This is a genomic window from Dyella kyungheensis (genome assembly GCF_016905005.1).
Classification (GTDB): domain Bacteria; phylum Pseudomonadota; class Gammaproteobacteria; order Xanthomonadales; family Rhodanobacteraceae; genus Dyella; species Dyella kyungheensis.
The window spans coordinates 343,046-400,716 of sequence record NZ_JADIKC010000007.1 but is presented as its reverse complement, the minus strand read 5'-3'; the positions used below and the strand labels follow the sequence as shown (position 1 = coordinate 400,716).

At 65.3% G+C, this 57,671-nt stretch carries 49 protein-coding genes, 1 other RNA gene and 1 pseudogene (2 of these 51 running past the window's edge); 36 read left to right on the top strand and 15 right to left on the bottom strand.

Annotated elements, in window-relative coordinates; translation table 11 throughout:
• The 3 genes from ISP20_RS16390 to ISP20_RS16380 all read right to left on the bottom strand — a co-directional run.
• A protein-coding gene (locus tag ISP20_RS16390; protein ID WP_204637179.1) for an alpha/beta hydrolase crosses the window boundary here: on the bottom strand, positions 1-623 show its 5' end (the start). Its footprint begins 835 nt before the window's first position; only the first 623 of its 1,458 coding nucleotides appear in the window; its start codon is at positions 621-623; the stop codon falls past the left edge of the window.
• Positions 624-721: 98 nt separating this feature from the next.
• Entirely contained in the window at positions 722-1,078 is a 357-nt protein-coding gene (locus tag ISP20_RS16385; RefSeq protein WP_204637178.1) for a YraN family protein, read from the bottom strand.
• Entirely contained in the window at positions 1,078-2,928 is a 1,851-nt protein-coding gene (locus ISP20_RS16380; RefSeq protein ID WP_204637177.1) for a penicillin-binding protein activator, read from the bottom strand. Before ISP20_RS16380 ends, ISP20_RS16385 begins: the two co-directional genes overlap by 1 nt.
• A 93-nt stretch (positions 2,929-3,021) precedes the next feature.
• Here ISP20_RS16380 and rsmI point away from each other — a divergent pair, with 93 nt between their 5' ends.
• From rsmI to lpxC, 17 genes are all read left to right on the top strand, one after another.
• Positions 3,022-3,849, top strand: a complete 828-nt coding sequence (gene rsmI, locus ISP20_RS16375; RefSeq protein WP_204637176.1) for a 16S rRNA (cytidine(1402)-2'-O)-methyltransferase — start codon at positions 3,022-3,024, stop codon at positions 3,847-3,849.
• A 135-nt stretch (positions 3,850-3,984) separates the two neighbouring features.
• Positions 3,985-4,351: RNase P RNA component class A (gene rnpB, locus ISP20_RS16370), an RNA gene on the top strand.
• A 313-nt stretch (positions 4,352-4,664) separates the two neighbouring features.
• On the top strand, positions 4,665-5,111 hold the full coding sequence (gene mraZ / locus ISP20_RS16365; RefSeq protein ID WP_204637175.1) for a division/cell wall cluster transcriptional repressor MraZ: 447 nt from the start codon (positions 4,665-4,667) through the stop codon (positions 5,109-5,111).
• A gap of 56 nt (positions 5,112-5,167) precedes the next feature.
• Entirely contained in the window at positions 5,168-6,091 is a 924-nt protein-coding gene (gene rsmH / locus ISP20_RS16360) for a 16S rRNA (cytosine(1402)-N(4))-methyltransferase RsmH (protein WP_204637174.1), read from the top strand.
• A complete protein-coding gene (gene ftsL / locus ISP20_RS16355) occupies positions 6,088-6,360 on the top strand; it encodes a cell division protein FtsL (protein ID WP_204637173.1) in 273 nt (90 codons plus the stop codon). The genes rsmH and ftsL overlap by 4 nt, the downstream gene beginning before the upstream one ends.
• Positions 6,357-8,168 (top strand): peptidoglycan D,D-transpeptidase FtsI family protein, encoded by a 1,812-nt coding sequence (locus ISP20_RS16350; RefSeq protein ID WP_204637172.1) that lies wholly within the window; start codon positions 6,357-6,359, stop codon positions 8,166-8,168. The genes ftsL and ISP20_RS16350 overlap by 4 nt, the downstream gene beginning before the upstream one ends.
• Positions 8,165-9,637 (top strand): UDP-N-acetylmuramoyl-L-alanyl-D-glutamate--2,6-diaminopimelate ligase, encoded by a 1,473-nt coding sequence (locus tag ISP20_RS16345; RefSeq protein WP_204637171.1) that lies wholly within the window; start codon positions 8,165-8,167, stop codon positions 9,635-9,637. The genes ISP20_RS16350 and ISP20_RS16345 overlap by 4 nt, the downstream gene beginning before the upstream one ends.
• Entirely contained in the window at positions 9,634-11,004 is a 1,371-nt protein-coding gene (locus tag ISP20_RS16340; protein ID WP_204637170.1) for a UDP-N-acetylmuramoyl-tripeptide--D-alanyl-D-alanine ligase, read from the top strand. Before ISP20_RS16345 ends, ISP20_RS16340 begins: the two co-directional genes overlap by 4 nt.
• Positions 10,994-12,094 carry a phospho-N-acetylmuramoyl-pentapeptide-transferase gene (gene mraY / locus ISP20_RS16335; protein ID WP_204637169.1) on the top strand — a complete coding sequence of 367 codons (1,101 nt, stop codon included), beginning with the start codon at positions 10,994-10,996 and terminating at the stop codon, positions 12,092-12,094. Before ISP20_RS16340 ends, mraY begins: the two co-directional genes overlap by 11 nt.
• A 1-nt stretch (position 12,095) precedes the next feature.
• A complete protein-coding gene (gene ftsW / locus ISP20_RS16330) occupies positions 12,096-13,331 on the top strand; it encodes a putative lipid II flippase FtsW (protein ID WP_204637168.1) in 1,236 nt (411 codons plus the stop codon).
• Entirely contained in the window at positions 13,328-14,401 is a 1,074-nt protein-coding gene (murG, locus tag ISP20_RS16325; protein ID WP_204637167.1) for an undecaprenyldiphospho-muramoylpentapeptide beta-N-acetylglucosaminyltransferase, read from the top strand. The genes ftsW and murG overlap by 4 nt, the downstream gene beginning before the upstream one ends.
• Positions 14,398-15,837: a UDP-N-acetylmuramate--L-alanine ligase gene (gene murC / locus ISP20_RS16320; RefSeq protein WP_204637166.1), complete on the top strand. Its 1,440-nt coding sequence runs from the start codon at positions 14,398-14,400 to the stop codon at positions 15,835-15,837. Before murG ends, murC begins: the two co-directional genes overlap by 4 nt.
• The gene (locus ISP20_RS16315) at positions 15,834-16,769 is read left to right on the top strand and encodes a D-alanine--D-alanine ligase (RefSeq protein WP_204637165.1); all 936 of its coding nucleotides are present in this window, start codon (positions 15,834-15,836) and stop codon (positions 16,767-16,769) included. The genes murC and ISP20_RS16315 overlap by 4 nt, the downstream gene beginning before the upstream one ends.
• Complete coding sequence (locus tag ISP20_RS16310; RefSeq protein ID WP_204637164.1) at positions 16,766-17,503, top strand: cell division protein FtsQ/DivIB; 738 nt, start codon at positions 16,766-16,768, stop codon at positions 17,501-17,503. The genes ISP20_RS16315 and ISP20_RS16310 overlap by 4 nt, the downstream gene beginning before the upstream one ends.
• Complete coding sequence (ftsA, locus tag ISP20_RS16305; protein ID WP_204637163.1) at positions 17,500-18,732, top strand: cell division protein FtsA; 1,233 nt, start codon at positions 17,500-17,502, stop codon at positions 18,730-18,732. The genes ISP20_RS16310 and ftsA overlap by 4 nt, the downstream gene beginning before the upstream one ends.
• A 117-nt stretch (positions 18,733-18,849) precedes the next feature.
• Positions 18,850-20,034 (top strand): cell division protein FtsZ, encoded by a 1,185-nt coding sequence (ftsZ, locus tag ISP20_RS16300; protein ID WP_204637162.1) that lies wholly within the window; start codon positions 18,850-18,852, stop codon positions 20,032-20,034.
• A gap of 463 nt (positions 20,035-20,497) precedes the next feature.
• The gene (gene lpxC, locus ISP20_RS16295; RefSeq protein ID WP_204637161.1) at positions 20,498-21,412 is read left to right on the top strand and encodes a UDP-3-O-acyl-N-acetylglucosamine deacetylase; all 915 of its coding nucleotides are present in this window, start codon (positions 20,498-20,500) and stop codon (positions 21,410-21,412) included.
• 247 nt (positions 21,413-21,659) lie between these two features.
• On the opposite strand, the gene ISP20_RS16290 is transcribed toward lpxC, so the two are convergent.
• Positions 21,660-22,124: a DciA family protein gene (locus ISP20_RS16290; protein ID WP_204637160.1), complete on the bottom strand. Its 465-nt coding sequence runs from the start codon at positions 22,122-22,124 to the stop codon at positions 21,660-21,662.
• Positions 22,125-22,153: 29 nt separating this feature from the next.
• Here ISP20_RS16290 and ISP20_RS16285 point away from each other — a divergent pair, with 29 nt between their 5' ends.
• Both ISP20_RS16285 and secA read left to right on the top strand, forming a co-directional pair.
• The gene (locus ISP20_RS16285) at positions 22,154-23,083 is read left to right on the top strand and encodes a M23 family metallopeptidase (RefSeq protein WP_204637159.1); all 930 of its coding nucleotides are present in this window, start codon (positions 22,154-22,156) and stop codon (positions 23,081-23,083) included.
• Positions 23,084-23,319: 236 nt separating this feature from the next.
• A complete protein-coding gene (secA, locus tag ISP20_RS16280; RefSeq protein ID WP_204637158.1) occupies positions 23,320-26,052 on the top strand; it encodes a preprotein translocase subunit SecA in 2,733 nt (910 codons plus the stop codon).
• Positions 26,053-26,189: 137 nt separating this feature from the next.
• Here secA and ISP20_RS16275 read toward each other — a convergent pair whose 3' ends face one another.
• From ISP20_RS16275 to ISP20_RS16235, 9 genes are all read right to left on the bottom strand, one after another.
• The gene (locus tag ISP20_RS16275; protein ID WP_204637157.1) at positions 26,190-27,038 is read right to left on the bottom strand and encodes a symmetrical bis(5'-nucleosyl)-tetraphosphatase; all 849 of its coding nucleotides are present in this window, start codon (positions 27,036-27,038) and stop codon (positions 26,190-26,192) included.
• A complete protein-coding gene (gene apaG, locus ISP20_RS16270; RefSeq protein WP_204637156.1) occupies positions 27,038-27,421 on the bottom strand; it encodes a Co2+/Mg2+ efflux protein ApaG in 384 nt (127 codons plus the stop codon). The genes ISP20_RS16275 and apaG overlap by 1 nt, the downstream gene beginning before the upstream one ends.
• 87 nt (positions 27,422-27,508) lie before the next feature.
• On the bottom strand, positions 27,509-28,294 hold the full coding sequence (gene rsmA, locus ISP20_RS16265; RefSeq protein ID WP_204637155.1) for a 16S rRNA (adenine(1518)-N(6)/adenine(1519)-N(6))-dimethyltransferase RsmA: 786 nt from the start codon (positions 28,292-28,294) through the stop codon (positions 27,509-27,511).
• Positions 28,291-29,298: a 4-hydroxythreonine-4-phosphate dehydrogenase PdxA gene (gene pdxA / locus ISP20_RS16260; RefSeq protein WP_204637154.1), complete on the bottom strand. Its 1,008-nt coding sequence runs from the start codon at positions 29,296-29,298 to the stop codon at positions 28,291-28,293. The genes rsmA and pdxA overlap by 4 nt, the downstream gene beginning before the upstream one ends.
• A gap of 7 nt (positions 29,299-29,305) precedes the next feature.
• Complete coding sequence (locus ISP20_RS16255; protein WP_204637153.1) at positions 29,306-30,658, bottom strand: peptidylprolyl isomerase; 1,353 nt, start codon at positions 30,656-30,658, stop codon at positions 29,306-29,308.
• 38 nt (positions 30,659-30,696) lie between these two features.
• Positions 30,697-33,177 (bottom strand): LPS assembly protein LptD, encoded by a 2,481-nt coding sequence (locus ISP20_RS16250; protein ID WP_204637152.1) that lies wholly within the window; start codon positions 33,175-33,177, stop codon positions 30,697-30,699.
• Between the two features lie 130 nt (positions 33,178-33,307).
• Positions 33,308-34,231 (bottom strand): histone deacetylase family protein, encoded by a 924-nt coding sequence (locus ISP20_RS16245; protein WP_204637151.1) that lies wholly within the window; start codon positions 34,229-34,231, stop codon positions 33,308-33,310.
• A 6-nt stretch (positions 34,232-34,237) separates the two neighbouring features.
• The gene (locus ISP20_RS16240) at positions 34,238-34,804 is read right to left on the bottom strand and encodes a cob(I)yrinic acid a,c-diamide adenosyltransferase (RefSeq protein ID WP_204637150.1); all 567 of its coding nucleotides are present in this window, start codon (positions 34,802-34,804) and stop codon (positions 34,238-34,240) included.
• An 18-nt stretch (positions 34,805-34,822) separates the two neighbouring features.
• Entirely contained in the window at positions 34,823-35,428 is a 606-nt protein-coding gene (locus tag ISP20_RS16235; protein ID WP_204637149.1) for a hypothetical protein, read from the bottom strand.
• Positions 35,429-35,525: 97 nt separating this feature from the next.
• Between ISP20_RS16235 and ubiH the strand changes: the two genes are divergently transcribed.
• From ubiH to ISP20_RS16220, 3 genes are read left to right on the top strand one after another with little or no spacing between them, the layout of a single operon-like run.
• Positions 35,526-36,755 carry a 2-octaprenyl-6-methoxyphenyl hydroxylase gene (gene ubiH / locus ISP20_RS16230; protein ID WP_204637148.1) on the top strand — a complete coding sequence of 410 codons (1,230 nt, stop codon included), beginning with the start codon at positions 35,526-35,528 and terminating at the stop codon, positions 36,753-36,755.
• On the top strand, positions 36,752-37,975 hold the full coding sequence (locus ISP20_RS16225; protein WP_204637147.1) for a UbiH/UbiF/VisC/COQ6 family ubiquinone biosynthesis hydroxylase: 1,224 nt from the start codon (positions 36,752-36,754) through the stop codon (positions 37,973-37,975). Before ubiH ends, ISP20_RS16225 begins: the two co-directional genes overlap by 4 nt.
• 49 nt (positions 37,976-38,024) lie before the next feature.
• On the top strand, positions 38,025-38,813 hold the full coding sequence (locus tag ISP20_RS16220; protein ID WP_204637146.1) for a dienelactone hydrolase family protein: 789 nt from the start codon (positions 38,025-38,027) through the stop codon (positions 38,811-38,813).
• Between the two features lie 96 nt (positions 38,814-38,909).
• Here the strand turns inward: ISP20_RS16220 and ISP20_RS16215 are convergent, their stop codons facing one another.
• Positions 38,910-39,911: a polyprenyl synthetase family protein gene (locus ISP20_RS16215; RefSeq protein ID WP_204637145.1), complete on the bottom strand. Its 1,002-nt coding sequence runs from the start codon at positions 39,909-39,911 to the stop codon at positions 38,910-38,912.
• Positions 39,912-40,048: 137 nt separating this feature from the next.
• On the opposite strand from ISP20_RS16215, the gene ISP20_RS16210 reads away from it, so the two are divergent.
• The 12 genes from ISP20_RS16210 to ssb all read left to right on the top strand — a co-directional run bounded on the left by ISP20_RS16210 (position 40,049) and on the right by ssb (position 55,544).
• The gene (locus tag ISP20_RS16210) at positions 40,049-41,266 is read left to right on the top strand and encodes an MFS transporter (RefSeq protein ID WP_204637144.1); all 1,218 of its coding nucleotides are present in this window, start codon (positions 40,049-40,051) and stop codon (positions 41,264-41,266) included.
• Positions 41,267-41,401: 135 nt separating this feature from the next.
• Positions 41,402-43,198, top strand: coding sequence for a gamma-glutamyltransferase family protein (locus tag ISP20_RS16205; RefSeq protein WP_204637143.1), 1,797 nt, complete (start codon positions 41,402-41,404; stop codon positions 43,196-43,198).
• A 276-nt stretch (positions 43,199-43,474) separates the two neighbouring features.
• On the top strand, positions 43,475-44,449 hold the full coding sequence (locus tag ISP20_RS16200; protein ID WP_204637142.1) for a DedA family protein/thiosulfate sulfurtransferase GlpE: 975 nt from the start codon (positions 43,475-43,477) through the stop codon (positions 44,447-44,449).
• A 382-nt stretch (positions 44,450-44,831) separates the two neighbouring features.
• Positions 44,832-44,924: a K(+)-transporting ATPase subunit F gene (gene kdpF / locus ISP20_RS16195; protein WP_204637141.1), complete on the top strand. Its 93-nt coding sequence runs from the start codon at positions 44,832-44,834 to the stop codon at positions 44,922-44,924.
• A complete protein-coding gene (gene kdpA, locus ISP20_RS16190) occupies positions 44,921-46,723 on the top strand; it encodes a potassium-transporting ATPase subunit KdpA (protein ID WP_204637140.1) in 1,803 nt (600 codons plus the stop codon). The genes kdpF and kdpA overlap by 4 nt, the downstream gene beginning before the upstream one ends.
• A 24-nt stretch (positions 46,724-46,747) precedes the next feature.
• Positions 46,748-48,829, top strand: coding sequence for a potassium-transporting ATPase subunit KdpB (gene kdpB / locus ISP20_RS16185; RefSeq protein WP_204637139.1), 2,082 nt, complete (start codon positions 46,748-46,750; stop codon positions 48,827-48,829).
• Positions 48,830-48,875: 46 nt separating this feature from the next.
• Positions 48,876-49,076: a hypothetical protein gene (locus ISP20_RS16180; RefSeq protein WP_204637138.1), complete on the top strand. Its 201-nt coding sequence runs from the start codon at positions 48,876-48,878 to the stop codon at positions 49,074-49,076.
• 80 nt (positions 49,077-49,156) lie between these two features.
• Positions 49,157-50,650, top strand: coding sequence for an outer membrane beta-barrel protein (locus ISP20_RS16175; protein WP_204637137.1), 1,494 nt, complete (start codon positions 49,157-49,159; stop codon positions 50,648-50,650).
• Between the two features lie 10 nt (positions 50,651-50,660).
• Entirely contained in the window at positions 50,661-51,230 is a 570-nt protein-coding gene (gene kdpC / locus ISP20_RS16170; protein ID WP_204637136.1) for a potassium-transporting ATPase subunit KdpC, read from the top strand.
• Positions 51,231-51,405: 175 nt separating this feature from the next.
• Positions 51,406-54,072 carry a sensor histidine kinase gene (locus ISP20_RS16165; protein ID WP_204637135.1) on the top strand — a complete coding sequence of 889 codons (2,667 nt, stop codon included), beginning with the start codon at positions 51,406-51,408 and terminating at the stop codon, positions 54,070-54,072.
• Positions 54,069-54,761, top strand: a complete 693-nt coding sequence (locus tag ISP20_RS16160; RefSeq protein WP_204637134.1) for a response regulator — start codon at positions 54,069-54,071, stop codon at positions 54,759-54,761. The genes ISP20_RS16165 and ISP20_RS16160 overlap by 4 nt, the downstream gene beginning before the upstream one ends.
• Before the next feature lie 234 nt (positions 54,762-54,995).
• Complete coding sequence (ssb, locus tag ISP20_RS16155) at positions 54,996-55,544, top strand: single-stranded DNA-binding protein (RefSeq protein WP_204637133.1); 549 nt, start codon at positions 54,996-54,998, stop codon at positions 55,542-55,544.
• A gap of 374 nt (positions 55,545-55,918) precedes the next feature.
• Here the strand turns inward: ssb and ISP20_RS16150 are convergent, their stop codons facing one another.
• On the bottom strand, positions 55,919-56,263 hold the full coding sequence (locus ISP20_RS16150; RefSeq protein WP_204637132.1) for a hypothetical protein: 345 nt from the start codon (positions 56,261-56,263) through the stop codon (positions 55,919-55,921).
• Between the two features lie 341 nt (positions 56,264-56,604).
• Here ISP20_RS16150 and ISP20_RS16145 point away from each other — a divergent pair.
• Both ISP20_RS16145 and ISP20_RS16140 read left to right on the top strand, forming a co-directional pair.
• Positions 56,605-56,934, top strand: a pseudogene (locus ISP20_RS16145) (IS30 family transposase); the annotation flags it as partial.
• 602 nt (positions 56,935-57,536) lie between these two features.
• A protein-coding gene (locus ISP20_RS16140; RefSeq protein ID WP_204637131.1) for a hypothetical protein crosses the window boundary here: on the top strand, positions 57,537-57,671 show its start. The gene runs 1,641 nt beyond the window's last position; the window shows 135 of its 1,776 coding nt (coding positions 1-135); it begins with the start codon at positions 57,537-57,539; its stop codon lies beyond the right edge, outside the window.

Sequence of the window (57,671 nt, the reverse complement as noted above, 5' to 3'; positions counted from 1 at the left end):
TATTTCACCGCCAACGCGCCGCCATTCGAGTAGCCGACGATATGGACGGGCGCATTCGGCCCCACGCGCCGCCGCGCCTCGCGCATCGCGAGCCGAGTCGCGGCCAGCCATTGCGGCCAGTCCGCCTTGGTCAATCCGGCGGGTACCGTGCCGTGTCCCGGCACGCGCAAGCCGATCGCCACAAAACCGTGGGCGCGATACAGCTCGGCGATATCGCGCAGGCTGTATGGCGAGTCGGTCAAGCCATGGATCAACACGACCGCGCCCACCGGCGTGCCGGCTGGTTCCAGCACGTACGAGCGGTTCCAGTCGTGGGCAAAGCGCCCCGGATACATCGGTGCGCCGTCGAAGTATCGGTTGGTGACCGCGCGTTGGGCGGTTTCGAGCTGGTCGGTGACCTCGTTCTTGACCTCGTCGAATGCGTGTTGCTCAGCCTTCAAGTACCCGGCCCAATCGCTGGCATCCAGTTGCGACGGCGTCAGCTCTTCGGGCACGAAGGTCTGCCAGGGCGCCAAGGGATCGCCGCGCTGCGAATCCCAGGCGCGAATGGCCAGCAGGGACACCAGGAAGACCAGCACGATGATGGCCGTCCATTTGCCGATCTTGATCAGCATGCGAAGCATGGTGTCCCCGTATGACGGTGCCGTTGGTGGGCGGCGCGCTGCGTGCAGTGTGCCCGGGCGAATATGTGCAAAGCGTGGACGAATGGCCTGCGACCGGCCTAGTTGGCTTCGAATGCGTTGCGCCACCAGCTCATGTGGGCGGCTTCCGTGGGGCCGTCATAGCAGACCACGTCGAAGCGGCAGGCCCGGCTGGCATGTTGCGAATGAGCGGCCAGCCAAAGCCCGGCCGTCTTGATCAGCTTGGATTGCTTGCCGGCATTGACGGAGGCCGCGGCGTCGCCACGGCTGCTGTGCAGGCGATGGCGCACTTCGACAAACACCACCGTGTCGCGATCCATCATCACCAGGTCGAGTTCGCCATGGCGCGTGGTGTAGTTGCGCGCGAGCAGCTTGAGGCCTGCGCGCTGCAGTTCGGCGCAGGCGCGTTGTTCGAATGCGGCGCCGGCTGCGCGCATCAATTGCCGGTGGGCTGCTCGGGCTGGAGTTGCGGCGAGCCGCTCGCGTCGGTCGGCGGGGCGAGTGCAGGCGAGGTATCCATCTGCAGGCTGCCGTTGAGCGGCCGGGCCAGACCGTCCTGGAACTTGGCCCAGACGAGCACGCGACGGATGCGGCCGAACTGGTCGGAGGTGAGTTGTCCGCTGGCACCGGGCAGATAGCTGCCGGGATGCGCGCGCAGCCAGTCGATATAGGGCGCGAGGTTCCATGCATCCATGCCGAATGCGAACAGGCGAGCGGACGTGCCGCGTGCCGCGGGCAACTGTCCGGCGATGTCGCCGTGATTGGGCAGGCCCGGCTGCACGTCGAACAGCCATGGCGAATCGCAGAACTCGACGCCTTCGAGATCGCGGTTGGCGCCTGCGTCATCGACGCCGGCATAGATGTGCGACGTGCCGACCACCGGCAGGTTCACGCGGGCAAGCCTGAGCTGCGGCAGCAGCAGGCGCGCCTGTTGCGGGCGCATGCTGATGAAGATGCCGCTGTCCTTGTTGGCGCTGGCGTCGCCACTGTCGGTCGGCATGCCGAGGCCTGAAATGGTCGAGGCAAAGTTGACGCCGCTGCCGAGGTTGCCGGTGCCCGCGACTTTGCCGCCGCGTGCCTCGAGCTCCGCCTTGAACGATTTGGCCGCGCGCTGGGCGAAGTCGTCGCTGCTGACGATGACGAACGCATTGGTGATGCCGGCCTCCGCCATGTGATCGGCGGCTTGCGCGCCTTCGGTTTCGGGCAGCAGGCCGAACTCACTCACGCCGCTGGCGGGCAGGCTCTTGTCGTCGGGATGGTTGAGCGCGAGCAGCGGTACGGGCAGCTGCTGCAGGCCGAACAGGGCGGATACTTCGCCGCGCGTCAGCGGGCCGATGATGAGCTGCGCCCCATCGCTGACGGCTTGCTGGTAGGCCTTGATCGCGCCCGCCGTGGTGCCGGCGCTGTCGTAGACGCGTACCGGCGGACGCGGCATGTGGTTGTGCGCGGAATCGGCGTAGGCAGCGAAGAAACCCTCGCGAATGGTCGTGCCGGCCGAGGCGAGGTTGCCGCTGGTGGGCAACAGCAGCGCCACGCGCGACGGCATCTTGAAGCCTTCGCGCACGTTGGCGCCTTCGCCCGGCAGCATGGTGCCCACTTCCTGCTCGAGCGCCGGCGCGGGATGCGCCACCGCGACGCCGAGCTGGGTGAGTGCTTCATTGACCCACGGCAGCATGCGATCGCCGGGTTGCATCGCCGCGGCGCGCTGCTTCAACGGGTCGATGCCCAGTTGAGTGAGCAGCGAAACGATCTGCTTGCGGTTCTGCGCCTGGTCCAGGCCGCTCAATTGGCCGTCCATTTCGACACGCGTGCGTGCGGCGCCCCAGAAGTCGCCGGTTTGCTGCATGGACTGCGAGCGCAGTTCGAGCAGGCGCAGCTGCAATGCCGGCGGCACGCTGATGTTCGGTTGGGTGGTGAGCTGCAGCGCCTTCGGCGCGTTGTGTTGCTTCAATGCCCATTCGGCCTGCAGCAGATCGAGTCGCGAGGGCTCGTCGCCGGTCAGCCGCTGGCGACGGATGCCGTCGAGCAGCGGTGCCGCACGATCGAGCTGGCCTTCCTGTCGATAGGCCTCGGCGGCCAGCAACTGATAATGGTCGCGATTGCTGCTGGTCTGCGCCAGCGCGAGATAGGCCTGCGCGGCCTCGTCGAACTTGCCCTGCTGGATCAGGACGTCGGCCTGCTGGCTCGCCGCGACTTCCGCTGGCGACTTCTGTGCGGCCGGCGGCACGCAGCCGCTCAATGCCAGGGCAACAAGCAGGGCAACGCCTGCGGCGCGGTACAAGCGCATGGCCAAATCCCTTCGAGCTTTTTGACGACATGGTCGGCGGATGGGCGATGATAGCCCATTGGCTTGCCGGCCCGATGCATAGGAAACAGCAAGATGTCACAGATTCAGCCTGGTCTGCTATGGGTGGTCGCCACGCCGATCGGTCATCGGGACGACTTTTCCGCGCGTGCCATCGAGACGCTGCGTTCGGTGGCCGTGATCGCAGCCGAGGACACGCGCCACAGCCGGCCGTTGCTGATGCACTACAACGTCGGCACGCCGCTGGTGGCGCTGCACGACCACAATGAACGCGAGGTGGTCGACGCCATCGTGCGCCGCCTGCTGGGCGGCGAATCGGTGGCGTTGATTTCCGATGCGGGCACGCCGCTCATCAGCGATCCCGGCTTTCGCCTGGTGCGTGCCGCGCGCGCCGCGGGGATCCGCTGTGCCCCGGTGCCGGGCGCGTGCGCGGCGATTGCGGCGCTGTCGGTGGCGGGCCTGCCCAGCGATCGCTTCGTGTTCGAGGGCTTTCTTCCGCCCAAGGCCGCCGCCAGGCGCACGCGTCTGCAGGAGCTTGCGGGCGATCCGCGCACGCTCATCTTTTACGAGTCGTCGCATCGCGTGGCCGAAAGCGTGGCCGACATGCGCGATGTGTTCGGCGAAGCGCGCGAAGGCGTGCTCGCGCGCGAACTGACCAAGCTGTTCGAGACGGTGATCGGCGAACCGCTGGGCGATCTGGCGGCACGCGTGGCTGGCGATCCGGATCAGCAGCGCGGAGAGTGCGTGCTCATGGTGGCTGGGCGCGGCGAGGAGACGGATGCGCGCGAAGCGGAAGGCAAGCGTGTGTTTGCCTTGCTTCGCGAGGAACTGCCGCCCGCGAAGGCGGCCAAGCTGGCCGCGGCAATCACCGGCGCACCGCGCAAGCTGCTCTACGAAGGCTGAGACTTTTCTGTGGGAGCGCACTTGTGTGCGACCGCAGAGCACCGGTGCGCCGCAGTCGCGCACAAGTGCGCTCCCACAGGGGTGATTGCGCCGTCCGCAACTCGCTGAGACCTGTTTTCCACTAGAATCCACGGTGGAGTCGGCCGGACAGTCGCGTCGCGCGCAAGCGCATCGAGGAAAGTCCGGGCTCCGCAGGGCAGAGTGCCAGGTAACTCCTGGGCAGCGTGAGCTGACGGCCAGTGCAACAGAGAGCAGACCGCCGAACGGCATCTTCGGATGCGCGTGGTAAGGGTGAAAGGGTGCGGTAAGAGCGCACCGCACGCGGGGCTAACGTCGCGTGGCACGGTAAACCCCACTCGGAGCAAGACCAAATAGGGGAACGATAACGCGGCCCGCGTTGTTCCCGGGTAGGTTGCTGGAGCCTGGCGGTGACGCCAGGCCGAGAGGAATGACTGTCGCGCCGCAAGGCGTACAGAACCCGGCTTACAGGCCGACTCCACCTCCTTCACGACCGGTCGTCATCGCCTCGCCACTCGTTGGCGAGGCGATGACGGGCGTGGGTGGCGGGCCATGAACAGCGATTCATCTCGGGTGCCTTCATGGGCCTCGAAAAGCGTGACTGATGGCACGGTTTGAAATCAAAAAAACCCAGCCTTTCAAATACCTTCGAGTGTTTCCTCAGAAAGGGCTGGAATTACTGCCACATCACCGCCTTTCTCATTGATTCACAAGAAAAATTTCCTTGACAGTCTCAGGGGGCGAGACTATCGTGGGTTCCTGTGTGAAATCGTGGGAATTCGTGGGAGCTATCGGTCGTGTTCCAGGGCGAAACCGCCATCACCGTTGACGACAAAGGCCGCCTGGCCATTCCAACCGCGTACCGCGAGTTGGTGGCGGGCGCCTGCGCCAATCGTCTGGTGATCACCTACAACCCCTTCGAGTCGGGCTGCCTGTGGCTGTTCCCGTACGCGGAGTGGGAAAAGGTGCGCGACCAGGTCAACGCGCTTCCCAAGGTCAAGGCGGCTCACCGCGATATGCAGATGAAGCTGGTGGGTGCCGCGGCTGTGGTCGAGCCCGATACCGCCGCGCGTCTGTTGCTGCCGGCCAGTCAGCGCGCGACCACGGGCATCGAGAAAAAGGCGGTTCTGCTGGGCATGGGCAACAAGTTCGAGCTTTGGAGCGAGCAGGCTCACCTGGCCAAGATCCGCCAGACCATCGGCGAAGACGAGATCACCAACGAGATGGCGGAGCTGCAGCTGTAACCGGCAACGGTGGCAGCGCGGCGCAGTAACGAGACGGGAGCGGGAGTGCAAGCGGCATGGCCGAGCGATTAGTGCACATCCCGGTGATGCTGGGTGAAGCAGTGGAGGGTCTCGCCGTGCAGGCTGGCGGGCGTTATCTCGATGGCACCTTTGGACGCGGCGGTCACGCACGCGCCGTGCTGTCGCGCCTCGGTCCCGACGGCCGCCTGTTGCTGATGGATCGCGACCCCGCCGCCATCGCCACCGCGCAGGCGGAACTGGCCGGCGATCCGCGCGTCTCCATCCGCCACGCCAATTTCTCCAGCATGGCCGAGTGGGACGAAACCGCGGAAGGCCTCGACGGCATCCTGCTCGACCTCGGCGTCTCCTCGCCCCAGTTGGACGAAGCGGCGCGCGGTTTCAGCTTCATGGCCGATGCGCCGCTGGACATGCGCATGGATACGACGCAGGGCGAAAGCGCGGCGGATTTCCTGGCGCATGCCAGCGAGAAAGAGATCGCCGACGTGCTGTGGAACTATGGCGACGAGCGCTTCAGCCGCAAGATCGCCCGCGCCATCGTCGAAGACCGGGTCGAGAATCCGATCACCCGTACCGGCCAGCTGGCCGCGTTGATCGAGCGCCTGATCGGCCGCCGCGAGCCGGGCAAGCATCCGGCCACGCGCAGTTTCCAGGCCTTGCGCATCCATGTGAACGGCGAACTGGAAGCGCTCGAGCACGGGCTGAATGCCGCGCTCGACCTGCTCAAGGTCGGCGGGCGCCTGTCCATCATCAGCTTCCACTCGCTGGAAGATCGCGCGGTGAAGCTGTTCATCCGCGACCACTCCGGCCGTGTGCAGGGCAGTCGCCGTGGTCCGCCGGTGGCGGCCGCGCCTGCCCGCCTTGCCGCGGTCGGCAAGGCCCAATTTCCCTCGGATGCCGAGCTGTCCGTCAATCCGCGCGCCCGTTCGGCGGTGCTGCGCGTGGCGGAGAAGCTCGCATGAGGGTACTCGGCGGCATCTTCATGTTCATCCTGATCGCGGCGGTGCTTTCCAGCGCCATTGCCGTGGTGTGGACGCGCCATGAGAGCCGCGTGCTGTTCGTCGAGCTGACCCGCCTACAGAACCAGCGCGACGACCTCAACATCGAGTACGGCAAGCTCGAGCTGGAGCAGGCCACCTGGGCCGAGCCGCGTCGCGTGGACGACGAGGCGCGCCAGGTGCTCGGCATGCTCAATCCGAAGCCGCAAGACATCCAGTTGGTGCGTCAATGAAGCCGCGCCAGCGCACCTCGCCGACTGCGCGCCGCCACGCCGCGGCACCCAGCTCCCGTCGCCGCATGCTGGTGATGGGCGGCGTGCTCGCGGTCGCCTCGCTGGCGCTGGCAGCGCGCGCGTTCGACATGCAGGTGGTGCGCAAGGACTTCTATCAGAACCAGGCCGACGCCCGCATCCTGCGCGAAGTGCCCATCGCGGTGTCGCGCGGCACCATCTTCGATCGCAACGGCGAGCCGCTGGCGGTGTCCACGCCGGTGGTCTCGATCTGGGCCAACCCGGCCGAGGTGCTGGACAACGAAGACAAATTGCCGGCGCTGGCCAAGGCCATCGGCATGGATGCGGATGCGCTCAAGCAGTATCTGGCGCAGCGTTCGGAGCGCGAGTTCGTCTATCTGAAGCGTCAGATGCCGCCGGATGCAGCGCAAGTGGTGCTCGACCTGGGCGTGCCGGGCGTCAACGGCCAGCGCGAATTCCGTCGTTTCTATCCGTCCGGCCCGGTGATGGCGCACGTGCTGGGCTTCACCAATATCGACGACCACGGCCAGGAAGGCCTGGAACTGGCGTTCGACGACTGGCTGGCCGGCAAGGAAGGCCGCAAGCGCGTGATTCGCGACCGCCAGGGCCATGTGGTGGAAGATCTCGAGCTGGTGCGCGCGCCGCAGCCGGGGCGCGACATCACGCTCAGCATTGACCGGCGCATCCAGTTCCTCGCCTATAACGAACTGAAGAACACCATCCAGCAGTCGGATGCCGACTCCGGTTCGATCGTCATCCTGGACGTGCGCACGGGCGAAGTGTTGGCCATGGTGAACTGGCCGACCTACAACCCCAACGCGCTGCGCGGCAGCGATCCGTCGAGCCGCCGCAACCGTGCGATGACCGACGTGGTGGAACCGGGTTCCACCATCAAGCCGTTCTTGATGGCCGCGGCGTTGTCCAGCGGCAAATACACGCCGACCGGCCCGATGGTCGATACCGGCAACGGCAACTTCTATTACATCTCGCACACCATCCGCGACACGCACGCCTACGGCCTGTTGTCGCCCACGGGCATCATCGCCAAGTCCAGCAATATCGGCGCCGCCAAGGTGGCGATGACGCTCGATACCGGCCTGATGTCCGACACCTATCGCGCGTTCGGCTTCGGCAACAGCACCAACAGCGGTTTTCCGGGCGAAGCGTCGGGCTATCTCAAGCCAGGCAAGAGCTGGGGCATGCTTGAGAAGGCGATTCTTGCCTATGGCTACGGCCTCAACGTGACGCCGCTACAACTGGCCAATGGCTACGCCACCATTGCCGACAACGGCGTGATGCACCTGCCCACCTTCGTGAAGGGTTCGGACAACGAGCCCAAGCAGATCATCGATCCGAAGATTGCCAACGAGTTGGTGCAGATGATGGTGGCGGTCACCCAGCCGGGCGGCACGGGCGCCCCGTATGCATGGATTCCGAACTACGGCGTGGCCGGCAAGAGCGGCACGGCGCACAAGGCGACGGCCGGCGGTTACTCGAAGAACAACTACAGTTCGGCCTTCGCCGGCATCGTGCCCGCTTCCAGTCCGCGCTTGGCGGCGGTGGTGGTGATCGACAATCCCCGGAAGGGCAGCTACTACGGCGCGCTGGTCTCCGGCCCTGTCTTCGTCAAAGTGCTGGATGGCGCACTGCGCCTGCTGGACGTGCCTCCAGACAACATCGGTCGCTGGTATGTCGGCGGACCACTGCAAGGACAAAACGGTTTGACCGGCACCAAACAGCCCACGGTGGAAACCGTGGACGATGCACCGGTCGAGGGAGCCACGCCATGAGCGCCCGCCTCGACCAACTGCTCCAAGGCATCGCCGAGACCCAGGGTGTCGGCGATATCGTCGTTTCGGGACTCACCCTCGATTCGCGCCAGGTGCGTCCGGGCGATGCCTTCTTCGCCCTGCGCGGCACGCGCGAGCATGGCATCGCCTTTGCGCGCGGCGCCGTCGAGCGCGGTGCGCGCGTGGTGCTGGCCGAAGCGCCTGCCGCGCACGCCGACAGCCTCGACGTGCCGGTGTTGTGGGTGGATGGCCTGCACGGCAAGGTGGGGGAGATCGCCGCGCGCTTCTTCGGCCGTCCGTCCGACTCGCTGCGCGTGATCGGCGTGACCGGCACCAACGGCAAGACCTCCACCGTGCAGTTGCTGGCGCAGGCGCTGGAATACCTGGGTCATCGTGCGGCCACCATCGGCACGCTCGGTGCGGGCCTGCATGGCCGCCTCAACGAAGGCGAGCGCACCACGCCCGATGCCATCAACGTGCAGGGTCTGCTCGCGTCGTTCCGCGACGAGGGCGCCACCCACGTGGCGATGGAAGTGTCCTCGCATGCGCTGGAGCAGGGCCGCGTGGCTGCCGTGGCGTTCGAGGTCGCTGCGTTCACCAATCTCACCCGCGACCATCTCGATTACCACGGCAGCATGGAAGCCTACGGCGAAGCCAAGGCCAAGCTGTTCGCGTGGCCTTCGCTGAAAGCGGCTGCCGTCAACATCGACGATGCCTTTGGCCGCACACTCGCCCAGCGCCTGTCGCCGGGCGTGCAGACGCTGCGCCTGAGCACGGAAAGCCACGCGGACGCCGACGTCCGCGCGTTGAACATCGTCACCTCGGCCGAAGGGCTGGCGTTCGACCTGCAGACGCCATGGGGCAGGGATGCGGTGCGCAGCCGTCTGCTCGGCCGCTTCAATGTCGCCAACCTGCTGGCGGTGATCGCCTGCCTTGGTGCGTTGGGCGAATCGTTCGAGCGCATCGTCGCGGCGGTGGAATCGCTGGAGCCGATCAATGGCCGCATGAACCGCCTCGGCGGCGTGTCGAAGCTGCCGCTGGTGGTGGTCGACTACGCCCACACGCCGGACGCGCTCGAGCAGGCTCTTACCGCCTTGCGCGCGCACTGCGAAGGAAAGCTGATCTGCGTGTTCGGTTGCGGCGGCGACCGCGACGCGGGCAAGCGTCCGCAGATGGGCGCCATCGCCGAACGCCTGGCGGACCGCATCATCATCACCGACGACAATCCGCGCACCGAAAACGGCGACGTCATCGTGGCCAACATCGTGGCCGGGCTGCGTCACCCCGACAGGGCCCGGGTGGAGCGCGACCGTGGCTCGGCGATCGAACAGGCATTGGCCCTGGCACTGCCGGGCGATGTGGTGCTGATCGCCGGCAAGGGTCACGAGACCTACCAGGAAGGCGCCCACGGCAAGCGGCCGTTCGACGACCTGGCCGTTGCACGCCAGGTGCTGGAGGGCCGCGCATGATGCGCTTGAGCGCCATCGCGCTATGGACCCGCGGCCACCTGGTCGGTGCCGACGTGGACGTCATGCGAGTCACCATCGACACGCGCAAGCTGCAGGCGGGCGACCTGTTCGTCGCCATCAAGGGCGAGCGCGTCGATGGTCACGATTTCCTTGCCGACGCCATGGCACGCGGCGCCATCGCCGCGCTGGTCACGCGCAGGATCGACTCGCCGCTGCCCCAGGTGGTGGTGGACGATACGGCGCTGGCGCTGGGCGACCTGGCCAGTGCGGTGCGTGCCCAGGGCAATGTGCGCGTGATCGGCATCACCGGTTCCAATGGCAAGACCACGGTGAAGACGCTCACCGCGTCGATCCTGTCGCGCCACGGCCGCACCCACGTGAATGCGGGCAACTACAACAACGAGCTCGGCCTGCCGCTGACCTTGCTGGCGATGCCGCAGGACACGCAGTTCGCCGTGCTCGAAATGGGCGCCGGCAAGCCGGGCGACATTGCCTATCTCGCTGCCATCGCGCGGCCCGATATCGGCCTCGTCAACACCATTGCGCCCGCGCATCTTGAGCGCATGGGCAGCGTGGAAGGCGTGGCCGAGACCAAGGGCGCGCTGTATCAGGCTTTGCCGGTCGACGGCGTGGCGATCATCAATGCGGACGATGCGTTCGCCAGCTTCTTCGCGGGGCTGGCCGGCACACGTCGCCAGTTGCGCTTCGGTTTGGACCACAAGGCCGACATCGGCGCGGATATCGTCGACCAGCGTGTCGACGGCTCGCATTTCGTCTTGAGCACGCCGGTAGGCGATGCCGATGTGCATCTGCCGCTGGCCGGTCGCCACAACATTGCCAATGCACTGGCGGCCGCGTCGATCGCGCTGGCACTCGAAGTGCCGCTGGACACCATCGTGGAAGGCCTCGAGCAGGTGCCCGGCGTGGCTGGTCGTCTGCAGCTCGAACGCATGCCGGGTGGCTGGACGCTGATCGACGACAGCTACAACGCCAACCCCGGCTCGGTCGGTGCCGCCATCGACACGCTCGCGCTGGCCGAAGGCGAACGCTGGCTGGTGCTGGGCGACATGGCGGAACTGGGCGACAACGCAGCGGCGCTGCATGCCGGCATCGGCGAGCGCGCCCGCCAGCACGGCATCGATCGCCTGTTCGCGGTGGGGCCGCTGAGCGCAGCCGCCATCAAGGCGTTCGGCGCACGCGGCGAGCATTTCGCCGACAAGGCGGCGCTGGCCGCCGCACTCAAGCAACAACTGCACGGCGGCGTGACCTGCCTGGTCAAGGGCTCGCGTTCGGCCGGCATGGATCAAGTCGTCGTCGCGCTTCGCGACCACAAGGGAAATGGGGAGGGCACATCCGATGCTGCTTGAACTCGCAGACTGGATGGCTCGGCACTTCACCGCCCTGCACCTGTTCCAGTACATCACGTTCCGCACCATCATGGCCGCGCTCACCGCGCTGGCGATGTCGCTGCTGTTTGGCCCGGTGCTCATCCAGAAGCTCGCCGAACTCAAGGCGGGGCAGGTGGTGCGCAAGGACGGTCCGCAGACGCACCTGGCCAAGGCCGGCACGCCCACCATGGGCGGCGTGATGATCCTGCTGGCCGTGACGCTGTCCACCCTGCTGTGGACCGATCTGCACAACCGCTACGTGTGGCTGGTGCTGGCGGTGATGCTGTGCTTCGGCGTGATCGGCTTCTACGACGACTACAAGAAGCTGGTGCTGAAGGACAGCCGCGGGCTGGCGTCGCGCTGGAAGTATTTCTGGCAGTCGGTGTTCGGCCTCGCCGCGGCGCTGTTCCTCTATTACACGGCGCCGCATGCCAACGGTGCGCTGCCGGTGGCGGAAACGGCGCTGTACGTGCCGTTGTTCAAGCAGGTCGCGCTGCCGCTGGGTTTCCTGTTCGTGGTGGTCGCCTACTTCATGATCGTGGGCTTCTCCAACGCGGTGAACCTCACCGACGGCCTCGATGGTCTCGCCATCATGCCGACCGTGCTGGTGTCGGGCGCGCTGGGCGTGTTCGCGTATCTCGCCGGCAACCGCGTGTTCTCCGAATACCTGGGCATTCCCTCGATTCCGGGTGCAGGCGAGCTGGCGATCTTCTGCGGCGCGCTGTCCGGTGCGGGCCTGGGTTTCTTGTGGTTCAACACGTATCCCGCGCAGGTGTTCATGGGCGACGTCGGTGCATTGGCGATCGGTGCCGCGCTGGCCGCCATCGCCGTGATCGTGCGCCAGGAAATCGTGCTGCTGGTGATGGGCGGCGTGTTCGTGATGGAAACCGCCTCGGTGATGATCCAGGTGGCCAGCTTCAAGATGACCGGCAAGCGCGTGTTCCGCATGGCGCCCATCCATCATCACTTCGAACTCAAGGGCTGGCCCGAGCCGCGCGTGATCGTGCGCTTCTGGATCATCAGCGTCGTGCTGGTGCTGATCGGCCTCGCCACGTTGAAGGTGCGCTGACATGCTCTTCGACACCACGCAAGCCAAACGACGACAGGGTCCCCGCGGCAGCTTCGACATGCTGCTGGTGATCGCGCTCGTCGGTCTGGCGTGCGTCGGTGTCGTGATGGTCACCTCCAGCTCCATCGCGGTGGCCGACAGCCAGCACATAGGCGCGTTCTATTACCTGAAGAAGCATCTTCTGTTCCTGAGCTTGGGCGCGATCGTGGCGACCTTCGCCATGCGCACGGAACTGAAGCTGCTTGAAAAGCACGCCTGGATGATGTTCGGCGGCGCGGTCTTGCTGTTGGTGCTGGTGTTCGTGCCCGGTATCGGCATGCGGCTCAACGGCGCGCATCGCTGGCTCAACTTCCGCGTCACCACGTTCCAGCCGGTCGAGGCGGTCAAGCTGATCCTGGTCGTCTACGTGGCCAGCTATCTCGTGCGCCATCGCGAAAGCGTGGAAAGCAGTTTCTGGGGCTTGTTCAAGCCGATCATGGTGGCGGGCCTGTTCGTGGTGATGCTGCTGGTGCAGCCGGACTTCGGCTCGGCCACGCTGATGATCGCGGTGACCATCGGCATGATCTGGATGGGCGGCGCCAAGCCGGTATTTCTCGGCGGCATGGGCCTGCCGGTGGTGGCGTTGCTGTGGTTCGTGGCGAAGTTCGAGCCGTACCGCATGCGCCGACTGACCTCGTTCGTCGATCCCTGGGCCGATCCGTTCAACGACGGTTTCCAGCTCACGCAGTCGCTGATGGCCATCGGCCGCGGTGAATGGACGGGCGTTGGCCTGGGTTCCAGCGTGCTGAAACTCTCGTATCTGCCCGAGGCGCATACCGACTTCATCTTCGCGGTGATCTCCGAGGAATTCGGCCTGGCAGGCATCCTGTTCGTGATGCTGCTGTTCGGTGTCGCCGTGGGACGCGGCCTGTACCTGGGCGTCAAGGGCATGGAAATCGGCCAGCGTTTCGCCGGCTACGTGGCGTGCGGCATCTCGCTGATGATCGGCCTGCAGGCGATGGTCTCCATCGGCGTGAACCTGGGCGCGCTGCCGACCAAGGGTCTCACGCTGCCGCTGATCAGCTATGGCGGTTCCTCCATCGTGCTCACCTGCGCGATGGCCGGCGTGCTGCTGCGTACCACTTACGAAATCAATCGCGCGCTCGACGCACGCCAGATGGCCACGCGCATGCCGGCCAGCGCGGCGCCGGACGCCAACGCAGCGGCCGCGCCCGGGCGCGAGGCGGTGACCGCATGAGCGCGCCCAAGCCCGTGCTGATCATGGCCGGCGGCACCGGCGGCCACATTTTCCCGGGCCTGGCCGTGGCCGAGGCGCTGCGCGCGCGCGGCGTTCCGGTCGTGTGGCTTGGTGCCGAAGGTGGCATGGAAACCAAGGTGGTGCCGGCGCACGGCATCGAGCTGGTGACGGTGCCGGTCGGTGGCCTGCGCGGCAAGGGGCTCAAGACACGCTTGCTCGCGCCACTCATGTTGGCGCGCGCATTGATGTCCTCGTTGTCTGCATTGCGCCGGATCAATCCGCGCAGCGTGTTGTCGATGGGCGGCTACGTGGCCGGTCCTGGCGGTGTAGCGGCGCGCATGACACGTCGCCCGCTGCTGGTGCACGAACAGAATCGCGTCGCCGGTTTCACCAATCGCAAGCTCGCCAGCCATGCGCAGCGCGTGCTCGCCGGTTTCAGCGATGCGCTGCCCAATGCCGAATGGGTGGGCAATCCCGTGCGTGGCGCCATTGCTGCGTTGCCGTCGCCGCGCGAGCGCATGGGTGGCCGCAGTGGACGTCCGCGTCTGCTGGTGCTGGGCGGCAGTCTCGGCGCGCGTGCATTGAATATCGCCTTGCCGCAGGCGCTGGCGCTGATGTCGCCGTCGCAGCGACCCGAGGTGCTGCACCAGTGCGGCAACCGCGGCATCGATGAAGCGCGCGCGGCCTATGCGAAAGCGGGCGTGGAAGCGCAGATCGTGCCCTTCATCGAAGACATGGCCGGCACCTACGCATGGGCGGATCTCGCCGTGTGCCGCGCCGGTGCGCTGACCCTGGCCGAGCTGACGGCTGCCGGTCTCGGCGCCGTGCTCGTGCCGTTCCCTTATGCGGTGGACGACCACCAGACCCGCAATGCGGAGGCGCTGGTCGCCGCGCATGCGGCCGAGTTGATGCAGGAGAAGGACCTGGACGTACAGCAGTTGGCGCAACGCCTGGAAGCGTTGCTGGATAACCGCGAGCGCATGATCGCGATGGCCGAGGCCGCGCGCACGCTGGCCAAGCCCGATGCCGCGGATGTGATCGCACGCGCCTGCATGGAGGTGGCCGCATGACGCCGCGTCGCCTGCTCGCGCACGAAGACCTGATGACCACCTTCCGCCGCGTGCACTTCATCGGCATCGGTGGCGTGGGCATGAGCGGCATCGCCGAAGTGCTGCACAACCTCGGCTATGCCGTGTCCGGCTCCGATCGCTCCAACTCGCCGACCGCACAGCGCCTGGCCAGCCTTGGCATCGTGGTGCACATGGGTCACGCTGCCGAGCACATCGGCGATGCCGACGTGGTGGTCACGTCCAGCGCCATCAAGGCCGACAATCCGGAACTGCAGGCCGCGCGTGCCGCGCGCATCCCGGTGGTGCCGCGTGCCGAGATGCTGGGCGAGCTGATGCGTTTCCGTCGCGGCATCGCCATCGCCGGCACGCACGGCAAGACCACCACCACCAGTCTCGCCGCCAGTGTGCTGGCCGAGGCGAACTACGATCCGACCTTCGTGATCGGCGGCCAGCTCAATGCGGCCGGCGCCAATGCGCGACTGGGTACGGGCCAGTACATCGTGGCCGAAGCCGATGAGTCGGATGGTTCGTTCCTGATGCTGTCGCCGGTGATCGCCGCGATCACCAATATCGACGCGGATCATCTGGAGAACTACAACAACGATTTCGCGCAGGTGAAGAAGGCCTTCGACGATTTCCTGCACCGCCTGCCGTTCTACGGCCTGGCCGTGCTGTGCGTCGACGATCCGGAAGTCGCCGCGCTGGCGAAGTCGACCACGCGCCGCGTGATGACTTACGGCATCGACACGCAGGACGCCGACGTGCGCGCGAGCAATCTTTCGCAGCACGGTTTCGAAATGCACTTCGACCTGTGGCTGCCGGGTCGCAACGAAGCCCTGCACGTGAAGTTGAACCTGCCGGGCCGCCACAACGTGCTCAACGCGCTGGCCGCCGCCACCATCGGCTGGCAGCTGGGCGTGGAAGCCGAAGCGATTGCGCGCGCGCTGGAAGCGTTCCAGGGCGTGGGTCGCCGTTTCCATCGCCGCGGCGAGATCGCGCTGGACCAGGGCAACGTCCTGCTGGTCGACGACTACGGCCATCACCCGCGCGAACTCGCGGCCGTGTTCGCTGCCGCACGCGGCGGCTGGCCGGATCGCCGCCTGGTGGTCGGTTTCCAGCCGCATCGCTATAGCCGCACGCGCGATCTGCTCGACGACTTCGCCAACGTGCTCGCCGAAGCCGACGTGCTGGTGCTGACGGAAATCTATGCGGCCGGCGAAGCGCCGATCACGGGCGCCGACGGCCGTGCGCTGGCCCGTGCCGTGCGCGCACGCGGCAAGGTCGATCCGGTGCTGATCGATCACCCGCGCGATTTCAAGGAAACGCTGCCCGCGCTACTGCGCGACGGCGATTTGTTGCTGCTGCTTGGCGCCGGCGATATCGGCGCTGCGGCGGTGGAGCTGGCCAACGCCGGTCATCTGAGGACGAACAAGTGAGCAAGACGATCACCGATCCCGCACAGTTTGGCCGCGTCGCCGTCGTCATGGGCGGCAGCTCGGCCGAGCGCGAGGTCTCGCTGGACTCCGGTCGCAACGTGCTCGCGGCGCTGCAGGCGCGCGGCGTCGATGCGCATGCCATCGATGGCATCCCGGCATTGCTCGACGCGGTGCGTGCGGGTCACTTCGCCCGCGTGTTCAATATTCTCCACGGCGGTGGCGGCGAGAACGGCGAGCTGCAGGGTGCACTGCAGTCGCTGCGCGTGCCGTTCACCGGCTCGGGCGTGCTGGGCTCCGCGCTGTCGCTGGACAAGATTCGCGCCAAGCTGGTGTGGCAGGCGATCGGCCTGCCCACGCCGAAGTTCAAGGCGCTGCCGCGCGGCGCCGACGTGCATGCCGCTGCGCGTGAGATCGGTTTCCCGCTGATCGTGAAGCCCGCCTGGGAAGGTTCCAGCGTCGGCGTCTCGCGCGTGTTCAAGGAAGAAGACCTCGACGAGGCCGTGGCGCTGGCCCAGCGCTATCCCGGCGACATGCTGATGGAAACGCTGATCGAGGGCGGCGAGTACACCGTCGGCGTGCTCGATCGTCAGGTGCTGGCCACCATCAACATCGTGCCCAAGGGCGAGTACTACGACTACAACGCCAAGTACATCGCCGAAGACACGCAGTACATCTGCCCCGGCCTGCGCGGCGACGACGAGCGCGAGATGCAGGAACTGGCGCTGCGCGCGTTCGATGCGCTGGCGTGTTCCGGTTGGGGTCGCGTGGACGTTATGCGCGACAAGCAGGGCCGCAACTGGCTGCTGGAAGTGAACACGGCGCCGGGCATGACGTCGCATTCGCTGGTGCCCAAGGCGGCCGCCGTCGCGGGCATCGACTACCAGACGCTGTGCTGGCGCGTGTTGGAAACGAGCTTCCGGGAGGGCGTGTGAGGGGAACCGTCCGCCTCGTTGCCTGGGTTTTGGCCATCGCGCTCGTGGCGCTGCCGATTGTCGGCGTGCTGCGCGGATGGTTTGCGGCCAATCGTTGGCCGGTGACCCAGTTGATGGTGCAAGCCGAGTTCAAGCATGTCACCGAGGACTCGCTCCGTTCGGTGGTGATGCCGCGCCTCGGCAAGGGGTTCTTTGCGCTCGATCTCGATGGCGTGCAAAAGGCGGTGGCCGCGTTGCCGTGGGTGGAGTCGGTGGAAGCACGCAAGCGCTGGCCCGACACGCTGATCCTGCGCATCTACGAGCGCCAGCCGTTTGCGCGCTGGAACGAAAAGCAGTTGATCAGCCGCCAGGGACTGGTGTTCGACGTGCCCGATGTTTCGGCGAACACCGATCTGCCCGACCTGCGCGGTCCGGACGCGCGGCTGGCGGAAGTGGTGAGCTTCTACGCGGAAACGCAAAAGGCGTTCACCAACACGAAACTGAAAATCACCGGCGTCTCGCTCACCGAGCGTGGCAGCTGGAGTCTGACCACCAGCAGCGGCGCGCAGATCGTCATCGGCGATCGCGACCAGGCAGGCCGTCGCCTGCGCCGCTTCCTGGACGTCTACCCCCAATTGATGGCGGGCCATAGCGATGGCTTCGCCTATGCCGATCTTCGATATACCAATGGATTTGCCGTTCGATGGCCGCCCCAGGCGAACACCGTGAACGCTGGAGGCTCACCCCGCACATGAAGACCAAGAACGACAAGCAACTAGTCGTCGGCCTCGACATCGGCACCTCGAAAGTGGTGGCGATCGTGGGCGAGTACGAGCCTGGCGAACCGATCGAAGTGATCGGTATCGGCACCCATGTGTCGCGCGGCATGAAGCGCGGTTCGGTGGTCGATATCGAATCGACGGTGCACTCCATCCAGCGCGCCGTGGAAGAGGCCGAGCTGATGGCAGGCTGCGATATCCGCTCGGTCTACGCCTCCATTTCCGGCAGTCACCTGGAAACCAAGAACTCCCACGGCACCGCCGCGATCCGCGATCGCGAAGTGACCCCGGGCGACCTGGAGCAGGTACTGGAAGCGGCCAGCGCAGTCGCCATTCCGGCGGACCGCAAGGTGCTCTACAAGGAATCGCAGGAATACCGCATCGACGGCCAGGATGGCATCCGCTCGCCGGTAGGCATGAGCGGTGTGCGCCTGGAAGCGAGCGTGCATCTGGTCACCGGTGCCGCTGCGGCCGTGCAGAACATCAGCAAGTGCATCCAGCGTTGCGGCCTTACCGTGGATGAGCTGGTGCCGTCCGCCGTGGCCAGCGCCAAGTCCGTACTGACCGACGATGAGCGCGAGCTGGGCGTGTGCCTGGTGGACATCGGCGCCGGTACCACCGACATCGCCATCTACACGCAGGGTGCGATCCGCTACACCAAGTCGCTGCCGGTGGGCGGCGACCAGGTGACCAACGACATCGCCTACGGCGTGCACACGCCGACCGCGCATGCCGAGGAAATCAAGATCAAGTACGCCTGCGCGCTGGCGCAGCTGGCGCATGCCGAGGAAACCATCCAGGTGCCGAGCGTGGGCGACCGTCCGCCGCGCCGCCTGGCGCGCCAGTCGCTGGCGCAGTCGGTGCAGGCGCGCTACGAGGAAATCTTCGAGATGGTGCAGGACGAGCTGCGTCGCTCCGGCTACGAAAGCCTGGTGGCGGCCGGCGTGGTGCTCACCGGCGGTGCCTCGCGCATGGAAGGTGCGCTGGAGCTGGCCGAGGAGATCTTCCACAAGATGGTGCGCGTGGGCGTGCCGCAACACGTCAGTGGCCTGGGCGAAGTGGTCGCCAATCCGCTGCATTCCACCGGCGTGGGCCTGCTGTTGCACGGCGCGCGCTCGGGCGGCATGCGCGTGAGCGGCCCGTCCGGCGGCAGCGTCGGCGGACTGGTGGACAAGTTGCGCGGCTGGATCACCAAGAATTTTTAATTGGGCAGGGCATGAAGCCTGGCCTAGGACGAATGGATGTTCGTCCGCCACCTCGGGGCGACAGGAACGTCAGCACCCGCGGTTACAACGACAACGATGCTCTACGGAGGACGGGAAATGTTTGAACTCATCGAAAAACTCGCACCCAATGCAGTAATCAAGGTCATCGGCGTGGGCGGCGGCGGCGGCAATGCCGTGGCACACATGCTCAATGCAAACATCGAAGGCGTCGAGTTCGTCGTCGCCAATACCGATTCGCAGGCCATGAAGAGCTGCGGCTCGCGCACGCACCTGCAGCTCGGCGCCAACGTCACCAAGGGTCTGGGTGCCGGCGCCAACCCGGAAGTGGGCCGTCAGGCCGCACTGGAAGACCGCGAGCGCATCGAGGAAATGCTCGAAGGCGCGGACATGGTCTTCATCACCGCCGGCATGGGCGGCGGTACCGGCACGGGCGCAGCCCCGGTGGTGGCCCAGCTCGCCAAGGAAAAGGGCATCCTGACGGTCGCGGTGGTCACCAAGCCGTTCCCGTTCGAAGGTCGCCGCCGCATGCAGGTCGCCGCCAAGGGCATCGAAGACCTGTCGCAGCACGTCGATTCGCTGATCACGGTGCCGAACGAGAAGCTGCTGTCGGTGCTCGGTCGAGAAGTGACGCTTCTTAATGCGTTCAAGGCCGCCAACGACGTGCTGCTCGGCGCCGTGCAGGGCATTGCCGACCTGATCACCGCCCCGGGCCTGATCAACGTCGACTTTGCCGACGTGCGCACGGTGATGTCCGAAATGGGCATGGCGATGATGGGTTCGGGCACCGCCCGTGGCGACGACCGCGCCCAGGCCGCTGCCGAGGCCGCGATCAACAACCCGCTGCTGGAAGACGTCAATCTCAACGGCGCCTGCGGCATCCTGGTCAACGTCACCGCCGGTCCGAACCTGACCATGCGCGAATTCGACGAGATCGGCCGCATCATCCACGACTTCGCCAGCGAAGACGCCACGGTGGTGATGGGTACCTCGCTCGATCCGGAAATGCAGGACGACGTGCGCGTCACGGTGGTGGCCACCGGCCTCAACCGCGCGTCCGACCTCCGCCAGCCGCAGCGTCCGATGGTCGCCCAGCACGTGGAGATGCGTCAGCGTCCGCGTCCGGTGGTGCTGCGTACCGGCACCGGCAACGAAGTGGTCGACTACGCCCAGCCGGAAGTCACCACCAGCAGCCGCGTCGACACCGGTGGCCCGGCCAAGAGCGCCGATCCGAGCTTCGATTACCTCGACATCCCGGCGTTCCTGCGCCGCCAGGCGGACTGAACAAACTGACTGGGCAAATAATTTGAAGAAAAATTGAACAAATCGCCGGTTTCACTTGTCAGTAACGAATCGCGCTTGGGAACCGTCCTGACGGAACCCATGTTCGAGTCCGCTCTCCGCCCCCAGGGGCGGTCGGTGGTTTAACTGACGCCGTGCCGGTGCTCGTTCTTGAAGATGTAGGGCCATGCCTCATGGATGGGCATGACCGGCCAGGAAATGATTTTCTGGCCCGGTCCGACGCCCCGAGACCGGATCCCGTCCCGGTCCGGGGCGTTGCGCTTCAGTTAAATCATTGAAAGTACTTGGGAAAATGCTGATCACCCCATGAATGGTTTGCATTCATGAATGAAAGGAGCATGAAAGGGTGAACAGTGTGTGTGGCGCGGATCGCCTTTTCACAGGTTAAGACTGTGTTAGCATCCGTACCCTAATTTGGCTGCTGCCCCTTACAGGTACCAAAAAAATGATCAAGCAGCGTACGCTCAAGAACATCATTCGCGCCACCGGCGTCGGTCTGCATACCGGCGACAAGGTGTACATGACGCTTCGCCCCGCTGCCCCGAATACGGGCATCGTGTTCCGCCGTACCGATCTCAATCCGCCGGTCGAAATCTACGCACGTCCCGACAATGTCGGCGATACCCGCCTGTCGACCACCCTGGTCAACGGCGATGTGCGTGTTTCCACCGTGGAACATCTGCTCTCTGCCATGGCCGGTCTGGGCATCGACAACGCCTATGTGGACCTTTCCGCGCCGGAAGTGCCGATCATGGACGGCAGCGCCGGTCCCTTCGTATTCCTGCTGCAGTCGGCCGGCATCGAAGAGCAGAACGTCGCCAAGCGCTTCATTCGCATCAAGAAGCCGATCAAGGTGCAGGATGGCGACAAGTGGGCGAGCTTTGAGCCGTTCGAAGGCTTCAAGGTCGGTTTCTCGATCGAGTTCAACCACCCGATCATCAGCAAGCGCACCTCGCGCGCCGAAATCGATTTCTCCACCACCTCATTCGTGAAGGAAGTGAGCCGCGCTCGCACCTTCGGTTTCATGCGTGACATCGAAATGCTGCGCGAACACAACCTCGCGCTGGGCGGTTCGATGGACAACGCCGTGGTGCTCGACGACTACCGCGTGCTCAACGAAGACGGCCTCCGCTACGAGGACGAGTTCGTCAAGCACAAGATCCTCGATGCGATCGGCGACCTGTACCTGCTCGGCCACAGCCTGGTCGGTGCCTACTACGCCCACAAGTCGGGCCACGAGCTCAACAACAAGCTCCTGCGCACCCTGATGGCCGATGCCTCGGCCTGGGAAGAGGTCAGCTTCGCGGACGATCCGGCCACCTCGCCGATCTCCTACGCCCACCCGGCACAGGCGATCTGATCGCCCGGCGGTCGTAAGTCCTCGACAAACCTGAACAAAGAATTGAGCCGCGTCCTAAAGACGCGGCTTTTCTTTTTGTGATACATCTAGCGCTTTCCACTGGCAGCTGTTCACGCTCTGATGACATTGTGGTCTATCAGGTCCGTGGGGGCATGGTATAAACCCGTCAGCGCCGACCGAAGGGCCGGTGTCAGGGAAGATCGTCAATGCGGTAACCCGGAGCCCAGCGTCAGTGGATGGGGTCGGATCAGGAATCAGAAATTTCGGCGATGGACGCCAGCTCAAGGAACAGTTCCCGTAATTCGGGGTCTGTGGTTGAGGCCGCGGCGGCTCTCAGGTGAGAGGCGGCGGCTGGCGAAAGCGGTTTTGACCGATCCGGCACGATTTCTGTCGGTGGTTGGGGGGCCACTTTCACGGTAACTGAACTGGCGTACGTGCCTACCGCACGTGCGGTCGAGAGGATTTGCGTCTGGAGAAGGCGCAGCCTGGCGGCCAGAGCCGGCGAGGGAGCCAGAAAAACGAGGCGTCCGTCTTTCAGGTTGGCAAAGCGAACCTGTTCGCGGAGTGGTGACGGTAACGTCTGGCGCAGTGCGCGATCCAAAGCATCCAGCTCACGGGCTTTCCGGGCCAGTGAGGCAATGGGGCCGAATTCGGTAATGGCCGTGAGGCCGGAACCGGAGCGGCGATAGGGCTTACGGTCATCGCGCTGCATGGGTGCCGACATCTTCTGACGTAAACAACATGCAAATCATACTTGTGTCCCGCACCAAAAAGGTGCCGAAAACCTGGAATCTCGCCGATCGGCGCCTGCGCTTACGCCTGTTCGGCGCGGCAGCGGCGGCCATCCTGGCGTGTGCGGGACTGGGCGGTGCGGTCGCCATGGTGGTGTCCAGTCCGCACGACCGGGCGCTGTCGGAAATTCGCCGCCTGCGCCAACAGGTGCAGCAGCAGAACGAGCAACTTGCCGGCGTGCGCAAGGACGCCCAGCGCGATATCGACGCCTTGGCGGTCAAGCTGGGCCAGCTGCAGGCGCAGTCCACCCGTTTGAATGCCCTTGGCGAGCGCCTGACCCAGGTCGGCAAGCTGGACGATGGCGAATTCAACTTCGACGAACAGCCGGCCGTGGGCGGTGTGGAAGACTCGACCGACAGCGGCTACTCCCTCCCGCTGAACCTCGATAGCAGCATCAACCAGCTGGCCAGCCAGTTCGACAGCCAGCAGGCGCAGCTTTCCGCGCTGCAGAGCCTGTTGTTGGATGCAAAGATCGAATCCAATCTCAAGCCCACCGGGATGCCGGTCGAAGGCTATATTTCCTCGTATTTCGGTGGCCGCCCGGACCCGTTCAGCGGGCATAGCGCGTATCACACCGGTCTGGACATCTCCGCGCCCAAGGGTACGCCGGTGCATGCCGTGGCCGAGGGCATGGTCACTTACGCGGGTGATCGCACGGGCTACGGCGAGGTCATCGAGATCGACCATGGCAATGGCTACATGACCCGCTACGCCCACAACAGCCGGCTGGACGTCACCCCCGGTCAGCGCGTGCACGTCGGCGATGTGGTCTCCGAGGCGGGCTCGACCGGCCGCTCTACAGGTTCCCACGTGCATTTCGAGGTTTGGTACAAGGGCCGCGTGGTCAATCCGCTGGCTTTCGTGAAGAACCATCGCTGAGCGCCCGGCCGCGGCGCCCTTGAAAGCCTTTCGGCGTGCCGCCACTCCTTCAGCGGGACGATGATGGGGGAGTCTGTGGCAGTGCACCCTGAGGGGTGCCGTCTGTCGCGGTGCCGGCGCATGAGCGCGATGGGCACGGCGTTTGGGATAGCCCGCCGACCCTAGTATCATCAATCCTTTCGTCCTGCCTGGATTTTCCGGGCGGGCGGTTCATGAATCTTAGATCCGGAAGATCGATGCTCAATCGTGCCCTGACGAGCCTTTTCGGTAGCCGCAACGAACGCGTGCTGCGCCAGCTCTCCAAGAATGTCGCGCGCATCAATGCGCTGGAACCCGAGTTCGAGAAGCTGAGCGACGAGGCGCTGCGCGCCAAGACCGAGGAGTTCAAGCAGCGTGTCGCCGGAGGCGAGTCGCTGGACAAGCTGCTGCCGGAGGCGTTCGCCGTCGTGCGCGAGGGCGCCAAGCGCGTGCTCGGCATGCGCCACTACGACGTGCAGCTGATCGGTGGCATGGTGCTGCATTCGGGCCGTATCGCCGAAATGCGCACGGGCGAAGGCAAGACCCTGGTCGGTACGTTGCCGGTGTACCTCAACGCCCTGGAAGGCAAGGGCGTGCACGTCGTCACCGTGAACGATTACCTGGCCCGCCGCGACTCGGCACAGATGGGCAAGCTGTATGGCTTCCTCGGCCTGAGCACCGGTGTGGTCTGGCCGGGCATGGATCACTCCGACAAGCATGTGGCTTATTCGGCCGACATCACCTACGGCACCAACAACGAATTCGGCTTCGACTACCTGCGCGACAACATGGCGCTCAGCAAGGACCAGCGCTACCAGCGCGGCCTGCATTACGCCATCGTCGACGAAGTGGACTCCATCCTGATCGACGAAGCGCGCACGCCGCTGATCATCTCCGGTCCCGCTGAGGATTCGCCGCAGCTGTACCTGGCGGTGAACAAGATCGTGCCGAAGATGATCCGTCAGGAGAAGGAAGACACCGCCGGCGATTACTTCGTCGACGAGAAGCAGAAGCAGGTGCACCTGTCCGAAGAGGGCATGTCGCATGCGGACGAACTGCTGCGCCAGGCCGGTGTGATCGATGCCGACAGCGGCCTGTACGACTCCAAGAATCTGGCCGTCGTGCATCACTTGAATGCCGCGCTGCGCGCCAACGCGATCTATCACCGCGACGTCGACTACATCGTGCGCGACGGCGAAGTGATCATCGTAGACGAGTTCACCGGCCGTACGCTGGCGGGCCGTCGCTGGTCCGACGGTTTGCATCAGGCGGTGGAAGCGAAGGAAGGCGTGCCGATCCAGCGCGAGAACCAGACGCTCGCCACGATCACCTTCCAGAACCTGTTCCGCATGTACAAGAAGCTGGCCGGCATGACCGGTACGGCCGATACGGAAGCCTACGAATTCCAGCAGATCTACGGCCTGGAAGTGGTGGTGATTCCCACCCACAAGCCGATGATCCGCCAGGACAACGCCGACATGGTGTTCCTCGTCCAGCAGGCGAAGTACCGCGCCGTGATCGAGGACATCAAGGATTGCCACAAGCGCGGCCAGCCGGTGCTGGTGGGTACCACCTCGATCGAAGTGTCCGAGTTGCTGTCGGACCTGCTGCGCAAGGAAAAGATCGCGCACGAGGTGCTCAACGCCAAGCAGCATGAGCGCGAAGCGCACATCGTGGCGCAGGCCGGTGCGCCCGGTTCGGTCACCATCGCCACCAACATGGCCGGTCGCGGTACCGACATCGTGCTGGGCGGCAGCCTGGAAGCGGCGCTTGCGCTGCTGCCGGAAGACGCCAGCGACGCCGACCGCACCAAGGCCAAGGCCGAGTGGAAGAAGCGCCACGAGATGGTGCTCGCCGCTGGCGGCCTGCATATCGTGGGCACCGAACGCCACGAGTCGCGCCGTATCGACAACCAGCTGCGCGGCCGTTCGGGCCGCCAGGGCGACCCGGGCTCCTCGCGCTTCTACCTGTCGCTGGAAGACAACCTGCTGCGCATCTTTGCGGGCGACTGGGTCGGTCGCTGGATGCGCATGTTCGGCATGAAGGAAGAAGACGCGCTGGAAGACCGCATGGTCAGCCGCCAGATCGAAAAGGCGCAGCGCAAGGTCGAGCAGCACAACTTCGACATCCGCAAGCACCTGCTCGAATTCGACGACGTCGCCAACGACCAGCGCAAGGTGATCTACAGCCAGCGCGACGAGTTGCTGGTGGTGGACGATGTGTCCGAGACCATTGCCGACATTCGCGATGACGTGGTGAGCGATGTGGTGCATCGTCACGTGCCGGCCGACAGCATCGACGACCAGTGGGATATCGCCGGCCTGGACCGCGAGCTGGAAAGCGAATTCGGCCTGTCGCTCGACCTGCAGGCATGGATCGAGCAGCAGCACGAGATCGACGACAAGATGATCCTCGAGCACGTGCGCCAGGCGGTCGAGCAGCTGTTCAAGGCGAAGGAACAGCAGATGGGCGCCGACACCATGCGCCAGCTCGAGAAGCACATCATGCTCAGCGTGGTGGACAACGCCTGGAAGGAACACCTGGCGAGCATGGATTACCTGCGCCAGGGCATCTATCTGCGCGGCTATGCGCAGAAGCAGCCCAAGCAGGAGTTCAAGCGCGAATCGTTCGAATTGTTCTCCAGCATGCTCGATCGCATCAAGACCGAAGTGGTGCAGATGCTGGCGCGCGTGCGCGTGCGCAGCGAGGAAGAAGTCGCCGCGATGGAAGCCGAACAGCAGCGCATGGCCGAGCGCCTGCAGCGACAGATGCTGGCGAGCGGTGGCGGCGCTCCGGTAGCGGCACTCGGTGCCGATGCCGAAGCAGTGGCTGCCGGCAGCATGTCCGCACCGGCGGGCGCGCAGCAGGACGGTCCGCGTGTCGGTCGCAACGACCCGTGTCCGTGCGGTTCCGGCAAGAAGTACAAGCACTGCCACGGTCAGCTCAGCTGACAAGAAAAAACCCCGCCGAGGCGGGGTTTTTTTTTGGCCTGGATTTTCTTTTCTGTAGGAGCGCACCCTGTGCGCGACAACCTACGGAGCGAAACCGTTGCGACGCCGCGGTCGCGCACAGGGTGCGCTCCTACAGCTCAATCGCCGCCAGGAATCTTCTTCCGATAAGGCTCCGCATCCACCGCGATGTACTGCAGCTCTTCCGTATCCAGGCGCAGCGCCGTGAGCTGGCCGCCCCAGACGCAACCGGTATCGATGGCGTGGATGCCGATACCGGCGAAGCGACCCAGCGCCGACCAGTGGCCGCAGACGATGCGCGTCTCGCGCCGGCGCATGCCGGGTACTTCGAACCAGGGATACATGCCGGGTTTCTGCGTGCCCGGGATGCCCTTGCTCTCGAAATCGATGCGGCCCTGGATATCGCAGTAGCGCATGCGCGTGAGCGTGTTGATGGAGGCGCGCATGCGTTCGATCCCCTGCAGGCGGCTGTTCCACGCCGCGGGGCGATTGCCGAACAGGTTCTTCAGTAGCCGCGGATGGCGCGGACCGCCGAGCTCGCGCTCGACTTCCTGTGCCGAGCGCTGCGCCTGGCGCAGCGTCCACATCGGCGCGAGGCCCGCGTGGACCATGGTCCAGTTGAGCTGTTCGTCGTGATGCAGCAGTTTCTGCGAACGCAGCCATTCCATCAGCACGGGCGCGTCATCCGCGAACAGCACTTCGCGCAGCTCGGGATTCACCTTGGACTGCGCTTCGGGTCGTCGCTGCGCGATGGCGAGCAGGCTCAGGTCGTGGTTGCCCAGCGTGACGATGGATTGCTCGCGCAGGCCGTGGATCAGCCGCAGCGTTTGCAGCGACTGCCCGCCACGATTGACCAGGTCGCCGCAAAACCACAGCCGGTCGGCGGCGGGATCGAAGCGGATCTTGTCGAGCAGGCGTTGAAGTTCGGGAAGGCAGCCCTGCACATCACCGATTGCGTACGTAGCCATCAGTGCAGGGTACGCGGAATCGACAGAGTGAACGGCGGGATCGCGGCTTCGAATTCGGTGCCGTCGTCGGCCACCATCTGGTAGCTGCCCTGCATGACGCCCACCGAGGTCTCCAGCACCGCGCCCGAGGTGTACTCGTATTCGTCGCCCGGGCGAATCCACGGCTGCTCGCCGACCACGCCTTCGCCGCTGACTTCTTCGATCTTGCCGTTGGCGTCGGTGATGATCCAGTGACGCGTCAACAGGCGCGCGGGCATGTCGCCAGCGTTGTGCAGCGTGATCGTGTAGGCGAAAACATAGCGGTTGTCGCCGGGACGGGATTGGTCGGGGACAAAGCGGGGTTCGACCTGCACGTCGATCGTGTAGGAAGATCTTTCATTCATGGCCCGATTGTACGGGTTGTGGAGGCGCATGGGTAAAGCCCGCGGGCGCCACCTGATCTGCGGATGCGGGCCGGCGCCCGCGTTTGCTCAGCCCTGCGGCACGCGGGCGAGACGAACGTAGTCCTGAGGCGACAGCGTTTCGGCGCGGGCCTTGGGGTCGACATCGGCGGCCATGATCGCGCTGCTGTCCATCACGTTCTTGAGCGCATTGCTCAGCGTCTTGCGGCGCTGCGCGAAGGCGGCCTTCACGATGGCGTGAATGCGTTCGGGATCGGCATCGGGCAGCTGGTCGGGACCCAGCGGCACCAGTCGCACGACGGCCGAGTCCACCTTCGGCGGCGGCCGGAAGGCGCCGGGCGGCACCACGAACAGCGGCTCGACGCGGCAGACCAGCTGCAGCATCACCGACAGTCGCCCATAGACCTTGCTGCCGGGCTCCGCCGCCATGCGGTCCACCACTTCCTTCTGCAGCATGAAGTGCATGTCCTGGATGGCCTTGGCGTGCTCCACGCAATGGAACAGGATCGGGCTGGAGATGTAATACGGCAGGTTGCCCGCCACGCGCAGGCGCTCCACGCCGTGGCGATGCGCCAGTGCGGTGAAATCCACTTTCAGCACGTCCGAATGGATGATGCTCAGCTCGCCCACGCTGGCGGCGCGCGCCTGCAGGCCGGGAATCAGATCCGTGTCCAGCTCGATCGCGGTGAGCTTGCCCGCGGCGGCGAGCAGCGGCAGCGTCAGTGCTCCTTCGCCCGGGCCGATCTCCACCACGAAATCATCCGCGCGCGGCGAGATCGCGCTGACGATGCGCTCGATATAGCGCTTCTCGTGCAGGAAGTGCTGGCCGAAACTTTTCTTGGGGCGGGCGTTCATGGGTGTCCTTGCGCGATGGCGCGTCGAGCGACCAGCTCGAGCGCCATCGTGGTTGCTGCGATCAGGCTGGCCGGATCCGCGCGGCCGGTGCCGGCGAGATCGAGCGCCGTGCCGTGGTCGACGGAGGTGCGGATGAAGGGCAGGCCCAGGGTGAGGTTCACCGTGCGGTCGAACGCTTCGCTTTTCAGTACCGGCAGCGCCTGGTCGTGGTACATCGCCAGCACCGCGTCGTAGCGTTCGCGCAGCGCCGGCACAAAGGCGGTATCCGCGGGCAATGGACCGAGCAGATGCATGCCCTCGGCGCGCAGCGCATCGAGCGTGGGAATGATGGTGTCCAGTTCTTCGCGACCGAGATGACCGCCTTCGCCTGCATGCGGATTGAGGCCAAGCACCGCGATGCGCGGTTCGGACAGGGCGAATTTTTCCCGCAGCTCGCGATGCACGATGCGCAGCACGCGCACCAGCGTGTCGCGCGTGATCGCTGCCGGCACGGCCGCTAGCGGCAGATGCGTGGTGGCCAGCGACACCCGCAGCTCGGGGCTGGCCAGCATCATCACCACGTCGGCCTGCGCGCGCTCGGCAAAAAATTCCGTGTGGCCGCTGAAGGGGATGCCGGCCTCGTTGATCGAGGATTTCTGCAGGGGCGCGGTGACGATGGCGGCGTAACGGCCCTGCATGCATCCATCGGCGGCCTCGGCGAGCGTGGCGAGCACGTGCCTGGCATTGGCCGGATCGGGCGCGCCGGGGGTCTCGGTGGTGCCGAGTGGCATGTGCTTCACGCGCAATTGCCCGGGCGTGCGCTGGGCAATATCGCTGCCGTCGTCGTCGATCAGTTCGATGGACTGGCCGCAGCGCTGAGCGGCACGCTGCAGCAGCGCGCGATCGGTGACCGCAACGAAATTGGCCGCCAGCGGAGTGGCGGCCAATCGGATGATGAGCTCGGGCCCGATCCCCGCTGGCTCACCTGCGGTGATGGCCAGTCGGGGCAGGGTCTGGGTGTTCAATGCGGCCTCAGGACGACTTCTGGCTCGGCTGCTGCTCGTTGGGATCGCGCAGCTCGGGCACCAGGATGTTCACGTAGGCACCGGAACGCATGTCGCGCAGGTAGTCGTCGTAAGCCTGCTCCGCCTTGCGGTTGCCGATGGCCTGGCGGGCCTGGTTGCGCTCCAGTTCGTCCGTGCGGTCGCTCTGGCGGCTGCCCAGGCGCTCCAGGATGTGCCAGCCGGCTTCGCTCTGGAACGGGGGCGCGATCTGGTCGTCCTTCAGCTCACCCAGGTGCTGGGCGATGGTGGAGCCCCAGTCGTTCTGCATGAACCAGCCCATGTCGCCGCCATTGTTGGCGGTGGTGTCGTCCTTGGAGTTCTCCTTCGCCAGCTTGGCGAAGTCCTCATGCTTGTTGACGATGCGGTTGTAGATGTCCTCGGCCTTCTGGCGGGCCTGCTCCGGCGTCAGCAGTTCGCTGGGGCGGATGAGGATCTGGCGGGCATGGAATTCCTGCACTACCTGACGGCTGGGGGCGCGCTGCTCCTCCAGCTTCAGGATGTGGAAGCCGGTCGGCCCGCGCAGGGCCGGGCTGACTTCGCCGGGCTTCATGGTGCCCACGGCGTCGGCGAAAGCAGGCGGAATCTCATCCATTCGGCGCCAGCCGAGGTCGCCACCCTCGAGGGCGTCCTGCGCATCGGAGTAGCGGATGGCCGCGGCGTGGAAATCCATGCCGCCCTTGATCGCGTCGATCGCCTGGGTGGCCTTGTCCTGGGCCGCCTTGATGTCGGCGGCGCTGGCGCCGGCCGGCAGGCTCACCTGGATGTGCGCCAGATGCACTTCGCCCGCCTTGTAGGAGGGGCTGGCCAGCATGTTGTTGATTTCGCTGTCGGTGATGCTCACCTGGTCGCGAACCACGCTGTCGTGCAGGCGCTGGGCCACGATCTGGTCGGACAGCTGGCGACGGAACGCAGCAAAGCTGTTGCCGTCGGCTTCCACGGCGGCGCGGAGCTGCTCGGCCGTCATGTGGTTCTGCTGGGCCACGGCGTTCACGGCCTGGTCGACGTCGGCATCGGAGACGCGGATGCCCTGGTCGTCGGCGCGCTGCACCTGCAGCTTCATCAGGATGAGACGGTCCAGCACCTGGCGACGGAGCACGTCGATCGGCGGCAACTGGCCGGGATTGCTGGCGTACTGCTGCTGGACCGAACGGACGGCCTCATTCAGCTCGCTCTGCAGGATCACACCCTCGTCCACCACCGCCACGATACGGTCGAGCGGCTGGTTGCCCTGGCCTGCGGCCTGGGGCAGCAGCTGGGCATAAGCGGGTAGGGCGGTCGCGGTGGCGACCGCGAGCAGGATTAACGCGAGGGGCTGCTTCATCAGTCCGGGGCCTTCGATCGCCGTGGGCGATAGGGAAGTTATTGATAACCAAGAATACCATTGCGGATGGCGTTTTCCGACTGGCCGGTGAAGCCACCCATGCCCTTGAACTCCACTTCGAACATGATCGCCGTGTTGGCCGAGCCCAGTGCGGTGGTGGTGTCGTAGGTATTGACGTAGTGGCGTGCCACCAGGCGCAGGGCCACGCAGCAGCTGTCGTGCTCCACGCCGGCCAGGGCCTCCACGGTCTTCTTGTCCAGCACCGAGTAGGTCCAGTGGCCGATCAGGCGCCAGCGGTCGGAGACGGGATAGACAATGGAAGCGTCGTATTGTTCCAGCAGCGGGGTTTTCTGGGCGAGCGTGCTGCCGGGGTTGCGGCGGTAGCGGTACGAGAAGTTGAGGATGCCGTCGCTCTTGATGCGCTTCTGCAGCGTGATGGCGCCCAGGTCGGTGAGACTCAGGGCCGGATTCCACTGGTACTGCGACATCAGCTTCCAGTCGTCGTTGAGCTGGGTGCTGAGATCGACGATGTAGTCGGAGCCCGACCAGTTGGTCGGTCCGGGGACCGTACTGTTGCTCCCTGGGATCTGCACTCGCTGCTGCGTCAGATAGCGGATCTGGCCGAAACTCGCGGACAACCGCTCCACGCCGTTGTCGTCCAGCAATCGCGTGGTCAGCATGGCGCTGAGATTGTTCGCATTCTCCTGGCGGTCGGCACCGGAGAAGGTGTTGGGCGTGAACAGCTCCCAGGTGTCGAACGACATCAGGTTGGTGTCGAACAGCGGCAGGTTGTTCTGGTTGCGGTACGGCACGTAGAGGTAATACAGCCGTGGTTCGAGCGTTTGCGTGTAGCTGGTGCCGAACAGCGAGGTGCTGCGGTCAAACACCAGGCCGCTGTCCACGCTGACGATAGGCAGCGAACGGCTGGGCGAGTTGTTGGTGAACGGCGAGGTCTCGCCGGAAGCAAGCGGGCCGTAGTAACCGTATTGCTGGGAGTTGCCGGTGAGGTCGTAGCCCGTATAGCGATAGGCCACGCGGGGCTTCACGAACCACGCTGCGCCACGGAAGTCGGCCTGGATATAGGGATACAGATCGAGGCGATTGCCCTCGATGGAGTCTTCCTTGCGGAACGCGACGGCTTCGGTGTTGGCGCCTACGTCCAGCCAGTTATTGAGCGGGTAGTCGACATTGAACGTCGCGCGCGGCCAGCGCTTGTACTGCACCACCGAGTCGGGCAGCGAGTAGTCAGCGTTCTGGTAGTAGTCGGCGCCGAGGCTGGCATTCCAATAGGCCTTGCCCCACCTGCCCGCACCGTTGATGTACGTATAGGACGCCAGCTGGCTGGTCGTGGTCGTATAGAAGTCGTTGCCGAAGTCGCGCAGGTAGTTGCGGTCCGACGCCAGGTTGATTCCCGCATTGAGCGACCACGGTCCATAGAGATGCGTGGTGTCGTAAAGCTTCAGCAGCCAGCGGTCGGTGCCCTTGGTGTTCTCGGTGCTGTCGGGGTCGTTCGCGCCGTGGTCGTTGGGCAGGAATTCGACGTTCACCTGTCCCGTGCTTCCCGGTACCAGGTAGCGGAACTCGCTCGCCAGCATCACGCCGCGATCCGTATAGATGCGCGGATCGAGCGTGGCGTCGTAGTTCGGCGCCAGGTTCAGGTAGTACGGCGCGCTCACCATGAAACCCGAGCGGCTGGAGTTGCCGATCGTGGGCGTCAGGAAGCCCGTCTTGCGATCGTCGTTGATCGGGAAGGTGAACGTGGGCAGCCAGAAGAACGGCACGTTGTACAGGTACATGGTGGCGTCGTGCGCCACGCCCTCGCCGGTTTCCTTGTCCATGCGGATGTCCTTGGCATGGATCTCCCACACGTGGTTGCCCACGTCGCAGGTGGAATAGGTCGCGTTGAAATAGCGGCTGCGCTGGTCATCCAGCGTCTGGCCCTGGGTGGCCACACCGTTGCCGCGATTGGTCAGCATTTGATACGCGACGTTGTCCGCGATACTGGTGCTGGCGTCCTGGTTGCCACGCATGTGATCGGACGAGACCAGCTGGCCGACTTCCTGGTAACGCACGTTGCCGCGCGCGTCGTAGTCGGTGGTGTCGTTGTTGTAGTCGGTGACGTCGGCCTGTATGCGCTGGTCGGCGCGATCCATCTTCACGTCGCCCTCCAGGTGGTAGACGCTCTGGTTGGAGCTGTCCACGCGCTGGGCGGTGACGTAGGTGTTGGAAGTGTCGCGGACCGAGCTGTCCTTGCTCATGGTCGGGTCGTAGAACGACAGCATCGCGTTCGCACGACACATGTTGTAGTTCACCGGCCGGGTCGGGCAGCGGTACGCACCCAGCGGGCAGTTGGAGACGGCCGGCGGCGCGCTGGGCTTGGGCGGATTGGGCTGGCTCGGCGCGGGCTGCGGCTCGGCAACAGACTGGGCCTCGACCGGGCTGCCGAACAGGGCAAGGGCAGCGGCGACCGCCAGCAGGCGGCGAGGGGGCAGGTGGCGCGAAGGCAGCTTGGGCGTCACGATGGCAGTCTGTCGGCTGGGAGGCTCGTAAAACTAGCAGAAAGGCCCCATCGGCGGCAGTTGGTCAGCGCACGCCGGCAGAAGGATTCAGCATGAGCGCCCGGAAATCGGGTCGCAGGGACCTGCGGGCTCAGGCTTCGAGCAACTCACCCACGTGCGCCGCCGCGCTGGTCGACAGGGCGAGCAGGTTGTAGCCGCCCTCCAGCGTCGATACCAAGCGGCCCTGCGCATGGGCGCGGGCCACGTCGACCAGGCGCTGGGTGATCCAGGCGTAATCCTCGCTGCCCAGCCGCAGGTCGGCCAGCGGATCGTTGCGGTGGGCGTCGAAGCCTGCCGAGATCAGCAGCAGCTGCGGCTTGAACGCGTGCAGCTTGGGGATCAGCGTGCTTTCCCACAGTTCGCGGAATTCGTAGGAACCGTCGCCGGGCGACAGCGGGGCGTTGACGATATTGCCCACGCCGCGTTCGTCGGCACGGCCGGTTTCCGGATACAGCGGCATCTGATGGCTGGAGATGAACAGCACGCGCGGCTCGCGGGCGAAGATGTCCTGCGTGCCGTTGCCGTGGTGGACGTCGAAATCGGCAATCGCCACGCGCTTGAGGCCATGCTCGGCGATGGCGTGGGCGGCGCCCACGGCGACATTGTTGAACAGGCAGAAGCCCATCGCGCGATCGGGCGTGGCGTGGTGTCCCGGCGGACGCACCGCGCAGAACGCCTGGCCGCCGTCGGCACCGAGCACGGCATCCACGGCGGCGACCACTGCACCGGCGGCGCGCAGTGCGGCCTGGGCCGAGCCCGGCGACATCAAGGTGTCTTCGTCGAGGCGAACCGTGCCTTCGTCCGGCGCGATGGCGAGGATGCGCTCGACATGTTCCGGCGTATGCACGCGCAGCAATTGCTCGCGGGTGGCGCGCGGGGCTTCCACCCGGTCGATGGCGGCGAAGCGGTCGTGGTCCAGCGCCTGCAGCACGGCGCGCAGGCGCGCCGGCGACTCGGGTTGGGCGGGGCCGGGATCGTGCTGCAGGCAGCTGGCGTGGGTATAGAGCCGCAGCATCGAGGGTTACGCCTGCGGTTTGCGACGGCGCTCGTGCTGCCACAGCACTTCGCCGTGGCCGCTGGCCCGGGCCAGCACGCGTGAGATCACGAACAGCAGGTCGGACAGGCGGTTCAGATAACGCTGCGCCTGCGGTCGCACTTCTTCCACGCGGCCGAGCGCTATCACCTCGCGCTCGGCGCGACGGCATACGGTGCGTGCCAGATGGCAGCACGACGCGGCCATGCCGCCGCCCGGCAGGATGAAATCCTTCAGCGGCGGCAGCGGATCGTTGAAGCCGTCGAGCACCTGTTCGAGGCGCTCGATGTCGGCGTCGTGCACCATCGCCATGCCAGGAATGCACAGCTCCCCGCCGAGATCGAACAGGTCGTGCTGCACCTGGGTCAGCGTTTCGCGCACCTCGTCGCCCACGCCATCGGAAGCCAGCACCATGCCGATGGTGCTGTTGAGTTCATCCACCGTGCCGTAGGCCGAAACACGCAGCGAATCCTTGGCGACGCGCGAACCGTCGCCCAGGCCGGTGCTGCCGTCGTCGCCCGTGCGGGTGTAGATCTTCGAGAGGCGGTTACCCATCGCGACGTTCCTATGCGATCAGCGCGACAGCTTGGACGAGTCGGCATGGCCAAGCATGCGCGACATCTGCACCACCAGGCCGTGGACCACCAGGCCCAGCGCCACATACAGCGCCGTGGTTTCGAGGAAGAAGCCGTACCAGTCGAACATGTTCTCGAACCATGCCGCGATGCTGCGCGGCTGCGGCACGGTGTTGCTCAGCCAGTAGTAGCTGCCGTTGGAGATCACGTAGCAGGCCAGCCAGCTCACCAGCACGGCGGCCACGGTGAGGCCGAGGCTCTGCGCATTCAGGCCCAGCTTGCGGCCAGCCAGCCAGCTGCCGCCGAACCACAGGCTGGCATAGGCGGGAACGAGGAACCAGTAAGCCGCCGAGACGCAGTAGTGGTCCCAGAAACTGATGCCCTGGTTGCTGATCACCAGGTAGTCGATCAGCACGGACTCGACCAGCAGCAGCGGCAACGCCCAGCGCACCGATCCGCGCAACCAGAAGCCGGCCAGGAAGAAGATGCCCCAGGAGGCGTCCCACACGTCGTGATGGAACAGCGAGAGATGAATGCGGGTTGCGGCCATCACCACGGCCAAGGCCAGGAAGATGCCTAGGCGCTGGGTCTGCGTCTTAGCCATGAGCTGCTCCAAAAGGGTCGCGTCGAATGCAAGGGCCAAGTCTATCGCAATTGGGCGGACGCCAGCCCGCTAGCCGTAGCGCGTATCATGCGGCGCCATGACGAATGCATCCCTTCAGGCCGGCGCCCGGCAGCCGGTACTCATCGTTGGCGGCGGCCTGGTAGGCGCCAGCCTGGCCATCGCGCTGGACGCGGCCGGCATCGAGGCCGTGATGGTGGAGGCTGCCGCGCCGCGCGTCGGCGACCAGCCCAGCTACGACGAACGCAACCTCGCGCTGGCCCGCGCCACCGTCAACGGCCTCGGCGCCATTGGCGTGTGGAAGCACGCGGCGGCCCAGGCCACGCCGATCCAGTACATCCATGTGACGCGCGCCGGCGATTTCGGCAGCGTGCAGATGGATGCGGCACGGCAGGGCGTGGATGCGCTGGGCTGGACGCTGCCCGCGCGCGAACTCGGTGCGGCGCTGCTGCGCCGGCTGGACGAGTGCACGCGCCTGCGCCGCCTGGCGCCCGCGCGGGTGGAATCGCTGGAGCCGGTGGCCGACGGTTGGTGCGCGCGCATCCAGACCGCCGAAGGGCCGGTCGATATCGACACGCCCTTGCTGGTCGGCGCGGACGGCACCGCGTCGTTCGTGCGCGATCGTCTCGGCATCGAGGCCGAGCGCCACGACTATCGCCAGACCCTGTTCGTCTGCACGGTGACGCCGGAACGCGACCACGCCCATCGTGCGTACGAACGCTTCTCCGACAACGGACCGATCGCGCTGCTGCCATTGGCCAGCCGCCGCTGCGGGCTCGTGCTCACCGTGCCGCAGCACGAAGCCACGGCCGTGGAAGCGATGGACGACGAGGCCTTCATCGCGTTGGCGCAGGAGCGCTTCGGCTGGCGCCTGGGCCGATTGAGTCGCCCCGGCAAACGTCATCCCTACGCCATCCAGCGCGTGGCCGCACGGTCGCTGGTGTCCACGCGTGCCGTGCTGGTCGGCAACGCGGCGCAGACGGTGCATCCCATCGGCGCGCAAGGTTTCAATCTCGGCTTGCGCGATGCGCTCACGCTGGCCGAGTTGCTGACAGGTGCCAACGATCCGGGCGCTGAAGAGCTGCTGGCGAACTACGCCGCACGTCGTGCGCCGGACCGCGAAGGCACCATGGCGATGAGCCATGGGCTGGTCCAGTTGGCCTGCCTGCAGCAACCGGTGCTGGGTCCCTTGCGTTCCCTGGCCATGCTGGCCTTCGATCGGCTGCCGCCGCTGCAGCGCTTGATCGCACGTCGCGGCATGGGTTTTCGCGGCGAACCGCCGAAGGCTGTGCTGGAGCGACTGCCATGAGCATGATGTCTTCCACGCGCAGCGAATCGTCGCGTCGTCGCGGTCCCGCGCTGGATGTCGCCGTGGTTGGCGGCGGCATGGTGGGCGCAGCGACTGCACTGGCGCTGGCACGCGCCGGATTTGCCACGGCCCTGGTGGAGGCGCGCGCCCCGGCGCCGTGGTCGATCGATGATGAAGTGGATCTTCGCGTGGTCGGGCTGGCGCCCTCGTCGATCGCCTTGCTCGACGAGCTTGGCGTTTGGACGTCCATTCGGAGTTTGCGCGCAAGCCCGTATTCGCACATGCACGTATGGGATGCCGCCAGTGGCGCGGCCATTCATTTCGATGCTGCCCGGGAAGGTCGCGACCTGCTTGGCTACATCGTCGAGAACAACCTGGTGCAATGGCAGCTCTGGCAGGCGCTCGACGCCGCCGGCGTAAAACGCCTGTGCCCGGCAAAAGTCGGCGGTTATGAGGTGCTGGAAGATCGCGTGCAGTTGACGCTGGGCGGTGCGGAAACGGACGCCATATCGGCACGCCTGCTGGTTGCCGCAGACGGCGCCGCGTCGCCCTTGCGCGCCATGGCCGGGATCGAAACCCGGGGCCGCGACTATGCGCAGCGCGGCATCGTGGCGCACGTCCAGACAGAACGTGGGCATGAAGGTACGGCCTGGCAGCGCTTCCTGGACACCGGTCCGCTGGCACTTCTGCCGCTGTCCGATGGCCGCAGCTCGATCGTGTGGTCGCTGCCGGAAGACGAGGCACAGCGCGTGCTCGCACTCGACGACGCGGCCTTCCTGCAGGAGCTGGGCGTCGCCAGCGATTTCCGGTTGGGGCGCATCGTCGGTGCTACGCCCCGTGCGGGCTTTCCGTTGCGGTTGCAATTGGCGGAAACCTATCAGGCCGGGCGATTCGTGCTGCTCGGCGACGCGGCCCACGCGGTGCATCCGTTGGCAGGGCAGGGCGTGAACCTCGGCTTGCGCGATGTCGCCGAACTGCGCGACACGCTGGTCGCCGCGCGCGATGCCGGCAGCGATATCGCATCGCCGCACGTATTGCGACGCTATGCGCGTCGACGCCGTAGCGCGGACACCATGGATGCGCTCGGTTTCGACGCGCTGGCACGCATCTATGCCTGGCAGGCGCCTCCGCTGGTCGCCGCGCGCGGCCTCGGCGTGCGCCTCATCGACCGATTGTCACCGATCAAACGCAGACTGGCGGAACACGCCGCCGGCTTGTAGCTCGCTCGAACCGCCCGACGTAGAACCCTCTCAACAAGGAATCGTCATCATGCGCATCGCCCGACTTTGCAGTTTGCTGTTGCTCTCAGGATTCGCGTTCGCCGCGCAGGCGAAAATGGTGCAGAAGCCGGTCGAATGGACCCAGGACGGCACCACGTTCCACAGCGTGCTGGTCTACGACGATGCCGTGACCGCCAAGCGCCCTGGCCTGGTGATGGTGCCCAACTGGTACGGCGTGAACGACGGTGCCATCAAGAAGGCCGAGGGCATCGCCGGCAAGGATTACGTGATCCTGGTCACCGACATGTATGGCGAAAAGATCCGTCCCACCAGCGACGACCAGGCCAAGGCAGCCACCAAGCCGCTGTATACCGACCGCGCGCTGATGCGCAAGCGCATCGACCTGGCGCTGGAGCAATTGAAGGCACAGGGCAAGAGTGCGCCGATCGACCTGACCAAGCTCGCCGCCATCGGCTTCTGCTTCGGCGGTTCGGCCGTGCTGGATCTCGCCCGCAGCGGCGCCGACGTGGCGGCAGTGGTGTCGTTCCATGGCGGCCTGCAGACCGACGACCCGTCGCTGGCCAAGAACATCAAGGCACGCGTGCTGGTGATGAACGGCGCCGACGACAAGGGCACCATGCCGGACGCGGACAAGTTCATGGACGAAATGCGCGGCAGCAAGGCCGACTGGCAGTTCGTTGTGCTGGGCAATGCGGTGCATTGCTTTACCGAAACCGACCAGCACAGCGCGGGTTGCGCCTATGACGAGCGTGCGGCGCAGCGCAGCTATCGCATGATGCGCGATTGGTTGAAGGGCGCTTTCAGCAACACGCCGTAACGTCATCGCAGGCCGAGTCGCGCACAGGGTGCGCTCCCACAGTGTCGGTTCTCCTGTGGGAGCGCACCCTGTGCGCGACTCGATCTTGCGAAAGAATCAGAAGCTGCGCTGCACCGAATAATCCGCCAACGTCGCCATCGCATCGCGCCACGGCGAATCGGGCAGCGCACGAAGCGCATCGCGTGCGGCATCGGCATGCATCACGGCGCGTTCGTGGGTGCGTTCGAGCGCGCCGGAATCGCGGATCGCGGCGATGATGCGGTCGAGCGAATCGAGGCCGCCGTGTTCGATGGCGTGGCGCAACGACTGCTTCTGTTCGGCATCGGCCCGCTGCAGCGCGTAGATCAGCGGCAGCGTGGGCTTGCCTTCGGCGAGGTCGTCGCCGATGTTCTTGCCCAGGGTGCCGGCGTCGGAGGTGTAGTCGAGCAGGTCGTCGGCGATCTGGAACGCGTAGCCCAGCTGCATGCCGTAACGGCGCAAGGCGGCGCACTGGTCCACCGGCAACCCGCCCAGCAGTCCGCCCAGTTCGGTGGCGGCGGCGAACAGCACCGCGGTCTTGCGTTCGATCACATTGAGATAGGACGCTTCATCCACGTCGGCGTTGCCGATGTTGAGCAGCTGCAGCACTTCGCCTTCGGCGATGGTGTTGGTGGTGTCGGCCAGGATGCGCATGATGCGCATGTCATCCAGCTCCACCATCATCTGGAACGAGCGCGAGTAGAGGAAGTCGCCCACCAGCACGCTGGCGGCGTTGCCCCACAGTGCATTGGCGGTCTTGCGGCCGCGGCGCAGGTCCGATTCGTCCACCACGTCGTCATGCAGCAGCGTGGAGGTGTGGATGAACTCGATCACCGCCGCCAGCTTGATGTGGTGCTCGCCGCGATAGCCGGCCGCGTTGGCCGCCAGCACATGCAGCATCGGGCGCAGGCGCTTGCCGCCACCGGCGATGATGTGGTCGGCGATCTGGTTGATCAGCACCACGTCCGACGACAGGCGTTGGCGGATCAGCGAGTCGACCCGATGCATGTCTGCGGCGGCGAGCCCTCGAACGGCGGCAAAGTCGGCAGAGCGGCGGGTGTCGGCTTGGGTCGTGGTCATGAGGCAGTCGTAGCGTCGTATGCCGGGGATTATAGATAGAGTTGGGGGCGAGAAACCGCCGCGACACGGCACCACGGTTGGTTTTTTGGGGCCAAACGTATAATCGGCGACTGATGCGGCCCTTTTAAGAAGCCCCGGTGAGCAAACTTTCCCCACTCGAGCGGCGCAGCGCGCTGACCCTGGCCTGTGTGATCAGCCTGCGCCTGTTCGGCTTGTTCCTGATCATGCCGGTGTTTTCGCTGTACGCGCAGCACATGCCGGACGCGACGCCATGGCTGATCGGGTTGGCGCTCGGCGTCTACGGCCTGGGCCAGGTGCTGCTGCAGATTCCGCTGGGGCTGCTGTCCGACCGCATCGGCCGCAAGCCGGCCATCACGCTGGGCCTGCTGGTATTCGCCGTCGGTGGACTGGTGGCGGCCATGTCGCACAACCTGCTGGGCATCGTGATGGGGCGCGCCCTGCAGGGCATGGGCGCGGTAGCGGGCGCCGGCACCGCGCTGGCTGCCGACCTGACGCGCCACGAGAACCGCAGCAAGGTCATGGGCATCATCGGTGTGTCCATCGGCGTGGCTTTCTTGCTGGCGCTGATCCTGGGGCCGCCGCTGGAAGCGGTCGCTGGCCTTTCCGGCCTGTTCGCCGCCACCTCCATCCTGGCCCTGGCGGCACTCGTGCTGCTGTGGCTGATCGTGCCCACGCCGGAACGTCCCTCGGCGCCGGCGGCGGCCACCTGGGGCAGCGTCCTGTCGATGCTGCGTGATGGCCGCATGCTGGTGCTCAACGGCTCGGTGTTCTTCCTGCACCTGTTGTTGACGGCCAGCTTCGTGGGCTTGCCGTTGCTGCTGGCCCATCGGCTGCATTTGCCGGTGAATCGTCATTGGGAGCTGTACCTGCCGGTGATGGTGATCGCCGCCTTCGTGATGGGCGCCTGCCTGCACCGCATGCGCGAACTGGCGCAGAGCCTGCGGCTGGTGGCTGTGTGTGTCGTGGCGACCGGTCTGGGGTTGCTGGGCTTTGGCCTGTCGGGCGATCACGTGGCCGTACTCGGCGTGGCGGCCGCCGTGTTCTTTTCGGCCTTCAACCTGCTGGAAGCGGCCTTGCCCAGCCTCGTGTCCCAGCTGGCACCCGGTCCGATGCGCGGTGCGGCGATGGGCGCGTATTCGACCAGCCAGTTCCTCGGTGCCTTCGTGGGCGGCGCGGTGGGCGGCATCGCGTTGGGCCGGCTCGGCGTCGATGGCGTATTTCTTTGCGCCGCGGCGCTGACCTTGGTGTGGCTGCCGCTGGTGTGGCTTGGCGCGCGACGCATCGAGTCGCACAGCACGGCCATGGAAGCGGCCGCGGCCGCGCGCAGCGCCTGATTCGCCAGCCAGCGCTCCAGGATGTGGCGGCGGTCCTTGGCAGGGGATCGTCTGGCGGTGTATGTGTTAGCGCTTACGTGACGGGGGCAGGGGAGCTCGCCGCCGTCGCCTTTCCCGCACTCACGAGGCCGCCCCATGCCTGCATCTCCCTCTTGCGTATCGCGTTTTCCCCTGCTTACTGTCCTGGCCGCCTTGACGAGCCTGTGCGTGGGCCATGCCGCCGCGGCGGATATCGGTCGCGGCGACCGTTATTCCGGCAATCCCTGGGCCTCGCGCTCGCCGGTGATCGCGCAGCATGGCATCGCGGCCACCGAGCAACCGCTCGCCTCGCAGGTCGCCATCGACATCCTGAAGAAGGGCGGCAGCGCGGTGGATGCGGCGATTGCCGCCAACGCGGCGCTGGGCCTGATGGAGCCGGTGCTCAACGGCATCGGCGGCGATTGCTTCGTGATCGTGTGGGACCCCAAGACCCGTAAGCTCTACGGCTACAACGGCTCAGGCCCCTCGGCGAAAGGACGCGACCTGGCCAGGATGCAGGCCGAAGTGAAGGCAGCCTATGCCAAGGCCGGCGTGCCGGCGACGGACCACATTCCTGCCGTGGGTTCGCTGCCGATCACCGTGCCCGGAACCGTGGACACCTGGTTCGCACTGCACGAGAAGTTCGGCAAGCTGCCGATCGCCGACGACCTGGCGCCCGCCATTGGCTATGCGAAGGACGGTTTCCCCATCACCCAGCTGGTGGCCAAGTACTTCAAGGGCAACTTCGCCTCGTTCGAACGCCAGAAGGGCTTGATCGAGGAACTGGACAACGCGCGCCACACCTATCTCATCGACGGGCACACGCCCAACGAGGGCGAGGTGTTCCGCAATCCCGATCTCGCGCGCACGCTGACGATGATTGCTGAAGGCGGCCGCGACGCGTTCTACAAGGGCGCCATCGCGCACACGATCGATGCGTATTTCAAGCGTATCGGTGGCGATCTGCGCTACGACGATTTCGCCAACTTCCATGGCGAATGGGTGACGCCGCAATCGGTGAATTACCGCGGCGTCGATGTCTACGAACTGCCGCCGAACGGGCAGGGTTTCGCGGCGCTGGAAATGCTGCAGATCCTCAAGGGGTTTGATCTGCAGAAGATGGGCGTGGGCAGTGCCGATGCCATCACCGCCATGCTGGAAGCCAAGCGCCTGGCCTATGAAGACCTGGCCAAGTTCTATGCCGATCCGAACTTCGTCAAGGTGCCGATGAAGGGCCTGATTTCCGAAGGTTACGCCGAGCAGCGGCGCAAGCAGATCCATCTCGATCACGCCAACCCGTCGATCGGCCCCGGCGATCCGCGCCTGTTCAATGGCGACACCACGTATTTCGCCACGGCGGACAAGGACGGCATGATGGTTTCGATCATCCAGTCGAACTATCGCGGCATGGGTTCGGGCCTGGTGGCCGATGGGCTTGGCTTCATGTTCCAGGATCGCGGCGAGCTGTATTCGCTCAAGCCGGGAGCGGCCAATGTCTACGCCGCGGGCAAGCGGCCCTTCCACACCATCATTCCGGGTTTTGCGATGAAGGACGGCGAGCCCTGGCTGGCGTTCGGCGTGATGGGCGGCGATATGCAGCCGCAGGCGCACGTCCAGGTACTCACCGACATCATCGATTTCGGCATGAACGTGCAGGATGCCGGAGACGCCGCGCGTTGGCGCCATTACGGCAACGCCGAGCCCACCGGCGAGCCCTCGCAGGGGATCGGCAAGGTCGAGATGGAGTCGGGCTTCGATCCGAAGGTGAAGGCCGAATTGACACGGCGCGGCTATACGATCGAACCGGGCACGGGCAATTTCGGCGGCTACGAGGCGATCCTGCTGGATCCGAAGCAGCACGTGTACTGGGGCGCCACCGAGATGCGCAAGGATGGCGAGGTGGTTGGCTATTGAACCGTCTCGTCGAAGGGTGCGCTGATCTATTCCACATGGGCGGCATGACTCCAGAGAGTCCGCAGGGTGCGAGGCGTGACGCAGCCCAGGCTGGCCGCCTTGGCAAGTCGCGCATTGCACCCTGCGGACTCTCTGGAGTCACCCTTCGGGCCAGACAGAACCGGTGACGCCCATGTGGAATGGATCAGCGCACCCTAGCCTAAAGAGTCGATTGTTTTTGCGAACGGCAGCCCCAACAATCGTGGGGCTGCACGAGGTAGCCGGTCGAGGTTTGCCATGGCCCACCACATCATCGAGCTGATCGCCCAGTACGGGTTGCTGCTGGTGTTCATCAATGTCCTGGTCGAACAGGCGGGCGTGCCGTTGCCCGCCGTGCCGACCATGATCGTGGCCGGCGCCTTGGCTTCCACCGAGCGCCTGCCGCTGGCCGGTGTAGTGGCGGTGGCGGTGTTCGCCTGCCTGCTGGCCGATTACGCGTGGTATGCGGCGGGCCGCTATTTCGGCGGCGGCGTGATGCGCACGCTGTGCCGTATTTCTTTGTCGCCCGATTCCTGCGTGAAGCAGTCCGAGCTGCGCTTCCAGCGCTGGCGCGGCGGTGTCTTGCTGCTCGCCAAGTTCGTGCCGGGCCTGTCCACCGTGGCGCCGCCGCTGGTGGGCGCGATGGGCCTGCGCGTGGCGCCGTTCGTATTGTTCGACGGCCTGGGTTCGTTGTTGTGGGTGGGCGTCGCCGTCACTCTCGGCTATGTGTTCGCCACCCAGATCGATGCGCTGCTGGAGACGCTGGCCAATGCCGGCAGCGTGGCGCTGATGCTTATCGTCTCCCTGCTCGCGCTCTACATCGTGGTGAAGTGGTGGCAGCGCCATCGCCTGATCCGTGCCTTGCGCATGGCGCGCATCACGGTAAAGGAATTGAACGATGCGCTTGCCGACGGCCGCAAGCCGGCCATCGTGGACGTGCGCTCGGAAGCGGCGCGCACATTGGACTCGCGCATCATCCCGGGCGCCTTGCTGGCGGACGTGAACAGCGTCGACCTGATCGTCAACGCGGTGCCGCTCGATGCGGAGCTGGTGATCTACTGCACCTGCCCGAACGAGGCCTCCGCTGCGCTGGTGGCCAAGGCGCTGATGTCGCGCGGCTACAAACGCGTGCGTCCCCTGCTGGGCGGGCTGGATGCCTGGGATGAGGCGGGCTACCCGATCCATCGGGCGGCGGCGGCGAATGACGATGCGGTGGTTTCGCACGCGGTCTGATCCAAGCCCTGGTTTTTTGTGGGAGCGGACTTGTCCGCGACAGGCCAACCCAGTGGTATCGGCGCGGCGCGTCCGTCGCGCACAAGTGCGCTCCCACAAGGTTCCGGTGGGTCGCCGGGGCAAATCTTTACGGTTTCTATACGCGGCCGGGTGAATTCGCTACCCCTTTCTTATGCACCGCTGCCGACAATTTGCACCGTTAACCAAGACGGTGAGTCGGACTTCGATGGACGCCCTATATCTGCTTTTCTCGATCGTGCTGTTTGCGGCGGCGCTCGGCTTTCTGCTGATCTGCGACCGTCTCGGCCGCCGTCCCTGATCGCCAATCATCGCTACGCGCGGTGACGCCACCGGCGCGCGCTTTTCCTGCGGGAGATCCACCATGAACTTCATCTACCTCGTGGCTGCCGTGATCGCGGTGGCCTTGACGGGCTACCTGTGCGTGGCCCTGCTCAAGCCGGAGTGGTTCGAATGACCACCTTCGATATCTTCCAGGTCGTGCTCTTCCTCGGCGTGCTGCTCGTGCTGGTGAAGCCGGTCGGCGCATACATGGCCATGGCGTTTTCCGATACGCCCAACGGCGTCAATCGCGTGGGCGGCAAGCTGGAGCGCGGGCTGTACCGCCTCGCCGGCGTACGCAGCGATGAACAGATGGGCTGGCGCCGTTACGCCATCGCCATGCTGGTGTTCAACATGCTCGGCTTGTTCGCCGTGTATGCGTTGCAGCGCGTGCAGCAGTGGCTGCCGCTGAACCCCCAGCATTTCGATGCGCTGTCGCCGGATCTGGCGATGAACACCGCGATCAGCTTCGCCAGCAATACCAACTGGCAGGCGTACGGCGGCGAAAGCGCCATGAGCTATCTGACCCAGATGCTTGGGCTGGCCGTGCAGAACTTCCTCTCGGCGGCCACCGGTATTGCCGTGCTGCTGGCGGTGGTGCGCGGCTTCACTCGCCGCAGCACCGACAGCGTGGGCAACTTCTGGGTCGACATGACGCGCAGCACGCTCTACGTGTTGCTGCCGTTCTCGTTGGTGATCGCGCTGCTGCTGTCTTCGCAGGGCGTGGTGCAGAACTTCAAGGCCTACGTCGATGTGCCGCTGGTGCAGCACACCACGGCGGTGGAGACGGTGAAGGATGCGGCCGGCAATACCGTGAAGGATGCGTCGGGCAAGGACGTGACCAAGCAGACCACGGTGACCACGCAGACCTTGCCGATGGGCCCGGCCGCCTCGCAGATCGCGATCAAGCAGCTGGGTACCAATGGTGGCGGCTTCTTCAACGCGAACTCCGCACACCCGTACGAGAACCCCACGCCATTCAGCAACTTCATCGAGATGCTGGCGATCTTTTTGATTCCGGGAGGTCTTTGCTACACCTTTGGCAGCATGGTCGGCGACCGCCGCCAGGGCTGGGCGATCCTCGCCACCATGCTGCTGATTTTTATTCCTCTCGCGCTGGGTGCCATCGCCGCCGAACAGGCAGGCAATCCGGCGCTGCACGGACTGGCGGTCGACCAGCAAGCCTCCGCGCTGCAGGCCGGCGGCAATATGGAAGGCAAGGAAACGCGCTTCGGCATCGCCGCCAGCGGCTTGTTCGCCACGGTGACCACGGCGGCCTCGTGCGGCGCAGTGAATGCGATGCACGATTCGCTCACGCCGCTCGGCGGACTGGTGCCCATGTGGCTGATGCAGCTGGGTGAAGTGATCTTCGGCGGCGTGGGTTCGGGTCTGTACGGCATGCTCGCGTTCGCGGTCGTCGCGGTGTTCATCGCCGGACTGATGGTGGGCCGCACGCCGGAATACCTGGGCAAGAAGATCGAAGCGCACGAGATGAAGATGGCCAGTCTCGCCGTGCTGGTGCCTTGCGCACTGGTGGTGATCTGCACGGCCATTGCGGTGATGACGCCAGCCGGTGTGGCCGGCGTGGCCAACCCCGGTGCGCACGGCTTCAGCGAAGTGTTGTATGCCGTGTCGTCGGCGGCGAACAACAACGGCAGTGCGTTTGGTGGCCTTTCTGCCAACACGCCGTTCTGGAACGTGCTGCTGGGCGTGTGCATGTATCTGTCGCGCTTCCTGCTGGCCATCGCCATGCTCGCCATGGCCGGTTCGCTGGCTGCCAAGCGGCACGTGCCGCCGTCGGCCGGCACGCTGCCTACGCATACCCCGCTGTTCATCACCCTGCTTGCCTGTGTAGTGGTCGTGGTGGGTGCGCTCACCTTCCTGCCTGCGCTTGCGCTGGGTCCGATCGCCGAATTCCTGATGTCGGTGCGCTGAGTAGCGCCCGAAGGAAGCTTATCCATGACAACGACTCATACCCCTGTTCACGGCGTTCGCAGTTTCGATCGCGAGCTGATCCTCAAGGCCATCGCCGACTCGTTCCTCAAGCTCTCGCCGAAGCAGCAGTTCCGCAATCCGGTGATGTTCGTGGTGTTCGTGTGCAGCGTGCTGACCACCTTGCTGTGGGTGCAGGCGCTGACCGGCCACGGCGAAGCGCCCACCGGCTTCATCTTCTGGGTGACGGTGTGGCTGTGGTTCACCCTGTTGTTCGCGAACTTCGCCGAAGCGCTGGCCGAAGGCCGCGGCAAGGCGCAGGCCGCGGCGCTGCGCGGTTCGCGCAGGGACGTGGTGGCCAAGCGCCTGGCGGCACCGTACAAGGACGCAGCGATCACCTATACGCCGTCGTCCGAGTTGCGCGTGGGTCACCACGTGCTGGTGGAAGCGGGCGAGCAGATGCCTGGCGACGGCGAGGTGGTGGTGGGCGCGGCCAGCGTCGATGAAAGCGCCATCACCGGCGAATCCGCGCCGGTGATCCGCGAGTCGGGCGGTGACCGCAGCGCGGTGACGGGCGGCACGCGGGTGTTGTCCGACTGGCTGGTGGTGCGCATCACCAGCAATCCGGGCGAGAGTTTCCTCGACCGCATGATCGCCATGGTGGAAGGTGCCTCGCGCCGCAAGACGCCGAACGAGATCGCACTCACCATCCTGCTGGCCAAGTTCACCCTGATCTTCCTGCTGGCCTGCGCCACGCTGCTGCCGTATTCGATTTACAGCGTGCAGGCGGCCGGTGCGGGCAACCCCATCACGCTGACCGTGCTGGTGGCGCTGCTGGTGTGCCTGATTCCCACCACCATCGGTGCGCTGCTGTCGGCCATCGGCATTGCGGGCATGGATCGGATGATCCGCGCCAACGTGATCGCCACCTCGGGCCGCGCCGTGGAAGCCGCGGGCGACGTCGATGTGTTGCTGCTCGACAAGACCGGCACGATCACGCTGGGCAATCGCCAGGCGGTGGCTTTCATGCCGGCACCGGGCGTTGACGAACACGCACTTGCCGACGCCGCCCAGCTTGCTTCGCTGGCCGACGAGACGCCGGAAGGCCGCAGTGTGGTGGTGTTGGCGAAGGAGCGCTTCGGCATCCGCGAGCGCCAACTGGAAGAAGGCCACGCCGAGTTCGTGCCGTTCACCGCGCAGACCCGCATGAGCGGCGTGAACATCGGCACGCGGCAGATCCGCAAGGGCGCGCTGGATGCAGTGGAACGCTATCTGGAATCCAACGGCAGCCATTTGCCGCCGCTGGTCAAGCGCATGGCCGAGGATATCGCCCGTCGCGGCGCCACGCCGCTGATCGTCACGGAAGGCGTGGCGGCACTCGGGGTGATCGAGCTGAAGGACATCGTCAAGGGCGGCATCCGCGAACGTTTCGCCGAGATGCGCCGCATGGGCATCAAGACGATCATGATCACCGGCGACAATCCGCTGACGGCAGCCGCGATTGCTGCGGAAGCGGGCGTCGATGATTTCCTCGCCGAAGCGACGCCCGAAGCGAAGCTCAAGCTGATCCGCAAGATCCAGGCCGAGAACCGCCTGGTGGCGATGTGCGGCGACGGCACCAACGATGCCCCGGCGCTGGCCCAGGCCGACGTGGCGGTGGCGATGAACACCGGTACGCAGGCAGCGAAAGAAGCCGGCAACATGGTGGATCTCGATTCCAACCCCACCAAGCTCATCGAGGTGGTGGAGATCGGCAAGCAGATGCTGATCACGCGCGGATCGCTGACCACGTTCTCGATTGCCAACGACGTGGCCAAGTATTTCGCCATCATCCCGGCGGCCTTTGCGACGACGTATCCGGCACTCAACGCGCTCAACGTGATGAAGCTGGCGACCCCGCAGAGCGCGATCCTCTCGGCGGTGATCTTCAACGCCCTGATCATCATCTTCCTGATTCCATTGGCGCTGAAAGGCGTGAAGTACCGCGCGCTGGGCGCTGGCGCGCTGCTGCGTCGCAACCTGCTGGTCTATGGCCTGGGCGGCATCGTGGTGCCGTTCATCGGCATCAAGTTGATCGACATGTTGCTCGTGCTTTGCGGTCTCGCCTAAGTCCTTCCGCTACTGACGCACTACTGGAATCTACGGAGTCTTTGCCATGCAAGTACTCAAGCTTTCCGTTTCGCTGCCCGACGACACCCACCCGGACATGGAGCTTCGTCTTTCGTCGGACGACTCCGCCTGCGATGTGGTGATCGCACTGCCGGTGCAGGGCCGCCCGCGCGTACAACCGCGCGAGACCCAGGCACCGAACAGCGAGCAAGACGAATACGTGCTGGGCGGCTACGCCGGCATCTGACGCGCGGCCGCAAGGCAGCGGACCGCGAACTCACACCCAAACAGAGGACGGCTCCCCACGAGCCGATTGCAGGAACACCCATGATGTCCAAGAAAGTTCTTTCGTTTGCACTGTTGTTGGCGCTCGCCCCCGCGGGCGAAGCAGCGGCCTCGGCGGCCTCGGTCGCCGGTACCGAGGTGATGCCGGCAGCGGGTCTCGATGACGGCTCGGCCAGTGCGCCGACGGCCGCCAGCGACGACTGCTCGCAGGGCTTTTTCTCCCGTCTTGGCGCGGCCTATCGCGAGGACGCGCAGCCGGCCGATCCGAATGCGCCGGCCGCACCGCGTCGCGCCATGGATGCACCGCTCGATTCCCCGCCGTTCCCCAACGGCGAGTGGCAGCTCGGCGGCGTCGCCGCACCGATCGGCGTGCCGGTGGCCTATGGCCAGTACCCGCTGCAGAAGGCGTTGTCGTGCACCAAGCTCGGCAGCTGGATGAAGCGCAACCGCATCGAGGTCAACGGCTGGATCAATCCGTCCGCCAACGTGAGCTCGTCCAGCTTCACCAACTATCCGCTGTCGTATGCGACGCGTCCCAATCGCGTCGAGTTCGACCAGTTCGTCTTCAACATCACCCGCGTCGAAGACACCGTCCAGACCGACCACGTGGATTGGGGTTTCAACATCTCCACGCTGTACGGCTACGACTATCACTACACCGTGACCAAGGGCGTCTTCAGCAACCAGCTGTTGAACCATCCCAATTCGAACGGTCCGCTGCCGGGCAAGGTCTACGGCGTCGATCCGATGCTGTTCTACTACGACCTCTATCTGCCGTCGGTGGCCGAGGGCATGGTGATCCGTGTCGGCCGCTACCTGTCGCTGCCGGATATCGAAGCGCAGTTCTCGCCGCAGAACTACCTGGTGACGCATTCGATCCTCTACACGGTCGACCCGTATACGCAGACCGGCATCATGACCACCACCAAGCTCAGCCAGCAGTGGACGCTTCAGCTCGGCGTGAACGCCAGCAACGACACGGCTCCGTGGAACCATGCCGCGCGTCCCTCGCTGCAGGCCTGCGTGCGCTGGGTGTCGAAAGACAACAACGACATGCTCTACCCCTGCATCAACAACTGGAATACCTCGGACTACAACTACAACAACGTGCAGATGTACGTGATGACCTGGGGCCACCGCTTCAGCACGAGCGTGCACATGCAGACCGAGGCCTACTACATGTACGGCCGCAATATCCCGGGCTTCGGGCCGGATGGCGATCCGAACGTGGTGGCGTCCTCGCCGTATCCGGGCAAGGCGGGCGAGTACGGCGTGGTGAACTACCTGAACTTCGAGTTGAACTCGAGCAACATGATTTCGTTCCGCAACGAGTTCTACAACGACCAGAAGGGCCAGCGCACCGGCTACGCCACCAAGTACAGCAGCCACACGCTGGGCTTGACGCACTGGGTGTCGTCCGATCTCGAGATCCGTCCTGAGATCCGTTACGAGCACTCCTACGACGTGAATGCGTACAACGCCGGCAAGAAGAACTACCAGGCGATTGCGCTGGTTGATGCGATTCTCCACTACTGAGGTGAAACCCATGGGCAAGCTGATTCGCAGCGCCGTCGTGATGCTGCTTTTGATGACCGTGATCACCGGTGTGGCGTATCCGCTGGTCGTCACGGGTGTAGCGCAGGTGTTGTTTCCTTCGCAGGCAAACGGAAGCCTGATCGCCAAGGATGGCAAACCGATCGGCTCCACGCTGATCGGCCAATCGTTCGACGACCCCAAGTACTTCTGGGGTCGTCCTTCGGCGACTGCGCCTCAGCCCAACAACGCCGCATCGTCGTCGGGCTCGAACCTGGGCCCGACCAATCCGGCGCTCACCGATGCGGTGAAGCAGCGCATCGATGCGCTGCATGCGGCGGACCCGGGCAATACCTCGCCGGTGCCCGTGGACCTGGTGACAGCGTCGGGCAGCGGACTCGATCCGGAGATTTCGCCGGCGGCTGCGGCCTATCAGGTGGGCCGGGTGGCGAAGGCGCGGGGTTTGAGCGAGTCGCAGGTGCAGGCGATGGTGAGCATGGCGACGACCGGGCGGCAGTTCGGCATGCTGGGCGAGCCGCGCGTGAATGTGCTCAAGCTCAACCTGGCGTTGGATGGCCGGTAAGGCTCGGGTTGGTCTGTGGGAGCGCACCCTGTGCGCGACGGCCACGTTGGGATGTATCGCTCCGTCGGTTTGTCGCGCACAGGGTGCGCTCCCACAGTAGTTCCTCATTCCTGTGCACTATCCGCGTAGGGGTCTAAGTCCTACCCTTATTCCATCCCCTTCCCAACGGCACCCCATGTCCGAACCCACCCGCGAAGCACGTGCCGATGCCTTGCTCGATTCGATGCAGGAAGAGCGCACGCGTCGCCTGAAGATTTTCCTCGGCGCGGCGCCGGGCGTGGGCAAGACCTTCGCCATGCTCTCGGCAGCGCGGGAGCTGAAGCGGCAAGGTATCGACGTGGTGGTGGGGTTGGTGGAGACGCATGGGCGGCAGGAGACGGCCGCGCTGCTCGACGGGCTCGAGCAGTTGCCGCGGCGTGCGGTGAACTACAAGGGACGCGACTTCACCGAATTCGATCTCGATGCGGCGCTGGCGCGCCGTCCCGATATCATCCTGGTCGACGAACTGGCGCATACCAATCTGCCGGGCGGTCGCCACGAGCGGCGCTGGCAGGATATCGCCGAACTGCTCGAAGCGGGTATCGAGGTCTATACCGCACTCAACGTGCAGCATCTGGAAAGCCTCAACGACCAGGTGCGGCGCATCACCAACGTCACCGTGCGCGAAACGGTGCCGGATGCCTTCCTCGATCGTGCCCGCGACATCGTGCTGGTGGACCTGCCGCCCCGCGAACTGATCCAGCGCCTGAAGCAGGGCAAGGTCTACGTCCCCGAGACTGCGACCGCTGCGCTCGATGCATTCTTCTCGCCCACCAACCTCGTCGCCTTGCGCGAGCTGGCCGTGGATACGGTGGCTGGTCACGTGGACAGCGACCTGCGCGAGCACATGCTCGCGCGTGGTGGCGCCATGCCAGTGCGGCGTCGCGTGCTCGCCGCCATCGACGGTCATTCGCAGAGCGAATACCTCGTGCGCATTGCACGGCGCATCGCGGAACGGCGCGGTGCACCGTGGAGTGTGGCATTCGTCGACACCGGCGTGGCGTTGGAGAAGTCGCGCAGCGAGCGGCTGGACGCGGCCATGCGCCTCGCGCGCCGCCTCGGCGGCGATACGGTGATACTGCGCGGCCATGCGATTGCGGACGAACTCATCGCGCATGCGGATCGCGAAGGCATCGGCCAGATCATCCTCGGCCGCACGCGCGAACGACCGCTGGCGCGCATGCTGGGCCGTTCGTTGACCCAGCTGCTGTTGCGTCGCGGTGCGCACCTGGAACTCACCATCATCGCCACGCCCGCGGAGCGCGCCAAATCGCGTCTGCGCCTGCGCATGCCGGGAGGCACCGGGCGCCGTGGCGAATACATCTACGCGACGCTGGCCACGCTGGTGGCGTTCGGTTTGTCGTTCATCGCCGACCGTTACCTGTCCGTCGCCAATCTCTCGCTGATTTTCCTCACCGCCGTGCTGGTGGTGGCGGTGAGAACGCGCATGGCGGTGGCCGTCTATACGGCGTTGTTGTGCTTCATCGGCTACAACTTCTTCTTTGCGCCGCCGCGCTACACCTTGATGATCGCCAACTTCGACGACGTGTTGGCGGTGAGCCTGTTCCTGGTCGCGGCGCTGGTGGCGAGCCGGCTGGCCACCAAGCTGGCGACCCAGGTGGAATCCCTGCGCATGGCGCACGCGCAGGCACGCGCCTTGCTCGCGCTGGGGCAGCGGTTGTCCACGAGCACGGATGCCGAAGGCATTCGCCGGGTGGGTGCGGCGGCTCTCGCGCATGCCATGCGTTGCGAGGTGGCGGTGCTGGCGCGCGATGCGAGCCAGGTGCTGCGCGTGGTCGCCTCGTCGCCGCGCGATTTCGATCTGACCTCGCAGGATCTGGGTGCTGCCGAGTGGAGTGAAAAGCACGCCGAACAGGCGGGCCGCTTCACCGATACGCTCAACGCCGCGCCGTGCTGGGTGCTTCCGCTCGGCAGCGACGAGAACCATCTGGGCGTCGCGGCGCTGCGTTTTCCTTCGGGGCAGGGCGAGCCTGCCACGGATGAACGCAGCCTCGCGCTGACCATGGTGCAGGACATCGGCCAGGCGCTGCAGCGTGCGCGGCTGGCCGAGGAACTGGAAGGCGCGCGCGTGCAGGGCGAGACCGAGCGTTTGCGCAACGCGCTGCTGTCGTCGGTATCGCACGACCTGCGTTCGCCGCTCGCCTCGATGATCGGCTCCGCCGGCACCCTGTCGAGCTACGGCGACCAGTTGCCGCCCAACGAACGCCAGGAATTGCTGGAAGCGATTCTTGGCGAAGGTCAGCGCCTGGACCGCTATATCCAGAACCTGCTCGACATGACCCGCCTGGGCCACGGCACGCTCAAGCTCAACCGTGACTGGACCGACGCCGCCGAAATCGTTGCGGCTGCCACCACCCGCCTGCGCAAGCTGTTCCCCGATCTCAAGGTCGACATCGAGCTGCCGCCACAGACCTTGCTGCTCTATGTGCATCCCGCACTGATCGAGCAGGCCTTGTTCAACATCCTGGAAAACGCCGCGCGCTTCTCGCCGCCGGGCCAGGCGGTACGCGTGGTCGTGCGCCCCAAGGGCGAGCAGATCCAGATCGACGTGATCGATCGCGGTCCGGGCATTCCCGAGGACGAGCGTGCCCGCATCTTCGACATGTTCTATTCCGTCTCGCGCGGCGACCGTGCGCCGCAGGGCACCGGGCTGGGCTTGGCCATCTGCCGCGGCATGATCGGCGCGCACGGCGGCAGCGTGGAGGCCTTGCCGGGCGACGGCATTGGCACCACCATTCGCATTACCTTGCCGCTGCCGGCGCCGCCTAGCAACCACGCATGACCTCAGCACCGCGTGTCCTGGTCATCGACGACGAGGCACAGATCCGCAAATTCCTCGATATCGGCCTGCGTGCCGAGGGCTATGAGGTGTTGCTCGCGGCGAATGCGGCGGATGGTCTGGCGCTGGCAGCCACCCGCTCGCCCGATCTGGTGATCCTCGACATCGGCCTGCCCGATCGCGAAGGGCACGAAGTGCTGGCCGAGTTGCGCCAGTGGACGCAGGTGCCGGTGATCATGCTTTCCGTGCGCGATGCGGAAAGCGAGAAGGTGAAGGCGCTGGACGCTGGCGCCAACGACTACGTGACCAAGCCGTTCGGCATCCAGGAGCTGATGGCACGCCTGCGTGCCCTGATGCGTGGCCGGCAAGGCGAGCCCGAGGCGATGCAGCGCTACGACGACGGCCGGCTCGCCATCGACCTGGGCCGCCGCGAAGTGTGGCTGGAGGGCGAGCCGCTCTCACTGACGCGCAAGGAATACGCCGTGCTCGCGCTGCTGCTGCGCCACGCCGGCCGTGTGGTGACCCAGCAGCAACTGCTGCGCGAGATCTGGGGCGCCACCCATACCCACGACAGCCACTACCTGCGCATCGTGGTCGGCAAACTGCGCCAGAAGCTGGGCGACGACCCTACCACGCCCCGCTGGCTCAAGACCGAGCCGGGGGTGGGTTACCGCTTCATCAGCGGCAGCTGAGCCGCCAGGGCGCGTGTCTCAGCCCGTGAGAGGGTTTAGTGGTCTGATTCCCGGACCTTTTTTCGTCCACCCCGGACACCGGGGCAGGGCGAGGGCTGGCTAGATTCACGGTTCCCCGGCACACGTCAATTCTGTTGTCCCCGCCCGGGGCACGGTTATGATGGCCGCCGGACCAACATCCCGGTGCTGATTGCCCAAGAACGCAGCGCCGGCTCACAGAGGACATCCAAACCCATGGCACGTGGCATCAACAAAGTCATCATCGTCGGCAACCTCGGCGCCGATCCGGAAACCCGCTACACCGGCAATGGCACCGCCATTACCAGCATCCGCATCGCGACCTCCGAGAACTGGACCGACAAGCAGAGCGGCGAAAAGCAGGAACGCACCGAGTGGCATCGCGTGAAGCTGTTCGGCCGCCTCGCTGAAATTGCCGGCGAATACCTGAAGAAGGGTCGCCAGGTGTATATCGAAGGCTCGCTGCGCACCGACAAGTACACCGACAAGGACGGCGTCGAGCGTTTCAGCACCGACATCATCGCGGCTGAGATGCAGATGCTCGGCGGCGGCACGGAAGGCGGCGGCGCAGCCGGCAGCGGCGGCGGCAACTTCCAGCGCTCGCAGGGCGGTGGTGGTGGCGGCGGTCAGCAGCGCCAGGGCGGCGGCAACTACGGTGGCGGCCAATCCCGCGGCGGCGGCGACAACTACGGCAACCAGCCGCAGCGCCAGTCCGCGCCCCCGGCACAGAACAACAGCTTCGACGACGACGATATTCCGTTCTAAGAAACATATCTCTACGGAACGTAGAGTAAGAACAGGAAAAGCCCTCATTTCGAGGGCTTTTTCTTTTTCGACAGTTTGGTACTCGATTCGAGCTTTTTAGTTCGATACACGGAAAATCGATGAGAAAGATATTGACGGCGACGTTGGTGGATAGCGACGTTGTTGCCGAGGGATTTCTTGGAAAGTAGGACGTGTGAAACCCCGGATCGGAAACGGGTGTCAAGGACAACTTCTGCAACTGTTCTCCCTGTCGGACACGGCCGCGCAGCGGCTCAGCGCTTACAGCGCTCCGTGTCAGTGAATGCTTGGCAGCTTCGTCGGTGATTGCCCGAAAGAGGCGCATCGCTCTGCCAGCCGATGCGCCGTAACGGCGATCATCGGAGGCGTGTGGTGTTCACTCGAGGCTCGTCACCGAGCAGGCGGGCGTACTGCTGGAGGCAGTGGATCGCCGTGCCCAGGCTGGCCGAGACGGCCATGGGAAGCGGCCATGGCAGCGGTCTGCCGGGGAATCCCCGCGCCTGCGCGTGACGGCACTGCTCGCTGTCGACACGCAGGCGCGTGAGAGCGAGCACCGCCAGGGCGATGTCGCCGCGAGTGCCGTGACGCAGGGTTTCGGGCCATGCCGCCGCCGTAGTTGACGGGTCGCCGGGCGGAGGAGTGAGGGTGTCGTCGGGGGGAACGGACGAGCGAATGCGTCCCGTATGATCGCGGATAGCCATGATCAACTCTCAGTCAGTTGGTGATGGTTAGCGGGTCGTGGGTGTTGCAAGCACTCACGGCCCGCGCCTCATGACTTGGTAGCCATGATCATTCGCGAAGTCGCGCAACACGGCAGCGCAAATGACTGACTGACCCTAACAAGCAGGGTTGGCATCGTCTGTCAGGGATGGGCGAGATAGGTGTCCACCTGGGCGAGATGGTGCGTGACGGCGCCGGGCCGATCGGATGTCGGCACCATTCCCTTAGATGACCTGAAGGCAGCGTGCGTTCTCAAAAAAGTGTGCGTTGCCTCGTGGAATTGTCCTTCGAAATTGTCCCTGGCACTTTTTCACCGGACAAGTTGATCAAGCACGCGAGCAAGCTTCCGCAGGAGCTGTTTCGATCGCTGACCTGGGATCGCGGGTCAGAGATGGCCCAACATCAGCGCTTCACGTTGGCCACCGACATCACGGTTTATTTCTGCGATCCCTACAACCCATGGCAGCGGGGGGCGAACGAGAACACCAACGGCCTTCTGCGGCAGTATTTTCCCAAAGGCATGGATCTGTCGGGAGTCAACCAAGCGCAACTCAACGCCGTGGCAAGGCGTTTGAACGGACGGCCGAGAAAGTCTCTAAACTTCGAAACACCGGCCGAACGATTTCATCAATTTGTTGCAACGACCGGCTGAATCCGCAACCCATAGCGGACTTCGCAAGGGTCGTTCATGCAAACCGTTTGGGGAGAGGGTAACCGCTACGGATCGAACAAGCACGCCGCCTTTTGGTCGGGCGGAAATGTGCGAACCGCGCTGCCGCCTGAGCAATGCGCAGTTCATCCGCATCGATTTCTCTCATTGCTAGTCGGAGCACCTGCGGCTCTTGAAACTGTTCAACTTGCATTATTGGCATGAACGTTCCCCAGCGATTTGATGGCGTACGGCTACGAGTCGTCTCCGTGGACTTACTTAAATCCATAGACATAGGTGATCTGGTCACTTGGCAGGCCCACAGAAGAGCGTAGCGTCACGCCGCTATCGCAACTAGCTGCGACCAGGATCATTTCTTACATTCGGTAGCCTCCGTCCTTGGAGGTTGTGGGGCCTTTTGCGCCCGTGCGTGGGTTAAACCGTTTCAGTATTCGCAAGAGCTCGCCTTGGCTCGCGCGAACGCGACTGCTCGTGCCTGATTTCATTGAGTAGACCGATGCCACCTGATCGCACGAGTGGTAGTGCCCCACGAATGGAATCAGGCCGTCATTTCAAGTGACCCAACCACACAAGGAGAAAGTGACGTGCTCGACTATCACGCCCATACTGCAGCATTGCGACAGATCCGCAGCGCCATCAAGGGTGGTTTCTCCAGTCAACCGACCATGCTTTCGGCGCTCGACACCCTCTGCCACGACGCAGATCTCAATGCCGATGCA

Excerpts from the sequence above, each read along its gene's own strand:
- ISP20_RS16385 (WP_204637178.1), bottom strand. The coding sequence starts at position 1,078 with ATGCGCGCAGCCGGCGCCGCATTCGAACAACGCGCCTGCGCCGAACTG.
- ISP20_RS16380 (WP_204637177.1), bottom strand. The coding sequence starts at position 2,928 with ATGCGCTTGTACCGCGCCGCAGGCGTTGCCCTGCTTGTTGCCCTGGCA.
- rsmI (WP_204637176.1), top strand. The coding sequence starts at position 3,022 with ATGTCACAGATTCAGCCTGGTCTGCTATGGGTGGTCGCCACGCCGATC.
- rsmH (WP_204637174.1), top strand. The coding sequence starts at position 5,168 with ATGGCCGAGCGATTAGTGCACATCCCGGTGATGCTGGGTGAAGCAGTG.
- ftsL (WP_204637173.1), top strand. The coding sequence starts at position 6,088 with ATGAGGGTACTCGGCGGCATCTTCATGTTCATCCTGATCGCGGCGGTG.
- ISP20_RS16350 (WP_204637172.1), top strand. The coding sequence starts at position 6,357 with ATGAAGCCGCGCCAGCGCACCTCGCCGACTGCGCGCCGCCACGCCGCG.
- ISP20_RS16345 (WP_204637171.1), top strand. The coding sequence starts at position 8,165 with ATGAGCGCCCGCCTCGACCAACTGCTCCAAGGCATCGCCGAGACCCAG.
- ISP20_RS16340 (WP_204637170.1), top strand. The coding sequence starts at position 9,634 with ATGATGCGCTTGAGCGCCATCGCGCTATGGACCCGCGGCCACCTGGTC.
- mraY (WP_204637169.1), top strand. The coding sequence starts at position 10,994 with ATGCTGCTTGAACTCGCAGACTGGATGGCTCGGCACTTCACCGCCCTG.
- ftsW (WP_204637168.1), top strand. The coding sequence starts at position 12,096 with ATGCTCTTCGACACCACGCAAGCCAAACGACGACAGGGTCCCCGCGGC.
- murG (WP_204637167.1), top strand. The coding sequence starts at position 13,328 with ATGAGCGCGCCCAAGCCCGTGCTGATCATGGCCGGCGGCACCGGCGGC.
- murC (WP_204637166.1), top strand. The coding sequence starts at position 14,398 with ATGACGCCGCGTCGCCTGCTCGCGCACGAAGACCTGATGACCACCTTC.
- ftsA (WP_204637163.1), top strand. The coding sequence starts at position 17,500 with ATGAAGACCAAGAACGACAAGCAACTAGTCGTCGGCCTCGACATCGGC.
- ftsZ (WP_204637162.1), top strand. The coding sequence starts at position 18,850 with ATGTTTGAACTCATCGAAAAACTCGCACCCAATGCAGTAATCAAGGTC.
- lpxC (WP_204637161.1), top strand. The coding sequence starts at position 20,498 with ATGATCAAGCAGCGTACGCTCAAGAACATCATTCGCGCCACCGGCGTC.
- ISP20_RS16290 (WP_204637160.1), bottom strand. The coding sequence starts at position 22,124 with ATGCAGCGCGATGACCGTAAGCCCTATCGCCGCTCCGGTTCCGGCCTC.
- ISP20_RS16285 (WP_204637159.1), top strand. The coding sequence starts at position 22,154 with ATGCAAATCATACTTGTGTCCCGCACCAAAAAGGTGCCGAAAACCTGG.
- secA (WP_204637158.1), top strand. The coding sequence starts at position 23,320 with ATGCTCAATCGTGCCCTGACGAGCCTTTTCGGTAGCCGCAACGAACGC.
- ISP20_RS16275 (WP_204637157.1), bottom strand. The coding sequence starts at position 27,038 with ATGGCTACGTACGCAATCGGTGATGTGCAGGGCTGCCTTCCCGAACTT.
- apaG (WP_204637156.1), bottom strand. The coding sequence starts at position 27,421 with ATGAATGAAAGATCTTCCTACACGATCGACGTGCAGGTCGAACCCCGC.
- rsmA (WP_204637155.1), bottom strand. The coding sequence starts at position 28,294 with ATGAACGCCCGCCCCAAGAAAAGTTTCGGCCAGCACTTCCTGCACGAG.
- ISP20_RS16255 (WP_204637153.1), bottom strand. The coding sequence starts at position 30,658 with ATGAAGCAGCCCCTCGCGTTAATCCTGCTCGCGGTCGCCACCGCGACC.
- ISP20_RS16245 (WP_204637151.1), bottom strand. The coding sequence starts at position 34,231 with ATGCTGCGGCTCTATACCCACGCCAGCTGCCTGCAGCACGATCCCGGC.
- ISP20_RS16240 (WP_204637150.1), bottom strand. The coding sequence starts at position 34,804 with ATGGGTAACCGCCTCTCGAAGATCTACACCCGCACGGGCGACGACGGC.
- ISP20_RS16235 (WP_204637149.1), bottom strand. The coding sequence starts at position 35,428 with ATGGCTAAGACGCAGACCCAGCGCCTAGGCATCTTCCTGGCCTTGGCC.
- ubiH (WP_204637148.1), top strand. The coding sequence starts at position 35,526 with ATGACGAATGCATCCCTTCAGGCCGGCGCCCGGCAGCCGGTACTCATC.
- ISP20_RS16225 (WP_204637147.1), top strand. The coding sequence starts at position 36,752 with ATGAGCATGATGTCTTCCACGCGCAGCGAATCGTCGCGTCGTCGCGGT.
- ISP20_RS16220 (WP_204637146.1), top strand. The coding sequence starts at position 38,025 with ATGCGCATCGCCCGACTTTGCAGTTTGCTGTTGCTCTCAGGATTCGCG.
- ISP20_RS16215 (WP_204637145.1), bottom strand. The coding sequence starts at position 39,911 with ATGACCACGACCCAAGCCGACACCCGCCGCTCTGCCGACTTTGCCGCC.
- ISP20_RS16205 (WP_204637143.1), top strand. The coding sequence starts at position 41,402 with ATGCCTGCATCTCCCTCTTGCGTATCGCGTTTTCCCCTGCTTACTGTC.
- ISP20_RS16200 (WP_204637142.1), top strand. The coding sequence starts at position 43,475 with ATGGCCCACCACATCATCGAGCTGATCGCCCAGTACGGGTTGCTGCTG.
- kdpF (WP_204637141.1), top strand. The coding sequence starts at position 44,832 with ATGAACTTCATCTACCTCGTGGCTGCCGTGATCGCGGTGGCCTTGACG.
- kdpA (WP_204637140.1), top strand. The coding sequence starts at position 44,921 with ATGACCACCTTCGATATCTTCCAGGTCGTGCTCTTCCTCGGCGTGCTG.
- kdpB (WP_204637139.1), top strand. The coding sequence starts at position 46,748 with ATGACAACGACTCATACCCCTGTTCACGGCGTTCGCAGTTTCGATCGC.
- ISP20_RS16180 (WP_204637138.1), top strand. The coding sequence starts at position 48,876 with ATGCAAGTACTCAAGCTTTCCGTTTCGCTGCCCGACGACACCCACCCG.
- ISP20_RS16175 (WP_204637137.1), top strand. The coding sequence starts at position 49,157 with ATGATGTCCAAGAAAGTTCTTTCGTTTGCACTGTTGTTGGCGCTCGCC.
- kdpC (WP_204637136.1), top strand. The coding sequence starts at position 50,661 with ATGGGCAAGCTGATTCGCAGCGCCGTCGTGATGCTGCTTTTGATGACC.
- ISP20_RS16165 (WP_204637135.1), top strand. The coding sequence starts at position 51,406 with ATGTCCGAACCCACCCGCGAAGCACGTGCCGATGCCTTGCTCGATTCG.
- ISP20_RS16160 (WP_204637134.1), top strand. The coding sequence starts at position 54,069 with ATGACCTCAGCACCGCGTGTCCTGGTCATCGACGACGAGGCACAGATC.
- ssb (WP_204637133.1), top strand. The coding sequence starts at position 54,996 with ATGGCACGTGGCATCAACAAAGTCATCATCGTCGGCAACCTCGGCGCC.
- ISP20_RS16150 (WP_204637132.1), bottom strand. The coding sequence starts at position 56,263 with ATGGCTATCCGCGATCATACGGGACGCATTCGCTCGTCCGTTCCCCCC.